Origin of the sequence: Curvibacter lanceolatus ATCC 14669 (genome assembly GCF_000381265.1) — a bacterium.
Classification (GTDB): domain Bacteria; phylum Pseudomonadota; class Gammaproteobacteria; order Burkholderiales; family Burkholderiaceae_C; genus Curvibacter; species Curvibacter lanceolatus.
In genome coordinates this window covers 1-54946 of the sequence record NZ_KB906255.1, presented here as the reverse complement: position 1 = coordinate 54946, position 54946 = coordinate 1, and the positions used below count along the sequence as shown (strand labels likewise).

General features: G+C 68.8%; 54 protein-coding genes and 2 pseudogenes (1 of these 56 cut by a window edge). 28 read left to right on the top strand and 28 right to left on the bottom strand.

Annotated features, from left to right (window positions below):
- Positions 1-303: the beginning of a ferredoxin--NADP reductase gene (locus F624_RS0107195; protein WP_019573606.1), read on the bottom strand. The gene continues 471 nt to the left of window position 1, outside the view; 303 of the gene's 774 nt are visible here — the first part of the coding sequence; the start codon lies at positions 301-303; the stop codon falls past the left edge of the window.
- A 408-nt stretch (positions 304-711) separates the two neighbouring features.
- Here F624_RS0107195 and F624_RS0107190 point away from each other — a divergent pair, with 408 nt between their 5' ends.
- From F624_RS0107190 to F624_RS0107140, 11 genes are all read left to right on the top strand, one after another.
- Positions 712-2316, top strand: coding sequence for a hypothetical protein (locus F624_RS0107190; RefSeq protein ID WP_019573605.1), 1605 nt, complete (start codon positions 712-714; stop codon positions 2314-2316).
- Between the two features lie 10 nt (positions 2317-2326).
- A complete protein-coding gene (locus F624_RS0107185) occupies positions 2327-3247 on the top strand; it encodes a UPF0280 family protein (RefSeq protein ID WP_019573604.1) in 921 nt (306 codons plus the stop codon).
- Between the two features lie 21 nt (positions 3248-3268).
- Positions 3269-3910 carry an amino acid synthesis family protein gene (locus tag F624_RS0107180; RefSeq protein ID WP_019573603.1) on the top strand — a complete coding sequence of 214 codons (642 nt, stop codon included), beginning with the start codon at positions 3269-3271 and terminating at the stop codon, positions 3908-3910.
- A gap of 59 nt (positions 3911-3969) precedes the next feature.
- The gene (locus F624_RS0107175; protein ID WP_019573602.1) at positions 3970-4554 is read left to right on the top strand and encodes an amino acid synthesis family protein; all 585 of its coding nucleotides are present in this window, start codon (positions 3970-3972) and stop codon (positions 4552-4554) included.
- Positions 4555-4641: 87 nt separating this feature from the next.
- Positions 4642-5847: an ABC transporter substrate-binding protein gene (locus tag F624_RS0107170; protein WP_019573601.1), complete on the top strand. Its 1206-nt coding sequence runs from the start codon at positions 4642-4644 to the stop codon at positions 5845-5847.
- Positions 5848-5966: 119 nt separating this feature from the next.
- The gene (locus F624_RS0107165) at positions 5967-7910 is read left to right on the top strand and encodes an ABC transporter permease (protein WP_019573600.1); all 1944 of its coding nucleotides are present in this window, start codon (positions 5967-5969) and stop codon (positions 7908-7910) included.
- A complete protein-coding gene (locus tag F624_RS0107160; protein ID WP_019573599.1) occupies positions 7907-8680 on the top strand; it encodes an ABC transporter ATP-binding protein in 774 nt (257 codons plus the stop codon). Before F624_RS0107165 ends, F624_RS0107160 begins: the two co-directional genes overlap by 4 nt.
- The gene (locus F624_RS0107155; protein ID WP_019573598.1) at positions 8677-9426 is read left to right on the top strand and encodes an ABC transporter ATP-binding protein; all 750 of its coding nucleotides are present in this window, start codon (positions 8677-8679) and stop codon (positions 9424-9426) included. Before F624_RS0107160 ends, F624_RS0107155 begins: the two co-directional genes overlap by 4 nt.
- Positions 9427-9527: 101 nt before the next feature.
- Positions 9528-10265, top strand: coding sequence for a bifunctional nicotinamidase/pyrazinamidase (gene pncA, locus F624_RS0107150; RefSeq protein ID WP_245573580.1), 738 nt, complete (start codon positions 9528-9530; stop codon positions 10263-10265).
- Between the two features lie 136 nt (positions 10266-10401).
- A complete protein-coding gene (locus F624_RS0107145; RefSeq protein WP_019573596.1) occupies positions 10402-10893 on the top strand; it encodes a (2Fe-2S)-binding protein in 492 nt (163 codons plus the stop codon).
- Positions 10894-10913: 20 nt separating this feature from the next.
- Positions 10914-14645 (top strand): molybdopterin cofactor-binding domain-containing protein, encoded by a 3732-nt coding sequence (locus tag F624_RS0107140; RefSeq protein WP_019573595.1) that lies wholly within the window; start codon positions 10914-10916, stop codon positions 14643-14645.
- Positions 14646-14649: 4 nt separating this feature from the next.
- Here the strand turns inward: F624_RS0107140 and F624_RS36485 are convergent, their stop codons facing one another.
- From F624_RS36485 to acpA, 5 genes and pseudogenes are all read right to left on the bottom strand, one after another.
- Complete coding sequence (locus F624_RS36485; RefSeq protein ID WP_425387276.1) at positions 14650-15015, bottom strand: DUF4384 domain-containing protein; 366 nt, start codon at positions 15013-15015, stop codon at positions 14650-14652.
- Positions 15016-15388: 373 nt separating this feature from the next.
- A pseudogene (locus tag F624_RS36480) lies at positions 15389-16312 on the bottom strand (caspase family protein); the annotation flags it as partial.
- Between the two features lie 115 nt (positions 16313-16427).
- Positions 16428-18101, bottom strand: coding sequence for a caspase family protein (locus tag F624_RS33305; RefSeq protein ID WP_169426556.1), 1674 nt, complete (start codon positions 18099-18101; stop codon positions 16428-16430).
- Positions 18102-18178: 77 nt separating this feature from the next.
- On the bottom strand, positions 18179-18682 hold the full coding sequence (locus tag F624_RS0107120; RefSeq protein WP_031254409.1) for a hypothetical protein: 504 nt from the start codon (positions 18680-18682) through the stop codon (positions 18179-18181).
- 130 nt (positions 18683-18812) lie between these two features.
- Positions 18813-20495 carry an acid phosphatase gene (acpA, locus tag F624_RS0107115; RefSeq protein WP_019573590.1) on the bottom strand — a complete coding sequence of 561 codons (1683 nt, stop codon included), beginning with the start codon at positions 20493-20495 and terminating at the stop codon, positions 18813-18815.
- Between the two features lie 215 nt (positions 20496-20710).
- On the opposite strand from acpA, the gene F624_RS0107110 reads away from it, so the two are divergent.
- On the top strand, positions 20711-21973 hold the full coding sequence (locus F624_RS0107110; RefSeq protein ID WP_245573579.1) for a cytochrome-c peroxidase: 1263 nt from the start codon (positions 20711-20713) through the stop codon (positions 21971-21973).
- A 301-nt stretch (positions 21974-22274) separates the two neighbouring features.
- On the opposite strand, the gene F624_RS0107105 is transcribed toward F624_RS0107110, so the two are convergent.
- From F624_RS0107105 to F624_RS32290, 3 genes and pseudogenes are all read right to left on the bottom strand, one after another.
- Positions 22275-22562 carry a type II toxin-antitoxin system RelE/ParE family toxin gene (locus F624_RS0107105; RefSeq protein WP_019573588.1) on the bottom strand — a complete coding sequence of 96 codons (288 nt, stop codon included), beginning with the start codon at positions 22560-22562 and terminating at the stop codon, positions 22275-22277.
- Positions 22559-22807 (bottom strand): type II toxin-antitoxin system ParD family antitoxin, encoded by a 249-nt coding sequence (locus tag F624_RS0107100; RefSeq protein ID WP_031254405.1) that lies wholly within the window; start codon positions 22805-22807, stop codon positions 22559-22561. The genes F624_RS0107105 and F624_RS0107100 overlap by 4 nt, the downstream gene beginning before the upstream one ends.
- Positions 22808-23016: 209 nt before the next feature.
- Positions 23017-24583 (bottom strand): annotated as a pseudogene (locus F624_RS32290) (YifB family Mg chelatase-like AAA ATPase).
- A 240-nt stretch (positions 24584-24823) separates the two neighbouring features.
- On the opposite strand from F624_RS32290, the gene F624_RS0107090 reads away from it, so the two are divergent.
- The 11 genes from F624_RS0107090 to F624_RS0107040 all read left to right on the top strand — a co-directional run bounded on the left by F624_RS0107090 (position 24824) and on the right by F624_RS0107040 (position 35088).
- On the top strand, positions 24824-25615 hold the full coding sequence (locus tag F624_RS0107090) for a TorF family putative porin (RefSeq protein WP_245573578.1): 792 nt from the start codon (positions 24824-24826) through the stop codon (positions 25613-25615).
- A gap of 28 nt (positions 25616-25643) precedes the next feature.
- Positions 25644-25982, top strand: coding sequence for a P-II family nitrogen regulator (glnK, locus tag F624_RS0107085; protein ID WP_019573583.1), 339 nt, complete (start codon positions 25644-25646; stop codon positions 25980-25982).
- Between the two features lie 37 nt (positions 25983-26019).
- The gene (locus F624_RS0107080) at positions 26020-27576 is read left to right on the top strand and encodes an ammonium transporter (protein WP_027474979.1); all 1557 of its coding nucleotides are present in this window, start codon (positions 26020-26022) and stop codon (positions 27574-27576) included.
- Positions 27577-27754: 178 nt separating this feature from the next.
- Positions 27755-28651 carry an aldose 1-epimerase gene (locus F624_RS0107075; protein WP_019573581.1) on the top strand — a complete coding sequence of 299 codons (897 nt, stop codon included), beginning with the start codon at positions 27755-27757 and terminating at the stop codon, positions 28649-28651.
- Complete coding sequence (locus F624_RS0107070) at positions 28648-29595, top strand: SMP-30/gluconolactonase/LRE family protein (RefSeq protein ID WP_019573580.1); 948 nt, start codon at positions 28648-28650, stop codon at positions 29593-29595. The genes F624_RS0107075 and F624_RS0107070 overlap by 4 nt, the downstream gene beginning before the upstream one ends.
- A 155-nt stretch (positions 29596-29750) precedes the next feature.
- Positions 29751-30821: a glycolate oxidase subunit GlcE gene (gene glcE, locus F624_RS0107065; RefSeq protein WP_019573579.1), complete on the top strand. Its 1071-nt coding sequence runs from the start codon at positions 29751-29753 to the stop codon at positions 30819-30821.
- 29 nt (positions 30822-30850) lie between these two features.
- Positions 30851-31618: a YoaK family protein gene (locus tag F624_RS0107060; protein WP_019573578.1), complete on the top strand. Its 768-nt coding sequence runs from the start codon at positions 30851-30853 to the stop codon at positions 31616-31618.
- 77 nt (positions 31619-31695) lie between these two features.
- Positions 31696-32925 (top strand): glycolate oxidase subunit GlcF, encoded by a 1230-nt coding sequence (gene glcF / locus F624_RS0107055; protein ID WP_019573577.1) that lies wholly within the window; start codon positions 31696-31698, stop codon positions 32923-32925.
- Between the two features lie 47 nt (positions 32926-32972).
- Entirely contained in the window at positions 32973-34085 is a 1113-nt protein-coding gene (locus F624_RS32285) for a ProQ/FinO family protein (RefSeq protein WP_019573576.1), read from the top strand.
- A 102-nt stretch (positions 34086-34187) separates the two neighbouring features.
- Positions 34188-34586 carry a VOC family protein gene (locus F624_RS0107045; protein WP_019573575.1) on the top strand — a complete coding sequence of 133 codons (399 nt, stop codon included), beginning with the start codon at positions 34188-34190 and terminating at the stop codon, positions 34584-34586.
- Positions 34587-34599: 13 nt separating this feature from the next.
- The gene (locus tag F624_RS0107040) at positions 34600-35088 is read left to right on the top strand and encodes an EVE domain-containing protein (protein ID WP_019573574.1); all 489 of its coding nucleotides are present in this window, start codon (positions 34600-34602) and stop codon (positions 35086-35088) included.
- 5 nt (positions 35089-35093) lie between these two features.
- Here the strand turns inward: F624_RS0107040 and F624_RS0107035 are convergent, their stop codons facing one another.
- Positions 35094-35633: a cysteine hydrolase family protein gene (locus F624_RS0107035; protein WP_019573573.1), complete on the bottom strand. Its 540-nt coding sequence runs from the start codon at positions 35631-35633 to the stop codon at positions 35094-35096.
- 105 nt (positions 35634-35738) lie between these two features.
- Between F624_RS0107035 and F624_RS0107030 the strand changes: the two genes are divergently transcribed.
- The 4 genes from F624_RS0107030 to F624_RS0107015 all read left to right on the top strand — a co-directional run bounded on the left by F624_RS0107030 (position 35739) and on the right by F624_RS0107015 (position 38870).
- Positions 35739-36437, top strand: coding sequence for a helix-turn-helix transcriptional regulator (locus tag F624_RS0107030; RefSeq protein WP_019573572.1), 699 nt, complete (start codon positions 35739-35741; stop codon positions 36435-36437).
- A gap of 103 nt (positions 36438-36540) precedes the next feature.
- On the top strand, positions 36541-36930 hold the full coding sequence (locus F624_RS0107025) for a DUF2237 family protein (protein WP_019573571.1): 390 nt from the start codon (positions 36541-36543) through the stop codon (positions 36928-36930).
- Between the two features lie 3 nt (positions 36931-36933).
- Positions 36934-37830 (top strand): AraC family transcriptional regulator, encoded by an 897-nt coding sequence (locus tag F624_RS0107020; protein ID WP_245573577.1) that lies wholly within the window; start codon positions 36934-36936, stop codon positions 37828-37830.
- Positions 37831-37919: 89 nt separating this feature from the next.
- Positions 37920-38870, top strand: a complete 951-nt coding sequence (locus tag F624_RS0107015) for a DMT family transporter (RefSeq protein WP_019573569.1) — start codon at positions 37920-37922, stop codon at positions 38868-38870.
- 16 nt (positions 38871-38886) lie between these two features.
- On the opposite strand, the gene F624_RS0107010 is transcribed toward F624_RS0107015, so the two are convergent.
- The 5 genes from F624_RS0107010 to lplT all read right to left on the bottom strand — a co-directional run bounded on the left by F624_RS0107010 (position 38887) and on the right by lplT (position 42427).
- Complete coding sequence (locus F624_RS0107010) at positions 38887-39372, bottom strand: glutathione peroxidase (protein WP_019573568.1); 486 nt, start codon at positions 39370-39372, stop codon at positions 38887-38889.
- Positions 39373-39521: 149 nt separating this feature from the next.
- Positions 39522-40454 carry a DMT family transporter gene (locus F624_RS0107005; protein WP_019573567.1) on the bottom strand — a complete coding sequence of 311 codons (933 nt, stop codon included), beginning with the start codon at positions 40452-40454 and terminating at the stop codon, positions 39522-39524.
- 8 nt (positions 40455-40462) lie between these two features.
- Positions 40463-40735, bottom strand: a complete 273-nt coding sequence (locus F624_RS0107000) for a type II toxin-antitoxin system RelE/ParE family toxin (RefSeq protein ID WP_019573566.1) — start codon at positions 40733-40735, stop codon at positions 40463-40465.
- Complete coding sequence (locus F624_RS0106995; RefSeq protein WP_019573565.1) at positions 40732-41025, bottom strand: hypothetical protein; 294 nt, start codon at positions 41023-41025, stop codon at positions 40732-40734. The genes F624_RS0107000 and F624_RS0106995 overlap by 4 nt, the downstream gene beginning before the upstream one ends.
- Positions 41026-41122: 97 nt before the next feature.
- Positions 41123-42427, bottom strand: a complete 1305-nt coding sequence (lplT, locus tag F624_RS0106990) for a lysophospholipid transporter LplT (protein ID WP_019573564.1) — start codon at positions 42425-42427, stop codon at positions 41123-41125.
- A gap of 137 nt (positions 42428-42564) precedes the next feature.
- Here lplT and alr point away from each other — a divergent pair, with 137 nt between their 5' ends.
- On the top strand, positions 42565-43689 hold the full coding sequence (gene alr, locus F624_RS0106985) for an alanine racemase (RefSeq protein WP_031254396.1): 1125 nt from the start codon (positions 42565-42567) through the stop codon (positions 43687-43689).
- Here the strand turns inward: alr and F624_RS0106980 are convergent.
- The 13 genes from F624_RS0106980 to hpaE all read right to left on the bottom strand — a co-directional run.
- A complete protein-coding gene (locus F624_RS0106980; protein WP_211224143.1) occupies positions 43677-43997 on the bottom strand; it encodes a DMT family transporter in 321 nt (106 codons plus the stop codon). The two genes, alr and F624_RS0106980, sit on opposite strands and share 13 nt — an antisense overlap.
- A 95-nt stretch (positions 43998-44092) precedes the next feature.
- Positions 44093-44716, bottom strand: coding sequence for a glutathione S-transferase family protein (locus tag F624_RS0106975; RefSeq protein ID WP_019573561.1), 624 nt, complete (start codon positions 44714-44716; stop codon positions 44093-44095).
- A gap of 65 nt (positions 44717-44781) precedes the next feature.
- Entirely contained in the window at positions 44782-45321 is a 540-nt protein-coding gene (locus F624_RS32280; RefSeq protein ID WP_019573560.1) for a putative metalloprotease CJM1_0395 family protein, read from the bottom strand.
- 96 nt (positions 45322-45417) lie between these two features.
- Positions 45418-46470 carry a hypothetical protein gene (locus tag F624_RS0106965; protein WP_019573559.1) on the bottom strand — a complete coding sequence of 351 codons (1053 nt, stop codon included), beginning with the start codon at positions 46468-46470 and terminating at the stop codon, positions 45418-45420.
- Positions 46471-46475: 5 nt separating this feature from the next.
- On the bottom strand, positions 46476-47456 hold the full coding sequence (locus F624_RS0106960; RefSeq protein WP_019573558.1) for a 2-dehydropantoate 2-reductase: 981 nt from the start codon (positions 47454-47456) through the stop codon (positions 46476-46478).
- 68 nt (positions 47457-47524) lie between these two features.
- Positions 47525-48322 (bottom strand): class II aldolase/adducin family protein, encoded by a 798-nt coding sequence (locus F624_RS0106955; RefSeq protein ID WP_019573557.1) that lies wholly within the window; start codon positions 48320-48322, stop codon positions 47525-47527.
- Between the two features lie 48 nt (positions 48323-48370).
- A complete protein-coding gene (locus F624_RS0106950) occupies positions 48371-49384 on the bottom strand; it encodes a Bug family tripartite tricarboxylate transporter substrate binding protein (protein WP_019573556.1) in 1014 nt (337 codons plus the stop codon).
- Positions 49385-49532: 148 nt separating this feature from the next.
- The gene (locus tag F624_RS0106945; protein WP_031254391.1) at positions 49533-50309 is read right to left on the bottom strand and encodes an SDR family NAD(P)-dependent oxidoreductase; all 777 of its coding nucleotides are present in this window, start codon (positions 50307-50309) and stop codon (positions 49533-49535) included.
- An 11-nt stretch (positions 50310-50320) separates the two neighbouring features.
- Positions 50321-51124: a 2-oxo-hept-4-ene-1,7-dioate hydratase gene (gene hpaH / locus F624_RS0106940; protein ID WP_019573554.1), complete on the bottom strand. Its 804-nt coding sequence runs from the start codon at positions 51122-51124 to the stop codon at positions 50321-50323.
- 23 nt (positions 51125-51147) lie between these two features.
- Positions 51148-51582, bottom strand: a complete 435-nt coding sequence (locus F624_RS0106935; protein ID WP_019573553.1) for a 5-carboxymethyl-2-hydroxymuconate Delta-isomerase — start codon at positions 51580-51582, stop codon at positions 51148-51150.
- 28 nt (positions 51583-51610) lie between these two features.
- Positions 51611-52534, bottom strand: coding sequence for a 3,4-dihydroxyphenylacetate 2,3-dioxygenase (gene hpaD, locus F624_RS0106930; protein ID WP_019573552.1), 924 nt, complete (start codon positions 52532-52534; stop codon positions 51611-51613).
- 33 nt (positions 52535-52567) lie between these two features.
- Entirely contained in the window at positions 52568-53536 is a 969-nt protein-coding gene (locus tag F624_RS0106925; protein WP_019573551.1) for a tripartite tricarboxylate transporter substrate binding protein, read from the bottom strand.
- 1 nt (position 53537) lies between these two features.
- On the bottom strand, positions 53538-54946 hold a 1409-nt coding region (hpaE, locus tag F624_RS0106920; protein ID WP_019573550.1), incomplete at its 5' end, for a 5-carboxymethyl-2-hydroxymuconate semialdehyde dehydrogenase.

Here is a 54946-nt window from a genome sequence, read left to right as displayed (position 1 = left end):
GATCAGCAGGGTGCCGGTGGGCTTCTTGCCGACGATGATGCTGTCGCCCACCTGGATGTGCTGCAGACGCGAGGTCAGCGGGCCGTCTTGCACCTTGATGCTCAGGAACTCGAGATGCTCTTCGTAGTTCGGGCTGACGATGCTGTAGGCACGCAGCAGCGGCTTGTTGTTCACGCGCAGGCCGATCATCGTGAAATGGCCGTTGGAGAAGCGCAAGCCGGGGTCGCGCGTGGTGGTGAAGGAGAAAAGACGATCGGTCCAGTGGTGGACCGTCAGCACGCGTTCTTCGTGAAAAGCACTCATGGATTTCAGATGGCAATGGTGGATAAACAGGGGCTGCCGAGGCAGTGAGCGGGCCTGATTTGGGGCCCGGCAACACCTCGAACATCGCATTCGCAACCCTCCATTGTTCCGCAAGTCGGGAAAGCCCTGGTTTTCAGGGCTTCGCCCAGCCCTTCTGAAGGGCACCGAAGCGGGGCATGGACGGGGTTCTGCATCAAAACGGGGCTCCAGGTGAGGCGGTTTTGGCACCCTTGCGGGGCACGCGAAAATACGGTTGCGGCAACAGATTCGATAGGCTACATTGTGCCGGAAATGTAGTGAACACCACATTTTTATTCGGTGAATGCTACACAAACGGGATGGCCTCCACAAGCTGTCTTTTCGAGCCTTTGAAGGGCCCCTCAGGGGCCTGGAAATTCGGACCCCGCGATGACTGAACACACCAAGACCGACGGCCTGCCCGGCCTCGAATCGCCCGGCCTGCCACCGCTGGCCGAGCGGGCCCGCCCGCGCAACGAGCGCATGAACACCGCCAAGGTCGAATGCAATGCCTGCCCGGTGCTGTGTCAGATCTCCGAGGGCCGCGCTGGCGCCTGCGACCGCTATGCCAACCAGGGCGGCACGCTGGTGCGGCTCGACCCGGTGGTGCTGCTGCGCCGCACGCTGGAGGCCGGCGAGACGGCGCTGGTGCCCTTTGCGGGCCGAGGCGAGGACGGCGCGGGCAGCGAAGCGCCAGCCTGGTCGGGCGACCTGCTGCTGGCTGACCAGGTGTTCGTCACCGGCGTGGGCTCGTCCACCACCTACCCCGACTACAAACCGGCGCCCTTCATCGTGGGCTCGCAGGTGCAGGGCGTGGACATGGTCACCGTGGTCACCGAGGGCATCTTCAGCTACTGCAGCTTCAAGGTGAAGATCGACACCGACCGCTTTCTGGGCGCCGAGCAGGCCAATGTGCGCTGCAAGGGCGAGGTGGTGGGCCACGTCACCACCGCCGAGTACGGCTCGCAGATGCTGTCGCTGGGCGGGGTGCACCACCTCACCGGGGGCAGCAAGAAGGAAGGGCGCATCACCGCCGAGATGATGCAGGCCCTGGGCAACAAGCAGGCGGTCGAGTTCACCATCGACGGCGGCTCGCAGATCATCATCCAGGCCGGCCGCGCACCCATCGTCAATGGCGTCGAAGAGCAGCGCATGCGCGTGGGCTGCGGCTCGGCGGCGGTGGGCATCTTCGCGCGCCAGCTGTTCGGCCTGGCCGACGAGGTGGTGGTGGTCGACGACCACATCACCGGTGTGCTGACCGAGCACCAGGCCGGCCGTTGCCTGGACATGCGGCCCTCGGGCATCCAGATGTTGGGCCGCAAGTCCACCCCGGGGCGCTACTTCCAGGTGGCCAACCCGGGCACGGGCTGGGGCGGCACCGACATCGCCGACCCGCTGGCCATCATCGAAGGCTGGAACGCCGAGGTCGCCTGGCCCGGCCTGCGCCTGCTCATGACCAGCACCACCGGCGAGCACGCCAGCTGGTACGTGCTGGACGAGGATCTGCGCCCGGTCGAGACCGAGATGCCGGCCGAGGTGCGCCGCATCGTCGAGCGCATCGGTGAGAACTGTGAGCCTTCGCTGGCGTCGGTGCTGTTCCTGGCCGGGGCCGGCGGCAGCCTGCGCGCCGGTGTCACCGAAAACCCGGTGCTGCTCACCCGCTCCATCAAGCAGGCCCTGGTGAACGTCACCTGTGGCGGCGCACCGGCTTATGTGTGGCCCGGCGGTGGCATCACCGTGATGGCCGATGTGCTGCGCATGCCCGACAACAGTTTCGGCACCGTGCCCACACCGGCCATCGTGGCGCCCATCGAGTTCAGCATGCGCCGCAGCGATTACGTCGCCCTGGGCGGCCATGGGGACCAGATCCGCTCCCTGGCCGAGGTGCTGTCGCGCGGCGCCTGGCACAACGAGGGCGCGCCCCAGGCCCTGCAGTGGCAGCGCCAGCCCGAGGCCAATCCCTGGCCCCTGGGCCGTCCGCCCCTGCTGGGCTGAGGCGCCCCCCATGCAAGCCACCCGACAGGCCCTCGACAGCGCACGCTGGCACTTCCAGCATGGCCCCATCGATCTGGTGATCGCGGCCGAGGGTCAGGCCCAGGCCGTGGCGCAGGCGCATGAGCAGGCCTGGCAGCGCTTTCAGGGCCTGCTGGCCGAGCTGGTGGCCGAGCTGCCCGCGTTGCGCGAGCCGGTGGGGGCGCAGTGCCCGCTGCAAGGCCCGGTGGCCCGCCTGATGTGGCAGGCCTGCCAACCGCATCGCCAGCCCTTCATCACCCCCATGGCGGCCGTGGCCGGTGCCGTGGCGCAGACCGTGCTCGAGGCCTATCGCCAACCCGGGGTGCGACGCGCCTGGGTCAACAACGGCGGCGACATCGCCCTGCACCTGACACCGGGCCAGTCGGCCCGCGTGGGCCTGTACGCCGATCTGGCCCGGCTCGATGGCGCCCAGTTGCGGCACGGCCTGAGCTTGGACGGGCAACTGGAGATCCAGGCCCACTGGCCGGTGCGGGGCGTGGCCACCAGTGGCTGGCGCGGGCGCAGTTTTTCGCTGGGCATCGCCGACAGCGTCACCGTGCTGGCGGCCACCGCCGCCCAGGCCGATGCCGCCGCCACCGTGATCGCCAATGCGGTGCAGGCCGAGCACCCCGCCATCGAGCGCGCCCCGGCCCACACGCTGCGCGACGACACCGATCTGGGCGCTCGCCTGGTCACGGTGCGGGTGGGGCCGCTGCCCGCAGGGGTGGTGGCCGGTGCTTTGCGCCAGGGCTTGAAAAAAGCGGAAGAATTGAGGGCTGCGGGGCTGGTATGGTTCGCCTTGCTCTGCTGCCAGGGGCAGAGCCAGGCCACCGGCGGGCCTGAAACCGGGGATGGCCCGGCACAGCCCTTGTCCCTGGCCGGTTCGGCCGAAGTTGGTTCAGTATTTGCTTAACGAAATGCACAGGCTCACAGCATGATCGACATCCGACGCGTTTTCACCCATGTTGAAGAAATCCGGCACGAATTCGGGCCCCCGGCGGCCGTGCCGCTCCAGCGTGGTGCCATCGGCGCCGTGCTGACCAACCCCTTTGCCGGCCGCTACGTGGAAGACATCCTGCCCATGATGGAGGCGCTGCAGGCCGTGGGGCTGGACATGGCGCAGCGCCTGCGCGCCGCCATGGACGTGCCGGTCGAACGCATCGAGGGTTATGGCAAGGGCGCCATCGTGGGCGCGGCCGGCGAGCTGGAGCACGGCGCGCTGTGGCATGTGCCCGGTGGCTATGCCATGCGCGAGCTGCTGGGCTGGAAGGGCGACCGCGATGCCTACAAAAAGGGCCAGGCCGAGGTCAAGACCGGGCAGCCCGCCAACGCCTTGGCCATCGTGCCTTCGACCAAGAAGGTGGGCGGCCCGGGCGCGGCCCTGGATGTGCCGCTCACGCACATCAACGCCAGCTATGTGCGCAGCCATTTCGACGCCATCGAGGTGCGCGTGCCCGGTGCGCCGCGCGCCGACGAGATCGTCTTCATCCTGGCCATGAGCACCGGAGCGCGCGTGCATGCCCGCGTCGGTGGCTTGAAGGCCGCCGACATCAGCCTGTGGGACGGTCTGCGCTGAGCGCCCACCCCCACCCTGCACCCACCCTGCCCAGAACACCGAGCCCGAGGAAACACCCCATGTCTGCCAAGATCCGAAAAATCATCGTGCAAGTCGACGAAGTCCGCCGCGAAATGGGCCAGGACGTGCAACCGCCCCTGCGCAAGGCCCTGGCCATGGCCGTGATCGAGAACCCCTTTGCCGGCCGCTACGCCGAGAACCTGGACGAGCTGATCGCCATCGGCGAAGAGCTGGGTGGCTTGCTGGGCGAACGCTGTGTCAAGGCGCTGGGCATCACGCCGGCGCAGGCCCAGAGCTACGGCAAGGCCGCCATCGTGGGCGAGGCCGGTGAGCTGGAGCATGCCGCCGCCATCCTGCACCCCAAGCTGGGCGCGCCGCTGCGCGTGGCCGTTGAAAAGGGCGCCGCCCTGGTGCCCTCGGCCAAGAAGCTGGGCGGCCTGGGCACGGCCATCGATGTGCCCCTGGGCCACAAGGATGCCGCCTACGTGCGCAGCCATTTCGACGCCATGGAGGCCCGTGTGGCCGACGCCCCGCGTGCCAACGAGATCGTGGTGGCTGTGGTGGTCACCGACAGTGGTCGCCCGCTGGCCCGCATCGGCGGCCTGCAGGCCCACGAGATCAAGGGCCAGGACGGCTTGCGCTGACCCTGACCTGCCCACCCCGGCCATCCCTTCCCCCCGCTTGTTCTGCTTTTCCGCTCATCTCACCCCCACCCCAGGAGAGCCTCCACCATGAAGCTGACCCCCCACCTCATCCGCACCACCGCCTTGTTCACCCTGACCGGCGTGCTGGGCACGGTCCACGCGGCCGATGTCATCAAGATCGGTGAAATCAACAGCTACAAGGCCCAGCCCGCCTTCCTCGAGCCCTACAAGAAAGGCATGGAGCTGGCGATCGCCGAGATCAACGCCGGTGGCGGCCTGCTGGGCAAGAAGGTCGAGCTGATCAGCCGCGACGACAACGCCAGCCCGGGCGACGCCGTGCGCGCCGCCGAAGAGCTGCTCTCGCGTGAGAAGGTGGACGTGCTGACTGGCTCCTTCCTGTCGCACATCGGCCTGGCGCTGACCGATTTCGCCAAGCAGAAGAAAGTGTTCTTCCTGGCCGGCGAGCCGCTGACCGACAAGATCGTCTGGCAGAACGGCAACCGCTACACCTACCGCCTGCGCCCCTCCACCTACATGCAGGTGGCCATGATGGTGCCCGAGGCCGCCGCGCTCAAGAAAAAGCGCTGGGCCCTGGTGTTCCCCAACTACGAATACGGCCAGTCGGCTGCCGCCACCTTCAAGCAACTGCTCAAGGCCGCGCAGCCCGATGTCGAGTTTGTCGCCGAGCAGGCGCCCCCGCTGGGCAAGGTCGACGCAGGTTCTGTGGTGCAGGCCCTGGCCGATGCCAAGCCCGATGCGGTGTTCAACGTGCTGTTCGGGGCCGACCTGTCGAAGTTCGTGCGCGAGGGCAACACCCGCGGCCTGTTCGAAGGCCGCTCGGTGGTCAGCCTGCTGACCGGCGAGCCCGAGTACCTCGACCCGCTCAAGGACGAAGCCCCCAACGGCTGGATCGTCACCGGCTACCCCTGGTACGGCATCCAGACGCCTGAACACAAGGCCTTCCTGAGCGCCTACCAGGCCAAGTTCAACGACTACCCGCGCCTGGGCTCCATCGTGGGGTACAGCGCCATCAAGTCGCTGGCCGAGGGCATCAAAAAGGCGGGCAGCACCGACACCGAAAAGCTGGTGGTCTCGTTCAAGGGCCTGCAGGTGCCCACCCCCTTCGGCCGCATCACCTACCGCACCGAGGACAACCAGTCGACCATGGGCGGCTTCATCGGCCACACCAAGAACGAAGGCGGCAAGGGCGTGATGGTGGACTACCGTTACCTCGATGGTGCCAAGTACCAGCCCAGCGCTGAGGAAGTCAAGAAAATGCGTCCGGCCGACTGAGTTCGGTTCACGCTCGACTGACTGTCGAGTGAAGGTCGGGTGATCAACGCGGCGCCGCGGGCGCCGCCGTCCCCTGGCGGGCAGAGCCGCCGGAGGTGACACGTCCTGAGGGTTTTGGCATGGGCTTTTCGAGTTTCGTGGTGCAGCTGCTCAACGGTTTGGCGGGGGCGTCCTCGCTGTTCCTGGTGGCTGCAGGTTTGTCGCTGATCTTCGGGGTCACGCGCATCGTCAATTTTGCGCACGGCTCCTTCTTCATGCTGGGCATCTACCTGGCCTACAGCCTGGTGGGGGCGCTGGGCAACAGCCTGGGCTTCTGGCCGGCCCTGTTGCTGGCGGCGCTGGGGGCCGGCCTGATCGGCGCGGCGGTCGAGATGCTGCTGCTGCGCCGCATCTACAAGGCGCCCGAGCTGTTCCAGCTGCTGGCCACCTTTGCCCTGGTGCTGGTCATCAAGGATGCCGCGCTGTGGATCTGGGGCCCCGAAGAGCTGCTGGGCCCGAGGGCCCCGGGCCTGGCCGGCTCGGTGAGCATCCTGGGGCGCAACTTCCCGGCCTATGACCTGTTCCTGATCGTGGTCGGCCCGGTGGTGCTGGGCGCGCTCACCCTGCTGCTCACCCGCACCCGCTGGGGCACCCTGGTGCGCGCCGCCACGCAAGACCGCGAGATGGTCAGCGCCCTGGGCGTGAACCAGGCTTGGCTGTTCACGGCCGTGTTCGCCCTCGGGGCCCTGTTGGCCGGCCTGGGCGGCGCCCTGCAATTGCCGCGCGAGCCCGCCACCCTGGAGATGGACCTCAACACCATCGGCGCCGCCTTCGTGGTGGTGGTGGTGGGTGGCATGGGCTCGATCCCGGGCGCCTACGCCGCCGCCTTGCTGATTGCCGAGATCAAGGCCGTGTGCATCTGGCTGGGCGTGGTCGAGCTGTTCGGCTACAGCGTGTCGTTTTCCAAGCTCACCCTGGTGGTCGAGTTCCTGGTCATGGCCGTGGTGCTGGTGGTGCGCCCCTGGGGCCTGATGGGCAAGCCCCAGGCCAACAGCCGCAACGTGGGCCTGCCCGAGGCCCCCCTGCGTCACCCCGGCACCTGGTTCAAGGTGGGCGGTGCCTTGCTGATGGCGCTGCTGGTGCTGCTGCCCTGGCTCACCGCCGATTCGCCCTACCTGTCGGTGCTGGCCATCGACCTGATGATCGCGGCCCTGTTCGCGGCCAGCCTGCACTTCATCATGGGGCCGGCCGGCATGCACTCGTTCGGCCACGCCGCCTACTTTGGCATCGGGGCCTATGCCGCCGCGCTGCTGGTGCGCAGCGCGGGCCTGCCCATGGAGCTGACCCTGCTGCTGGCGCCCCTGGTGGCCGCGGCCGGGGCCTTTTTGTACGGCTGGTTCTGCGTGCGACTGTCGGGCGTCTACCTGGCCATGCTGACCCTGGCCTTTGCCCAGATCACCTGGGCCATCTGCTACCAGTGGGATGGTTTCACCGGCGGCAGCAACGGCCTCACCGGGGTGTGGCCGGCCGAGTGGCTGTCAGACAAAACCCACTACTACTACCTGACGCTGGCCGGGGTCACCGCCGGTGTGCTGCTGCTGCGCCGCGTGCTGTTCTCGCCCTTCGGCTATGCCTTGCGCGCCGGGCGCGATTCGGCCTTGCGGGCCGACGCCATCGGCATCGACGTCAAGCGCATGCAGTGGGTGGCCTTCATCATTGCCGGGGGCTTTGCCGGCCTGGGCGGGGCGCTGTTCGCCTTCTCCAAGGGCAGCATTTCGCCTGAGAGCCTGGCCGTGGGCAAATCGGTCGATGGCCTGGTGATGGTCTTGCTGGGCGGCCTGCAGACCCTGTCGGGCCCGGTGGTGGGCGCCGTCACCTTCACCTGGCTGCACGACACCGTGGCGCGCAACACCGACTACTGGCGCGCCATGCTGGGCGGCATCATCTTGCTGCTGGTGCTGTTGTTCCCGCAGGGCATCGCGGGCTCGATCAAGCACGCGGTGGAGCATTGGCGTGAGGGGCGCAAGCCTCGCAGCCCAAGGGATGCCGCAAGCCCTGTTTCTGCATCCAAGGAGGCCGCATGAGTCTGCTCAAAGTGTCCGGCCTGGGCAAGGCCTTTGGCGGCGTCAAGGCCGTGGACGGCATCCATTTCGAACTGGCCGCCGGCGAGCTGCTGGCCCTGATCGGCCCCAACGGGGCCGGCAAGTCCACCACCTTCAACATGGTCAACGGCCAGTTGCCGGCCGACAGTGGCTCCATCGTGCTCGACGGCCACGAACTGGTGGGCCGCAAGCCGCGCGACATCTGGCGCCTGGGCGTGGGCCGCACCTTCCAGATCGCCGAGACCTTTGCCTCGCTCACCGTGGTCGAGAACGTGCAGATGGCCTTGATCTCGGTGGACGACCGGCTGTTCTCCTTCTGGCGCAAGGCCTCGGACCACCAACGCGACGAGGCCCTGGCCCTGCTCGATCAGGTGGGCATGAAGGCGCAGGCCGACCGGCCCTGCAGCGAGCTGGCCTATGGCGACGTCAAGCGTGTCGAGCTGGCGATCGCCATGGCCAACTCGCCCAAGCTGCTGCTGATGGACGAGCCCACCGCCGGCATGGCACCCAAGGAGCGCAACGACCTGATGGCCCTGACCAAGCAGCTGGTGATCGACCGCGGCATGGCCGTGCTGTTCACCGAGCACAGCATGGACGTGGTGTTCGCCTACGCCGACCGCATGATCGTGCTGGCCCGTGGCCGCCTGATCGCCGAGGGTAAGCCCCTCGAACTGCGCGACCACCCCAAGGTGCAGGAGGTGTACTTCGGCTCCGGCAAGACCTTCGAAAAGAAAGAGACGGCATCGGCATGAGCCAGAGCAGCATCTCCACCCCCGCGACGCTGTTGCAGGCCCGTGGCCTGGCCGCCTGGTATGGCGCCGCGCAGATCCTCTACGACATCGACCTCGACGTGAAGCGCGGCGAGGTGGTGGCCCTGATGGGCCGCAACGGGGCCGGCAAGTCGACCACCCTCAAGGCCTTGATGGGCATGCTGGCCAAGCGCCGCGGCCAGATCGAGTTCCTGGGCCAGGACATCTCGCGCAGCGAGCCCCATGTGGCGGCCCGCCTGGGCCTGGGCTTTGTCCCCGAGGACCGGCGCGTGTTCACCGACCTCAGCGTGACCGAAAACCTGGAGGTGGGGCGCCAGCCGCCCCGCCGTTGGCCCGACGGCAGTGCCGCCCCCGAGTGGACGCCCGAGCGCCTGTACACCCTGTTCCCCAACCTGGGCGAGATGCGCCAGCGCGCCGGCGGCCGCATGAGCGGCGGCGAGCAGCAAATGCTGACGGTGGCACGCACCTTGATGGGCAACCCCTATCTGGTGCTGCTCGACGAGCCCAGCGAAGGCGTGGCCCCGGTCATCGTCGAGCAGATGGCGCACATGATCCTCGAGCTCAAGGCCCAGGGCGTGAGCATCCTGCTGTCCGAGCAGAACATGCACTTTGCCGAGCTGGTCTCCGACCGCGCCTATGTGCTTGAAAAAGGCCAGATCCGCTACCAGGCTTCGATGGCCGAGCTGGCCGCCAACGAAGAGGTGCGCCGGGCCTACCTCAGTGTGTAAAAGCCCGCGGGGCGGCACGGCTCCTGCTTGCCCTTGTGTTCTTGCTTTTGCATGTGCCTTGTGTTGTTGTCACCTTCATCCCAACCCCCAGGAGTGATGCCATGTCTTCTCAATCTTCGATGTCTCAACGCCGCCAGTTCCTCCAGTCTGCTGCCCTGCTCGGGCTGGCGGGCGCGGGCCTGACGCAACGCGCCTTCGCGGCGGCCATCAAGCCCGGTGCCGACAGCGCCCTGATCGTGGTTGATGTGCAGAACTGCTTTGTGCCCGGTGGCACGCTGCCCGTGGCCAAGGGCGACGAGGTGGTGCCCGTGATCAACCGCATCGCCCCCGCCTTCGAGAACGTGGTGGTCACGCAGGATTGGCACACCCAGGCCCATGCCTCGTTTGCCAGCAGCTACCCCGGCAAAAAGCCTTTTGAAACCACCAAGCTGAGCTACGGCCAGCAGGTGCTGTGGCCCGACCATTGCGTGCAAGGCACCGACGACGCCGCACTGCACAAGGACCTCAAGGTGCCACAGGCCCAGATCATCCTGCGCAAGGGCTTCCACCAGCACGTCGACAGCTACTCGGCCTTCGAAGAGGCCGACCGCAAGACCGCCACCGGCCTGGCCGGTTACCTCAAGGCTCGGGGCATCAAGACCGTGTTCGTGACCGGCCTGGCCACCGACTTCTGCGTGGCCTGGACTGCCCTCGACGCGCGCCGCCTGGGCTTCAACACCTATGTGATCGAAGACGCCTGCCGTGGCATCGACCTCAACGGCTCGCTCGAGGCCGCCTGGAAGCAGATGAGCGCCAAGGGCGTGAAGCGCATCCAGTCCAGCGACCTGGCCCTGGCCTGACCTGCTGAAAACCCCCTGTGCGGACCGGGCGCGCCCGGCCACACTGGACAGCCGTGCGCTTTCGGTTCAGTGAACACTGAATGAATTCGGCGCCAGTTCACCTCCTGCACCTCCTGCACCGCCTGTCAGATCCGCCATGCCCACCCCCACCCTTGAGGTCAACGGCCAGGCCGTGACCCTGCCCGACTCGGCCCAGGCCACCCTGCTGCACGTGCTGCGCAACGACCTGGGGCTGAATGGGCCCAAGTACGGCTGCGGCCTGGGGCAGTGCGGGGCCTGCACCGTGTGGGTGGACGGCGTGCCGGCGCGGGCCTGCGTGATCCCGGCCCAAGGGGTGGCCGGGCGCTGCATCACCACGCTCGAAGGCCTGACCGGCTTGTCGACCCAGCCCGGCCTGCACCCGGTGCAGCAGGCCTTCATCGACGAGCAGGCCGCCCAATGCGGCTACTGCCTCAACGGCATGGTGATGATGGCGGCGGCCCTGCTGGCGCGCGATCCCGAGCCCAGCGAGGCCGCGATCCGGCGCGAGCTCTCGCGCAACCTGTGCCGCTGCGGCACCCATGTCGAGATCGTGCGCGCCGTGCAGCGTGCCGTCGTGCTGCTGCGTGGCGCAGGGGAGGGCGCATGAGCCAATCCACGATCCAGCCCATGATCCAGCCCACGATCCGGCGTGCCGAGATCCCCCAGCACCGCGCCGACTACTTTGCCGCCCAAGGCGTGCTGCTGGTCTGGCGCGACCCGCCGCCGCCCCGGGCCCCTACACCGGGCCAGCCCCTGGCCGTGCCCAGCAACCCGGCCGAAGGTCCCGAGTTGCTGCTGGCGGTGTGGGACGACGGCTCGGTCACCGGCCTCAATGGCCACGTCGATCTGGGCACCGGCATCGGCACCGCGCTGGCGCAGATCGTGGCCGAAGAGCTCGACGTGCCCATGGCCGCCGTGCACATGGTGCTGGGCGACACCACGCGGGCGCCCAACCAGGGCGCCACCATCGCCAGCGCCACGCTGCAGATCCATGCCCAGCCGCTGCGCCTGGCCGCCGCCCAGGCCCGCCATTGGCTGCTGGCCGAGGCCGCAGCCCAAGCCGGCTGCCCGCCCGATGCCATCACCCTGCGCGACGGCCTGTTGCAAGGGCCCGGGCTCGCCGAGGCCTGGCCCCTGGGCCGGCTGTTGCAAGGCCGCCAGGCCTCCTTGCGACTCGACCCGGCCACCGCCACCAAGCCGGCCGCCGAATACCGGCTGGTCGGCCAATCCGTGCCCCGCGTGGACATTCCGGCCAAGGTCCGGGGTGAGGGGGATTTCGTCCACGACTTCCGCCTGCCCGGCATGCTGCACGGGCGTGTCGTCCGCCCGCCCTACGCCGGGGCCGACCATGGCGACTTCATCGGCAACACGCTGGAGTCCGTCGACGAGGCCTCGGTGGCCCACATCCCCGGCCTGCGGGCGGTGGTGGTGATCCGCGATTTCGTGGGCGTGGTGGCCGAGCGCGAAGAGCACGCTGAGCAGGCCCTGCGCGAGCTGCGCGTGCGCTGGAAGCCCTGGCCCGGCCTGCCCGACCTGGGCCAGCCCGAGGCCGTGCAGCAGGCGCTGCGCGACAACCCCGCCACCCAGCGCCGCCTGGTCGATGAGGGCGACGTGGACTCGGCCCTGGCGCAGGCCGCCCAGCCCATGCCGCGCACCTATGTCTGGCCGTACCAGCTGCATGCCTCGCTGGGCCCTTCGTGCGCGGTGGCCCATTGGCAGCAACAGGATCAACCCCCCCGGCTGGCCGTGTGGGCCGGTACCCAGAACCCGCATGTGCTGCGCGCCGATCTGGCCCGGCTGATGGGCCTGCCCGATGTCGCCATCGACCTGGTGCGGCTGGAGGCCTCGGGCTGCTACGGCCGCAACGGCGCCGACGACGTGGCCGCCGATGCGGCCCTGCTGTCGCGGGCCGTGGGCGCGCCGGTGCGGGTGCAGCTCACCCGCGAGCAGGAGCACCTGTGGGAGCCCAAGGGCACGGCCCAGCTCATGCAGGTGCGCGGTGGACTGAACGCCGATGGCTCAGTGGCCGGCTACGACTTCGAAACCTCCTACCCCAGCAACGGTGCACCCACGCTGGCGCTGCTGCTCACCCGCAGCATCGAGCCCACCGCACAGGCTTACGAGATGGGCGACCGCACGGCCCGCCCGCCCTACGACTACGACAACCTGCGCGTGGCGGTGAACGACATGCCGCCCGTGATCCGTGCCTCGTGGCTGCGCGGCGTGTCGGCCCTGCCCAACTCCTTTGCCCACGAGAGCTACATCGACGAGCTGGCCACCGCGGCCGGTGTCGACCCGGTGGCCTTCCGCCTGCAGCACCTGAGCGACCCGCGTGCCATCGAACTGGTGCAGGCCACGGCGCAAAAGGCCGGCTGGCAGCCCCACACCGGCCCCCGCCTGCAGGCCGACCCCGAGCAGCCCGACTGGCTGCACGGCCAGGGCTTTGCCTACGCGCGCTATGTGCACAGCAAATGGCCCGGCTTCGGCGCCGCCTGGGCCGCCTGGGTGGCCGATGTGGACGTCAACCGCAAGACGGGCGAGGTGCATGTGCGCCGCGTGGTGGTGGGGCACGACGCGGGCCTCATGGTCAACCCCGCCGGCATCGAGCGCCAGGTGCATGGCAACGTGGTGCAGACCACCAGCCGGGCCTTGAAAGAGCAGCTGCAGTTCGAAACCCCGCTGCCCTCGCCCGGCACACCGACCCCGGCCCAGGCCCAGGCCCTTACCCCGGCGCCAGTGCTCTCCAGCCGCGACTGGGGCAGCTACCCCATCCTCAGCTTCCGCGAGGTGCCGGTGGTCGAGATCGTGCACATGCCGCGCCCGGGCGAAGCCCCGCTGGGCGCCGGTGAATCGTCGTCGGTGCCCGGTACCGCGGCAATTGCCAATGCCATCTTCGATGCCACCGGCGTGCGCTTCCGGGCGCCGCCCTTCACGCCTGAGGTGGTGCGCGCCGCGCTGAATCCCTTGCCCCCCGCCGCCCAGGGCGCAGACGCCGAAGCACCGCCCCAGGCCTTGCCGGCGCCCGTGCCCGCCGGCCTGCCGCCGGACGCGCTGCTGCCGCGCCAGCGCCGCCCCTGGGCCCGTGTCGGGGCGCTGCTGGCGGCGGGCGTTGGCATCGGCCTCGGTGTGCTGGGCTGGCGCCCCGCCATCGCGCCGGTCCAGAGCGCGGGCGGGGCGTCGGTCTACAACGCCGCCACGCTGGAGCGTGGGCGGCTGTTGGCCGCGGCCGGCGACTGTGCGGTGTGCCACACCGCGCCTGGCGGGGCCGTCAACGCGGGCGGCCGCGCCATGGACACGCCCTTTGGCCGCCTCTACACCAGCAACCTCACACCCGACCCCGAGACCGGTCTGGGCCGCTGGTCCTTCAGCGCCTTCCAGCGCGCCATGCGCGAGGGCCTGTCGCGCGACGGCCATCATCTGTACCCGGCCTTCCCCTACACCGCCTTCGCCAAGATGAGCGATGACGACCTCACCGCGCTCTACGCCTGGCTGATGTCGCAGCCCCCGGTGCGGGCTGAAACCCCGGCGCCCGAGATGCGCTTCCCCTTCAACCAGCGCTGGCTCATGGCGGGCTGGAACGCGCTCTACCACGACCCCAGCCCCTGGCGCCCCGAGCCTGGCCAGAGCCCCGAATGGAACCGGGGCGCCTACCTGGTGCAGGGCCTGGGCCACTGCGGCGCCTGCCACACCCCGCGCAACGCGCTGGGCGCCGAGCAGGGCGGGGCGGCGTTTTTATCCGGCGCGCTGATCGATGGCTGGGAGGCCCCGGCCCTCACCGGCCAGTCGCGCGCCCCCGTGCCCTGGACGGCCCAGGCCCTGTACCACTACCTGCGCCACGGCCACAGCGCCCAGCACGGCGCCGCCCTGGGCCCCATGGCCCCGGTGGTGCGCGAGCTGCAGGCCCTGCCCGACAGCGACATCCGCGCGATGTCCACCTACCTGGCCAGCTTCAACCCCGCCACCCCCGACGCCCCCGAGCGCGCCGCCCGCCAGGTCGCCACCGCCGCCGCCCAGGCCCCCGCCCCGGGCCGCGTGCAGCGCCTGTTCGAAGGCGCCTGCGCCGCCTGCCACCACGACGGCGACGGCCCGCGCCTGCTGGGCGCCAACGTGCCCCTGGCCCTGAGCAGCAAGCTGCACAGCGAACACCCCGACAACCTGCTGCGCACCCTGCTGCACGGCGTGCGCGAGCCCGCCACGGCCGAGCTGGGCTTCATGCCCGCCTTCGACCAGGCCCTGAGCGACACCCAGCTCGTCGAGCTGGCCGGCTGGCTGCGCCAGCGCTACGCCCCTGGCCAGCCCGCCTGGGCGGATCTGCCGGGGGCGCTGGCGCGGCTGAGGGCGGCGCCTGGGCATCCGTGACGGCTCAAGGCTTCTCCTCCACCGTCACCAGCACCGCCCCATAGGCATCCGAGCAGGCCTGGCCCGCCAGGGGCCGGCAGGCCCCTGCGGCGGCATTGCCCAGCAGGGCCCCCAGGCGGGCTCGTCCCTGCAGGTCATTGAGGCTGCGGGCAAAGGGGCTGCCGGGGTCTTTGGGCAGGGCTTTCCAGTGGCGTGGGCCGTCGGCCACCATCACCAGCAGGGTGTCGGTGCCGGCTGGGCCGGCGGCCTTCACGGGCCAGTGCGGGCGGGGCAGCAGCAGCTGCTGGTCTTTCTCGATCCGGTTGTTGTTGTCGAGCTCGTTGGGAAAGAGCAGGGTCAGCGACTGGTTGTCCGAGCCCGCCAGGGCCACATAGACGTAGCCGCTGCGGTCGGACAGCACGGCCAGGTCCAGCACGTCCTGGCCAATGCGCAAGCTGCTGCGTCCGAGCCGGGCCTGCACCTGGCGCTTGCCGTCGCGCTGTTCGAACAGCTGGGCCAGGGCCTGGGCGCCGGTCAGGCGGACGGGGGCCGCGACCGGTGTCTGGGGCGGCACCACGGCGACCGGGGGGGCTGCTGGGCGTGGTGGTCGCGGTGGGCTGTGGTGTTGGGGGTAGTGTTTGGGGTAGTGCCGGGGTGGCCGCGGGCGGCGTCACGGGCGGGGTCTGAGCCACCGCATTGAGCACCCCGGTGGCGGGGGCACCGGGCACCTGCTGGGCGGGCAGGGCCTGGCTGAACCAGGCCGGCACGAACTTGCGGTTGCCCGACAGCAGCAGGTGGTGGGGAGTGAACAGGCTGTCGTTCTTCAGGCGCTGGTTGATCTTGGTCTGGGCGCATTGCTGGATCTCGTCCATGCTGATGGCGCCTGAGCCGTCGAGGTCGACTGCATCGCGCAGCAGGCAGTCACGCACGAACTGGGTCGCCAGGCCGCCCATTTTCTGGTCTTCCAGACTGACCTCGTCGGGGCGTGCCGCCGACAGGAACACCACGTCCTGAGGAAAAGCGCCCTGGGCCGTGGCTTCGTCGAGCAGGCTGCGTGGGCGCACATTGCTGGGGCGGGCACAGCTCTCGCTGGTCTCGGTGAAGCGGCCGCGCAGGGCGCCTTCACCGTTGTCGTTGACGGGGCTGTCGGCTGCGCTCCGTGGCTTGGGCATCTGGCTCAGCAAGCCGCCGGAGTGGCAGGCGTCGTACATCACGAACAGCTTGTCGGTCTTGAGCACGATGGGCTGCAGCAACTGGGCCATTTCCTTGTGCAGCACCATGCCTTTCCAGGTGCCACCGTCGTAGGTCGAGAGCGCTTCGGCGCATCCCCCGGCCTCCGGGTCCGGGAAGCGGGTGCCATGACCCGAGTAGTGGATGAACACCCGGTCGCCGTCCTGCACCCGGGTGTTCAGCGCGGCGATGGCGCGGCGGATGTTGTCGCCGGTGGCCTGCTCGTCCTGTAGGTAGCTGATGTTGTCGTCGGGCACCTGCATGGCGCGGGCGATCTGGGCTGCGGATTGGCGGTCTTCGGCAGCGCCCGGCAGTGGCGACGTTTTGGGGTCGGCAAAGCGGCTGATCGAGATGATCAGGGCGTGGCGGCTGTTTTTGCCGGGCGGGCTGCCCGGCTTGCCGCTGCCTTGTGCCCAGGCCCCGGAGGCGCCCAGCAGCGCCACCAGCAGCCAGGCCATGGGTGGGGGTGAAGTCCAGCGTTTCATGGGGTTCCTTGTGGGCACAGGGGGTGTGTTGCAGCGGCTTCTGCGTGGCCTGGCCCGCTGTCTTGGCGCAACCAGGGCGGTTGTCTGTTCAACGCTTGTCGGCGAGCTGGGCCGGGCGCACCTCGTAGCTGGTCAGTTCGTTGCGCTTCATGTCAGGCGCGCCATTGCCCGAGCGCCAGACCTCTTCCAGGGCCACGTAGTAGTGCAGTGCAGGCACATACCAGTAGGTGATCTCTTGACGGCCGTTCCAGCGGTCCTGCCCGTTGGTCTGGATGCCGGTCACCGAGGCCTCGCGCTCCACGCGAAAGGCCGTGAATTCGCCCGCGGGTACCTTGATGCGTTCCTGGCCCTTGACCTTGATCGTGCCTTTGAAGACCTGCTCGAACTCCTTGCCGTCGGAGCGCCTGGATTGCTCCTTGTAGCTGAAGTCTTCCTGGTGGCCGGTCTCCATCTTTCTGGGGAACAGCACTTCGGCCTCCGAGTAGACACGGCTTGGAAAGCGGGTGTTGCTCAGCTGCCGCAGGTTGCCGTTGGGGCTCATCACGGCGGAGCCGCTCAGCAGGTCGCCATTGGGCAGGATGCGGCTGATCTTGCGGTTCCAGTTGGAGATCACCTCGCCCTTGTACTTGTCGATCTGCTGGTAGCTCCAGCGGTCGCCCACACTGAAGCCGAAGGGGTTGGCTCCGGCCGCCGGGGAGGCCGGCTGGGCTGGCGGGGAGGGCTGGGTTTGTGGGGCCGCTGGGGCCGTTGGGGGCGGTGCGACGGTCGCCGTTGGAGCTGGCGTGGGCGCCTGGGGCGCCGGCGCCGCTGGCGAGTTCTGTTTCAACCGGGCCAGGGCCTCGGCGGCGTGCATGCTGTTGGGAAAGCGGGCCAAAAAGGTCTTCAGATCCAGCGCATCGCCCGAGGCCTTCACGAGGACCCACATGGATTCTTCGAGCGCCGCATTGGCCGAGGGGGTCTTGTCGCTGGGGGCCATGAAGTAGAAATCGCCCTCCAGCGATGTGGCTTCCCAGGGCACCTGCTTGTCCTTGGATTCGCGGCGCACGGCCGAGCGCACGCGCTTGAACACGTCCTCGACCTTGGCACCGGGCTCGCGCATGGCGCTCAGCAGGTGGTGGGTGTACAGGCCGTTGCTGCCGCTGCCGTCGCTCGCGACCGAACCTGGCGCGGTGGCAAAGGCCACCAGGGTGCCCACCGGGGCGTCCATCTGGGCCAGGCCTTGCTGGGCGCTGCGAAAGCTGCGGGCAAACGGGTTGTTGCGGCACGCATCGAGAATCATGATGTTGGTGCCGTTGCCGGCGGCCTCCATCTTGTCCAGGATGGCCTGGGCATCCACCGCCTGGTAGGCCACCTCGTCTTCGCGCTGGATGACGCTGTTCACCGGGATCAGGTAGTTGCGGCCCTTGATCTGCATGCCGTGGCCAGCGTAGTAGAACACCCCGACCCCGCCCTTGCGCAACTGGTCGCCAAAGCGTCGGATGCCGGTCAGCATGCCCTGGATGTCGGTGTCCACCTGCAGCGTGACCGCAAAGCCCGATTCCTTCAGGGCCTGGGCCATGGCCCGGGCATCGTTGGGCGGGTTGTGCAGGGGCGCATCGCGGTACGCCCCATTGCCGATCACCAGGGCCACCCGCTGCGAGGCCGTGGCCACGGTCGTGGCCTCCGGTGCACTGATGACCAGGTTGCGTTCGTCCGCGTCTCGGGCTGCCAGGGCCGGCCCCGCCAGGGTGCAGGCCAGGGTCAGGGCCAGGCTTCTGTTCACCCAGCCTGTCATCGCCGTGATCGAATTGTTGTTTTTCATCGTTTTTGTTTGGAAGGCCTGTCTCTGCCAGGGTGGGATCAAGGGGCTTTGGGTACTTTCTCGAACACCACGCGTTCGATGAACACCTCGCCGCCCTCGGTCTTGTTCAGCACCAACCTGGCCTGATGGCCCGCCGCGGCTTGCAGCACCTGAGATTCCTTGATTTCGCCCCAGGTCTTGAGCGCCGACCACAGCCCGCTGACCAGCCCCAGCAGCAGCACCGGGTTGCGCGGCGCCACATCACCGGGCGGTGGCGACACCTCGAGACGCCCCCCCGACTGCTCGATCGCCGTCAGCCACTTCTGCAGCCGCATGGGCACCTCGTTGGGTGTGACCTTGCCGTAGAAGCTCACCCCCACTTCGGCCTGTCCGGCGTTGAGGGCCTGGGCCAGTTCCTTGTCAAAGCGTGGCAGATCCAGAAAAGAGATGGCCGGCTTCGCCGTCGCGGAGGCCGCGATGGGCTGGGCTTCGGTCTGAGCCACTGCCGTGCCCAGACAGCCCAGCAGGGCTCCGGCCACGATGACGGGTAGAAAGATTCGCATGAAACCGGATTCTGCAACAGCGTTGCCGATTGCTGCCCAATGCCAGGGGATGGCGCTTGGTATTGCCACAAGGCAAAGGGCCGGCCCCTGTCGGAGGCCGGCCCTTTTGCAGGCGAGAGCAGCGAGCCGATCAGTTCAACTGCAGCGCATTGGTCAGGTCGCCCATGACGGAGGCGCCATTGGCTTTCAATGCGGCGTCGCGCGAGGCCAGGCCGGGCAGGGTGTCCAGGCCGAAGGTGCGGGTGATCAGACGCAACACCGAGGCGGTGTCGTACTGGGTGTGGTCCACGGTGCCCTTTTTGGCCAGGGGCGAGATCACCAGGGCCGGGATGCGGGTGCCGGGGCCGATCAGGTCGCCCTTGGGGGGGGCCACGTGGTCCCAGGTGCCACCGAACTCGTCGTAGGTCACGACCACCACCATGTTGTTCCACTGCGGGCTGCTCTGCAGCTTGGCGATCAGGTCGGCGATCTTGCTGTCGGCGTCCTTGATGTTGGCGTAGCCCGGGTGTTGGTTGTACAGGCCTTCGGGCTTGTAGAAGGTCACGGCGGGCAGGGTGCCGGCGGCGGCGTCGGCCACCAGGTCGTTGTAGTCCTTCAGGTGGTTGGTGCGGTAGGCGGCGCCGGTCACCGGGTCGGCCTTGGCGTAGTAGTTGAAGGGCTGGTGGTGCGGCTGGAAGTCCACGTTGGCCGTGGTGGCCACGCCAAAGCTGTTGCCGGCGTAGATCACCGAGCGGGGGGCGGTCGGGTCTTGCACACCGTCGGCCAGGGCGCTGTTCCAGGCACCGCTGTACCACTTCCAGCTCACGTTCTTGGCATCCAGCAGGTCGCCGATGTTCGTGGCGGTCTGCGGCGGCAGGGTGGTGGCCTTGGTGGCGTTGGCGTACAGGGCGTTGCTGCCGGTCACGTTGGCCGGGGCGTTGCCGCTGGGCTGGTAGGCCGGCTGCATGGTGTTCACAGCGTAGAACTTGCCGTCACCAAAGTAGTTGGCAGGCGTGATGTTGCCGCTCAGCACATAGCTGGGCGCGCCGTCCAGGGCCGAGGCCGGGCTGGTCGACTTGGTGCTCAGCGTGGAGGTGTATTTGCCGCTGGCATCCTTGTTCAGCACCGCGATGGTGGGGGCGGCGGCTGCGGTGTCGGCGTTCGGGTACTCGGGGGCGCAGGCGCACACCAGGTACTGGTGGTTCAGGAAGGAGCCACCAAAGGCACCCTGGAAGAAGTTGTCGGCCAGCACGTACTGCTGGGCCAGCTTGTACATGGCGGTGCCACTGGTGTCGAAACGGCCCATGGTCAGGCCGCCGGCGTCCGACCAGGCGGCAAACATGTCGTTGGCGCCGCCGTTGATCTGCATCTGGTTCTCGAAGAAGCGGTGGTACAGGTCACGCGTCACGGTGGCGGTGGTCAGCACGGCGTTCGAGGCGGCCTGGAAGGCGGTTTCGATCGAGAACGGGGCGTTGGGCAGGCCGGCGCTTTGCGCCTGGGTCACCACCGGGGTCACGCCGCCGGCGGTCACACCGCCCCAGGTCTGGGGCAGGGTGGCCAGCACGTTGCCGTTGCGGTCTTTTTGCGGCACGTAGGCCGAGGTCAGCTTGCCATTGGCGTCGTACAGGCTGCTGATGCCGTTGGCGCCAGGGAAGTTGCCATAGAGACCGTCGAACGAGCGGTTTTCGGCATAGATGACGACCACGTTCTTGACCTTGGAGCGCAAGGCGGTGGTGGTGTCGACGCTGTCGTCGTTGCAGGCGCTCAGCGCGAGGGCGGCCAGCACGGTCAGGGGAAAGACGGCAAGGCCTTTCAGCGAGGGACGGTTTTTCATGGTGGAGTGATCCCGGTGGTTGGAAAGATGGGCAGGCCAGTGTTCCGAGCCGCTGTGACAGACCGTTTACATACTTCTGCCCATGCCTTTCTTTACCAAGTCTTTGCAGTCGAAGCCGGGGCGCTTGCCCTGGCAGCGGGTCAGGTGCCGGGCTGTCATCGCAATGCCATCAGGCGGCGGTACAAGGGCGGCCTCTGATGTTGAAAGCCGCGCCCGTGAGTCGTCTGTCTTCTGCTTTTTCTGCTGCTGTGCTGTCGTGGTGTGTTGTGACGGGGCCGGTGTGGGCCGAGTCGCCCCCGCCCGCTCAACCGGCGCAACCCGCCCAGCCCTTCTATGCCACCCGTTTTGAGCGCCAGCCCAACCCGGCTGAGCTGACCGAGCTGGGGCGGCGCCTGTTCAACGAGCCGGCGCTGTCGGCCTCGGGCCGCATGAGCTGTGCCTCGTGCCACAGCCCGCAGCATGCGTACGGGCCGGCCAACGCCTTGTCGGTGCAGCTGGGTGGGCCCGATGGGCACCTGCAGGGTTTGCGTTCTGTGCCTTCGCTGCGCTACCGGCAGGCCACGCCACCTTTCAGCGAGCATTTCAGTGACAACGATGGCAACGACAGCATCGACCAGGGCCCCACCGGGGGGCGCACCTGGGACGGGCGCGCCAATTCGGCGCATGAGCAGGCCGAGATGCCCTTGCTGTCGCCGCTGGAGATGGCCAATCGCAGCCCGGCGGACGTGATTGCGCGGCTGACGGCCTCGCCCAGCGCCGGTGCTTTTCGCACCACTTTCGGGCCCCAGACGCTGAGCCAGCCCGACCAGGCCTGGAAGGGCTTGCTCTGGGCGCTGGAGGTGTTCCAGCAAAGCCCGGCCGATTTTTACCCCTACAACAGCCGTTACGACGCCTTTTTGCGTGGCCAGGCCCAGCTCAATGCCGCTGAGCGGCGCGGCATGGCTGTCTTCAACGACCCCAACAAAGGCAACTGCCTGCAGTGCCACCCGGGCGCGGTCAAGCGCGGCGCCTTTCCCGAGTTCACCGACCATGGCCTGATCGCCCTGGGGGTGCCGCGCAACAAGGCCATCAGCGCCAATGCCGATCCGGCCTGGTTCGACCTGGGCCTGTGCGGCCCCATGCGCACCGACCTGAAGGACCACCCCGAGTACTGTGGTCTGTTCAAGACCCCCAGCCTGCGCAACGTGGCGGTGCGCCAAGCCTTTTTCCACAACGGGGTCTACCACCGGCTGGAGGATGCGGTGCGCTTCTATGCCGAGCGCGACACCCGGCCTGAGCGGGTCTTCCCGCGCGGCCGCGATGGCCGCGTCAAAAAGTACGACGACCTGCCGGCCAAGTACCACTCCAATGTGAACACCGAGGCCCCCTTCGGCACCGACCCGGGTGGGCGGGCCCGCCTCAGCGAGGCGGACGTGCGCGATCTGGTGGCTTTCCTGCGCACCTTGACCGACAGCGATCTGCCGGCGGCACGGCACTGAAGCCGGCGTTCCGTGCGGTTTGCGTCGATCAGGACACGTTCTCAGGCGCGGGCCGGGCTGGGCGTTCTGACCCCCAGCACTTTGCAAAGCGCCCGCTCTATCTCGGCCAGGTCATCGTTGGCCATGTCGGTGACGTAGCTAGGCGGGGCTTGGCGATGGACGGCACGGACGGTTATGGGGCAGCGCCTGCTCGATTCGCAAGGGCTTTGTGATATCCAGGACTTTCGCCGTGTTGGGAGGGCGGGAGAGGGCATTCCGTGGGGCAAAAGGCAAGACGTGACCCCCGGAGTTCAAGCGTGGGCTAAAGGTGCCGCTCAGCATCCTGCCGTTGGTGCAGGATGCGAATCACGTCCAGATGGCCGGGATAGTCCAGAAAATAAATGACGTGCGAGCCGCACGGGTGCTTTTGAAAGTCCGGCAGCACCTCGGCAGTGCGACCCTGCTTGGTTCCTCGGGCCAGCGCATGGCACGCATCCCGAATGGCATCGATGTAGTCGTCGGCTTGGTCTGGCCCCCACCTAGAGGCGCTGTAGTCCCAGATTTCGTCTATGTCGGCCTCGGCCGCTGGCGAGAACGCAACAGCCTTCATCGCGGCTGAAGTCCTGCACGCTTACGCGCCTTGAACGTCTCAAAGTCGAAGGGGCGCGGCTCACCGGATTCAAGGCCTGTGCGCAGGGCATCTTGCAGCGCGTTCACCTTGGCCTCATGTTCTTCCAGCAGGCGCAATCCTGCCCGAACCACATCGCTGGCCGAGCCATAGCGCCCGCCTTGCACCTGGGCGTCGATGAAGCTGGTGAAGTGCATTCCGAGGGATACGGAGGTATTTCGGCTCATTGGCTTTCTCCTTGTGAGAAGCGCCAATCGTACCAATTTTTGGTATTTTTTGCGGTGGCCGGGCGTTGCGCCTCAGCCAGTGACAGCCTGCGCGATCTCATGTCACTGTGCCCTATGCCCGCTTGGCCAACATCACCTGCGGGGGGCTCAGGGCCACCCTGTGATTCAGGCCGTTGTGGAAGAAGTTCGAGGGCGTGGTGCCCGGCGCCTCAGCGCCGCACCACCAGGGGCCGGTACTGCGCGGCTTCGGCCAGGTGTTCGGCCTGCACGGTGTCTGAGTCGGCCAGGTCGGCCACGCTGCGGGCCACGCGCAGCACCCGGTGCACGCCGCGGGCCGACCAGGCCCATTGGCGGCTCATGGCCTGCAGCAGGCCGGCCACGCCCTCGCCCAGCTGCAGGTGGGTGTCCAGCGCCTGGCCTTGCAGATCGCGGTTGGGGCAGCCCTGGCGCCGCAGGGCGCGGGCCCGGGCGGCGGCCACGCGGGCGCGCAGTTCGGCGCTGTCGGTGGCGGCTGGCGCGGGTGAGGCCGCCCCAGTGCCGGGCAGCAGTTCCAGGGCGGGCACGGCGGTCACCTCCAGGTGCAGGTCGATGCGGTCGAGCAGGGGGCCGCTGAGCCGGCCCTGGTAGCGCGCGATCTGCTCGGGCGAGCAACGGCAGGCGCGCACGGTCGAGCCGTGGTAGCCGCAGGGGCAGGGGTTCATGGCGCCCAGTAATAAGAAGTGGGCCGGGAAGTTGGCCCGCCGCCCGGCCCGAGAGATGGTGATTTCGCCCGTTTCCAGCGGCTCGCGCAGGGCCTCGAGGGCGGCACGGGGAAATTCGGGCATCTCGTCCAGAAACAGCACACCGTGGTGCGCCAGCGAGATTTCGCCGGGGCGCGGCGGTGAACCGCCCCCCCACCAGGGCCACGGCGCTGGCCGTGTGGTGCGGCTGGCGGGTGGGGCGCCGGCCCCAGTCGCTGATGTTGAAACGCCCCTCCAGGCTGGCCACAGCGGCGCTTTCCAGGGCCTCGTCCAGGCTCATCTCGGGCAGCAGGCCGGCAAAACGCTGGGCCAGCATCGACTTGCCCGAGCCCGGTGGGCCGCTCATCAACAGGCTGTGGTGGCCTGCTGCGGCGATTTCCAGTGCCCGTTTGGCGGCCGCCTGGCCTCTGACCTCACTGAGATCGGGGCCCTGGGTCGCCTGGCTGCGCGCGGGCGCAAGCACCCGCACCAGACCGGTGCCAGGTTCGGGATCAGCTGCCGGGCCGTCGCTGGGCGTCCAGGCAAAGGCCTGCACCACATCCAGCAGGTGGTTGGCGCGCCAGACCGGCATGTCGGGCACCAGGGCGGCCTCTTCGGCACTGCCGGGGGGCAGCACCAGTTGCACAGGCGCACCGCCCTGGCGGTGCAGGGCCAGGCTCATGGCCAGTGCCCCACTGACCGGGCGCAACTCGCCGGACAGCGACAGCTCGCCCGCGAACTCGTGGCCAGCCAGGCGGGCCGGGTCGATCTGTTCGCTGGCGGCCAGCAGGCCCAGGGCGATGGGCAGGTCAAAGCGCCCCGAATCCTTGGGCAGGTCGGCCGGCGCCAGATTGACGGTGATGCGTTTGTTGTGCGGGAACTCCAGCCCGGCGTTCTGCAGCGCCGAGCGCACGCGCTCGCGCGCCTCTTTGACCTCGACCTCGGCCAACCCCACCAGGGTGAAGCTGGGCAGGCCATTGGCCAGATGCACCTCAACGGTCACCGGCAAGGCCTCGAAACCGAGCAAAACCCGGCTTTGCACCAAAGAAAGACCCATTTTCATGCGCTCCTGTTCATCTCGTCACCAGAAGAGTGCATTGGGAGGCCGATCGGCGTAGGCTGCACGTGACTGCACCAATTAGGTGCTTCTCTAACAAGTTTGAAACAAAAAACCGCGCTCTCTTCCTGGGCGTTCCGCTGGCGGCAACGGGGATTTGCGCAAAGAGCAGCAAAAGTTGGCACACAACCTGCATAAGTGCAGCGTCAACCCGATGATTTTTTTTAACAGGAGAACTCCGTGAAATTCGACGTCAAAAAAACAATGATCCTGGCTGCTCTGACCCTGGCCGCCTCGTCCTCGTTTGCCCAGACCGCTGCACCGGCTGAAGCTCCGGCCGCCGCGCCTGAAAACACGCTGGCCTTCAATGCCAGCCTGGCCTCCGAATACCGCTACCGCGGCATTTCGCAGTCGCGCTTCCTGCCGGCTGTGCAAGGCGGCGTCGATTTCACCCACACCAGCGGCTTCTACGTTGGCGCCTGGGCTTCCACCATCAAGTGGATCAAGGACGGCGGCACCGTGGCCGGCGTCAATGCCAAGGGCCCGGTCGAGCTCGACCTGTACGGCGGCTACCGCGGCGAAGTGGTCAAGGACGTGGCCTACGACGTGGGCTACCTGCGCTATGAATACGTGGGCAACAGCTACAAGAACGTGTCTGGCGTCAATGCCAACACCGATGAAATCTATGGCGCCCTGACCTACAGCGTGGTCACCGCCAAGTACTCGCACAGCCTGTCTGACCTGTTCGGCACCCCCAACAGCAAGAACAGCGGCTACCTCGACGTGTCGGCCACCTTCGACCTGGGCAATGGCCTGAGCCTGGTGCCTCACGTGGGCCGCCAACTGGTCAAGAACAACGGCCTGTACAGCTACACCGATTACGCCCTGACCCTGAACAAGGACCTGGGCAATGGTTTCGTCGTGTCGGGCGCGGTGCTCGGTACGGACGCCAAGAGCGGCGCTTATGTGTCCCCGTCCAACAAGAACCTCGGTCGTGACGGTGTGGTCCTGAGCGTCAAGTACAACTTCTGATCAGCGGCCCTGGCCCCTAGGAGAACGCATGAAACTCGTAACTGCCATCATCAAACCCTTCAAGCTGGACGAAGTGCGTGAAGCACTGTCCGCCATGGGTGTGCAAGGCATCACCGTCACGGAAGTGAAGGGCTTCGGTCGCCAGAAGGGCCACACCGAGCTCTACCGCGGCGCCGAATATGTCGTCGACTTCCTGCCCAAGGTGAAGATCGAAGCGGCTGTGGCCGACGACCTGGTCGAACGCGTCATCGAAGCTGTCGAGTCCGCAGCCCGCACCGGCAAGATCGGCGACGGGAAGATCTTTGTGTACGACCTCGAGCAGGTGGTCCGCATCCGTACCGGCGAGACCGGTAAAGAGGCCCTGTAAACGAGCCCTCGGTCACGTCCGAAAGAAAGTCACAACCATGAAAAAGCTATTCGCAACGATTGCACTGGGTTTCAGTCTGATGTTTGCCGGCGGCGCCGTGCTGGCTCAGACCCCCGCAGCACCTGCTGCCGAGGCACCGGCCGCTGCAGCGCCTGCTGCCGAGGCCAAGGCCGCTGACGCCAAGCCGGCCGATGCCGCAGCGCCTGCTGCCGCTGCCGCCGCACCGGCTGACGCTGCTGCCGCCGCTGCACCGCAGCCGGTTCCCAACAAGGGCGACACCGCCTGGATGATGGTCTCCACCCTGCTGGTGATCCTGATGACCGTGCCCGGCCTGGCCCTGTTCTACGGCGGCCTGGTGCGCAGCAAGAACATGCTGTCCGTGCTGATGCAGGTGATGGTCACGTTCTCGCTGATCGTCGTGCTGTGGTTCATCTACGGCTACAGCCTGGCCTTCACCGAGGGCGGCTCCTTCATCGGCGGCTTTGACCGGCTGTTCATGAAGGGCATCTGGGACAACGCCGCAGGCACTTTCGTGAATGCCGCCACCTTCAGCAAGGGTGTCGTGATTCCTGAAATCGTGTTTGCCGCCTTCCAGGCCACCTTCGCCGGCATCACCTGCACGCTGATCGTGGGCGCCTTCGCTGAGCGCATCAAGTTCTCCGCCGTGCTGATGTTCATGGTGCTGTGGTTCACCTTCAGCTACGCACCGATCGCCCACATGGTCTGGTTCTGGATGGGCCCGGACGCCTACACCGGCAAGGACGTTGTGGATGCCATGAACGGCAAGGCCGGCATGATCTGGCAATGGGGCGCGCTGGACTTCGCCGGCGGTACCGTGGTGCACATCAACGCCGCTGTGGCTGGCCTGGTGGGTGCCTTCATGGTCGGCAAGCGCATCGGTTACGGCAAGGAATCGATGGCGCCTCACAGCCTGACCCTGACCATGGTCGGCGCCTCGCTGCTGTGGGTGGGCTGGTTCGGCTTCAACGCCGGCTCCGCTCTGGAAGCCAACGGTTTCGCCGCCCTGGCCTTCATCAACACCTTTGGTGCCACCGCCGCCGCTGTGCTGGCCTGGTCGGTGGGTGAAGCTCTGCACAAGGGCAAGGCCTCGATGCTGGGTGCTGCTTCTGGCGCCGTCGCCGGCCTGGTGGCCATCACCCCGGCTGCCGGCAACGTCGGTATCGGCGGTGCCCTGGTGATCGGCCTGCTGGCTGGCTTCGTCTGCCTGTGGGGCGTGACCGGTCTGAAGAAGATCCTCGGCGCTGACGACACCCTGGACGTGTTCGGCGTGCACGGCGTGGGCGGCATCCTGGGTGCCATCCTGACCGGCGTGTTCAACTCGCCTTCCCTGGGTGGCCCCGGCTTCGTGGCTGACTGGGTCACGGCCACCGGCATCACGGCTGCTGACTATTCCATCGCTTCCCAAGTCTGGATCCAGACCAAGGCTGTCCTGGTCACCGTGGTCTGGTCGGGCGTGGTCTCGTTCGTGTCCTACAAGGTGGTCGACCTGACCATTGGCCTGCGCGTCAGCGAAGAAGACGAGCGCGAAGGTCTGGACATCACCTCGCACGGCGAAACGGCTTACAACCGTTAAAGGCCATGCCGGAGGGGCCGTAGCTGCCCTGCGACCCCTCCGAGGTTTTTTTCATTGAGAGTCTCCCTTGGATATTGGGCCCGCTTCGGCGGGCCCTTTTTTTTGTGCGGGGCATGGCGGGCCGAGGGCACAATCCGGGGTTCCGTTTTTCGCTGCCTCGGCCGCCAAGGTGAATGCCATGCCCCATGCCCCCGCCCTGATCCTGGACAACACCGCCGCCGGCGGTGATCTGCGTTGTGCGGTGCGCCCCGACCTGGGCGGCTGCCTGGCCGGCCTGTGGTGGCGGGGTGAGCCCGTGCTGCGCCTGCCGCCGCCCGAGGGCCTGGCCCAGGCGCGCCAATCTGGCAGCTACCCGCTGGTGCCGTATTCCAACCGCATCGGCCACGCCGTGCTGCACTGGCAGGGCACAGGCCACCCCCTGGTGAACAACAACGCGCCCGAGCCGCATGCCATCCACGGCGTGGGCTGGCAAGCCCCATGGCAGGTGCTGAAGCAGGGCCCCGACCACCTGCTCATGGCCTTTGAGCACCCGGCCGACGCCGCCTGGCCCTTTGCCTTTGACGCCTCCCAGACCCTGCGCCTGCGCGGCAACACCCTGGAGCTGACGCTCGGCATGACCAACCAGTCGCCCCACCCGGTGCCTGCGGGCCTCGGCTGGCACCCCTGGTTCGTCAAGCGCGCTGGCGCCCACCTCGCCTTCGAGGCCACCGCTCGCTGGGAAGTGGGCCCCGACAAGCTGCCCACCCACCGCACCCCGTCCACCGGCCTGCACGCCGATGCCAAACTGCTGGACCTGGACCATTGTTTCGAGGGCTGGTGCGGCCTGGTCACCCTGCGCGATCCGGTCATGACCGTGCGCGTGCGCAGCAACACCGCCTACCTGGTGGTGTGCACCCAGCCTCAACGAGACAGCGTGGCCATTGAGCCGGTCAGCCATGCCAACAACGCCATCAACCTGCAGCACGCGCAGGGCCGTGCCCCGGCCGAGCTCGGGGTGCGCACGCTGGCCCCTGGCGAGTCGCTGACCCTGCAGATGAGCATTGAAATCAGCCATGACGAAGGAGACCCCGCATGAGCACCACCCTCCACCTGAACTGGCAGGCCATCAGCCCCGAGCGCAGCAAACTCGGGGAGTCGCCGTTCTGGCACCCGCACGAGCAGATGCTGTACTGGGTCGACATCCCCGGGCGCGAGCTGCTGCGCTGCAATGTGTTCACCGGCCACATCGAGCACTGGGCCCTGCCCAGCGAGCCCGGCTGTGTGGCGCCGGCCCGCGCTGGCGGCCTGGTGCTGGCGCTGCGTGATGGCGTGTACCGGGCCCGCGACTGGGGCGGCGCGCTGCAGCGCATCGCCGGCTTCAGCCACGACCCGCGCACCACCCGCTTCAACGACGGCCGCTGCGACCCGCAGGGCCGCTTCTGGGCCGGCACCATCTATGAGCCCCGCGACCGTCGCCTGGGCGAGCTGTTCAGCGTCGATGCCCGCGAGGGCGGCAAGCCCACGCTCGCCTTGCGGGCCATCAACAACGTGGTGTCCAACGGGCTGGCCTGGTCGCCCGATGGCCGCACCCTGTACTGGGCCGACACCCAGGACCACCGCATCGACGCCTGGACCTTCGACCCCACCAGCGGCGCCCTGCGGCGTCACCGCCTGTTTGCCCAATTGCCTCCCAAGCCCGAGGGCTTCCGCTCCGACGACATGGCTGCCGCTGCCACTTATGGCGGTCGACCCGATGGCGCCGCAGTCGACGTCGAAGGCAACTACTGGAGCGCCCAGTTCGAGGGTGCCCGCCTGCTCAAGTTCTCGCCCGCGGGCGAGCTGCTGGCCGAGGTGCCGCTGCCGGCCCGTTGTCCCACCATGCCCTGCTTCGGGGGCGATGATGGCCGCACCCTGTATGTCACCACCGCGTCCAATGGCCGCCCGGCGGCCGAAGCCGACCACTGGCCCGACAACGGCCGCGTGCTGGCCGCCCGGGTCGATGTGCCGGGCCTGCCGGTGAATTTCTTCGCCGAGGGCTGAGCGCCGGCCTGGCTCCAGCCCTGGCGGGTCGGTCGTCCGGGCCCGCCAGGGTGGCCTGAAATTGCCCTGGCTCAATTTTCTGCATGCCGGGCGTTCAAAAAAATCACGGGGCCGCCTATCGCACCGGTCGGGCCCTGGGCGTACCATTTGCGCCCATGGAGACCGCCTTGCAAACCCTCATCGAGCGCATTCGCGCCGCCGCCGCCGCTGCCACGCCCCTGCGCATCCGCGGAGGTGGCACCAAGGATTTCTATGGCCAGAGCCTGCACGGCCAGGTCCTGGACACCCGCAGCCTGGCAGGCATCAGTGCCTACGAACCCAGTGAACTGGTGATCACCGCCGGTGCCGGCACCCCGCTGGTCGAGCTGGAGGCCGCGCTGGCGGCACAGGGCCAATGCCTGCCCTTCGAGCCCCCACATTTCGGCCCCGGCGCCACGGTGGGCGGCATGGTGGCCGCTGGCCTGGCCGGCCCGGCCCGGGCGGCCGTGGGCAATGTGCGCGATTACGTGCTGGGGTTGGAGCTGGTCAATGGCCGGGCCGAGCACCTCACCTTTGGCGGCCAGGTCATGAAGAACGTGGCGGGTTACGACGTGTCGCGCCTGCTGGCGGGCTCGTTGGGCACGCTGGGGCTGATCACCTCGGTCTCGCTCAAGGTGCTGCCGGTACCGGTGGCCGACGCCACGCTGCGCTTCGAGTTCGACGAGCCCACCGCGTTGGCCCGCCTCAACGCCTGGGGGGGCCTGCCCCTGCCCGTGAACGCCTCGTGCTGGCTGGCCGGCGTGCTCCACCTGCGCCTGCGCGGCGCCCAGGCTGCGGTGCAGGCCGCCTGCCAGCGCCTGGGTGGCGAGCTGTTGGCGCCCGAGTCGGCGCAGGCCTTCTGGCAGTCGCTGCGCGAGCAGACCCACCCCTTCTTCCAGCCCCAGGCCGATTTCAGCCTGTGGCGTCTGGCTGTGCCCGACACCGCGGTGCCGCTGCAACTGGGCCCCACCCTGATCGAGTGGGGCGGCGCCCAGCGCTGGCTGCACGCGCCGTCCGAGCAGGCCAAGCGCTTGCGCCACCACGCGGTCAGCGTGGGCGGCCATGCCACCCGCTTTCGTGGGCCCGATGCCGCGCTCGACGTGTTCACCCCCCTGTCGCCCGCGCTCGATCGCATCCAGCGCGGCCTCAAGCAGCAGTTCGACCCGGCCGGCGTGTTCGGCCACGGCCGGCTGTACCGCGGCTGGTAAGCTCGCTTCAGCGCCTCGATCGCCTGCCCATGCGCCGCCTGCGACACCTCACCGGCCTGCACCGCACCCCGGCCACCAACCGGCTGCTCGGCTTTTTGCTGGCCTTCAATGCCGGCGCCATCAACGCCGGCGGCTTTCTGGTGGTGGGCATGTACACCTCGCACATGTCGGGCTTTGTGTCCATGCTGGCCGACAACCTGGTGCTGGGCAATGTGCTGCTGGTGGCTTCGGCCTGCGGGGCCTTGCTGTCCTTCACCGCCGGCGCAGCCATGACGGCCGTGCTGGTCAACTGGGGCCGGGTGCACCATCTGCGCAGCGGCTACGCACTGCCCTTGCTGCTGGAGGCCGTGCTGATGCTGCTGTTCGGCCTGATCGGCAGCACCTTCAACCGCCAGACCCCGTTTGCCGTGCCCTTCACCGTGCTGTTGCTGGCCTTCATCATGGGCCTGCAGAACGCCCTGGTGACCAAGATATCCTCGGCCCAGATCCGCACCACGCACATGACCGGCGTCGTCACCGACCTGGGCATCGAACTGGGCAAGCTGCTCTACTGGAACGGTGTCGCCGCCGGTGCCACCCCCCAGGTGCGCGCCAACCGGGCGCGGCTCAAGCTGTATGCCTCGCTGCTGGGCTTGTTCACCGTGGGCGGCATCGTGGGGGCGGCCGGCTTCAAGCACATCGGCTTCATCTGGGTGCTGCCCCTGGCCACGCTGCTGCTGTCCCTGTCGCTGCCGCCGCTGTTGGGCGATCTGCGGCGCCTGGGGCGCATGCTCGAACGCGAGCCGGCTGCCGATTGATGCCACCCACCTGACCGACCCGACAGATCCCTCCAGGCGGCTGGCCGCCGTGACGCATTTCACCTTCGCTTTCATCCATGCAAACCCATCTCGCCCCCCAGTACCAGGACAGCGCGGCCGGCCGTGAGGCCGAGGCCATTTTGCGCAAATGCGTGCACTGCGGCTTTTGCACCGCCACCTGCCCCACCTACCAGTTGCTGGGCGATGAGCTCGACGGCCCGCGCGGCCGCATCTACCTGATCAAGCAGGTGCTCGAGGGCGAGGTCCCCACCCGCAAGACCCAGATGCACCTGGACCGCTGCCTGACCTGCCGCAACTGCGAAAGCACCTGCCCCAGTGGCGTGCAGTACGGCCACCTGGTGGACATCGGGCGCCAGATCGTGGACGAGCAGGTGCCGCGCCCTGCCGCCGAGAAGGCCGTGCGCTGGTTGCTCAAGGAAGGCCTGCCCTCGCCGCTGTTCGCCCCCGCCCTCAAGCTGGGCCAGATGGTGCGCGGGGCCCTGCCGCCCACGCTGCGTGCCAAGGTGCCGCTGCCCCAGTCGGCGGGCCGCTGGCCCAGCGCCAGCCATGCCCGCAAGGTGCTCACCCTGGCCGGCTGCGTGCAACCGGCCCTGTCGCCCAACATCAACAGCGCCACCGCCCGGGTGCTCGATGCGGCCGGCATCGAATGCGTCACCGCACCCCAGGCCGGGTGCTGCGGGGCGGTCAAGTTCCACCTCAACGACCAGAGCGGCGGCCTGGGCCAGATGCGCGCCAACATCGACGCTTGGTGGCCCCTGCTCAGCAGCGGCCAGGTCGAGGCCCTGGTGATCAATGCCTCGGGTTGCGGTGCCACCATCAAGGATTACGGCCACCTGCTGCGCGACGACCCGGCCTACGCCGAGAAGGCGGCCCTGGTCAGTTCGATGACGCGCGACCTCAGCGAGCTGCTGCCTGATCTGGTGCCCCTGCTCAAGCCGCGCCTGAAAAGCGCGCCCCAGGGCGTGGTGGCCTTCCACCCGCCTTGCACGCTGCAGCACGGCCAGAAGCTGCGCGGCGGTGTGGAGACCCACCTGGGCGAGCTGGGCTTCACCGTGCAGGTGGCGCGCAACGAGGCCCACCTGTGCTGCGGCTCGGCCGGCACCTACTCGGTGCTCAACCCCGACATCGCCTACGAGCTGCGCGACCGCAAGGTGGGCCACCTGGAGGCCCTGCAGCCCGAGGTCATCGTCAGCGCCAACATTGGTTGCATCACCCACCTGCAAAGCGGCACGGCGACACCGGTCAAGCACTGGGTCGAGGTGCTCGATGAGGCCCTGCAAGCCTGAGTGCTGGCATGATGGCGGGTTTGTCCCTTTGCGAAATCCGTTCTGTCATGACTGAATCCGTGTCCGAAACCGCTGGCGTACCTCCTCTGGCCGATGCCGCGTCGGCGTTGCCGCAGGCCGCCGCATCCGAAGTTCCGACCGGTGCCGTCACCGCACAGGAACCCGCTGGCGAGGCTGGCACCCCCACTGAGCCCCCTACTGAGACCCCCACTGAGCGCGGCGCGCGGCGTGGTCGCCGCGGCGGCCGTGGGCGCTCGCGCCCCGAGGGGGGTGAGGGCGCTTCCGCCCAGCCAGCGGCCGCCCAAGGGGCCCGTGACCGGGGTCGGGACGGTGCTCGCCAAGCCGGCCGTGAAGGTGGCCGTGAGGGCGGCCGCCGCCCGCCACGCCAGCCTGGCGCCGAGCGTGCCGAGCGCAGCGCGGCAGCCCCCCAGTCGCCCAAGCCCGCCCGTCCGGCGCGCAGCCACCCGGTGCTCGATCAACTGGCCGCGCTGTACCCGGCCCTGTTCGGCGAGCAGCCGCTGCCGCTCAAGCGCGGCATCTTCCAGGACCTGCAAGACGCCCACCCCGAGGTCTTCGAGCGCGAAGCCCTGAAGGCCGCGCTGGCCCTGCACACCCGCTCCAGTCGCTACCTGACGGCGGTGGCCGCAGGCCAGCAACGCCATGACCTGCAAGGCCAGCCGGTCGAGGCCATGGCGCCTGAGCACGTGCACCACGCCTTGCTGGAGGTGTTCCGCCGCCGCCAGCAGCGCCCGGGCGCCGAAGACCTGCGCCCCAAGCTGCGCCGGCGCATCGTGCAGGCCTTCGAAGCCTCGGGCCTGAGCTCCGAGGCCTATGCGGCCCGTGTGATCGGCCGTGACGAAGCCGCCAACGCCGTGCTCGACGAAGCCCTGGCCGAGGCCGCCGAAGCCGCCGCCCGCGACGAGGCCCGCCTGCGCGCCTTCGAAGCCAGCGGCCAGACCGTGCAGGCCTTTGCCGACATGTACGGCTTTGACCCGCGCGACGCGGCCCGCACCGTGGAGCGCGCCCAGCGCCGCCGCCAACTGGCGGCTGATGCGGTCGCTGCGGCTGCTGCCGCCTCCGCAGCGGCCGAGGTGGCCCCGCCTGAGGCAGCTGACGACGCGCCTGAAGCGTCCGAGCTGCCCGAAGCCCCCGCCGCCTGAGCCGGCCCCCTGCGGCCCCGCGCCGCAGGCTGCTGACACCCCGTTGTCAGCAGCCCCACCGCACCATGGCGTCCTTCACAACCACTTTTGAAGGTCACGACCATGAACACCTCTTCTGCCACCCCCAGCCGCCACGCGATCACCTGGTTCGAGATCCCCTGCGCCGAGCTGGATCGCGCCCAGGCCTTTTATGAGGCCGTGCTGGCCCGCCCCATGCACCGCGAAGACTTTGGCGGCGGCCCCATGGCCGTGTTCTGCCACGACAAGCCCGCCCCGGGCGGCTGCCTGGTGGCCGGTCCGGAGCGCCGCGTGGCCCCCGATGCCGGCGTGCGCCCCTACCTGGACTGTGCCCCCTCGCTGAGTGCCGCCGTGGCCCGTGTGGCGGGCGCAGGCGGTCGGGTGCTGGATGCCTGCATCGAGCTGCCGCACGGCATCGGCTTCATCGCCCATGTGCACGACACCGAGGGCAACCTCGTCGGCCTGCACAGCGTGCAGCGCTGAGCCGGGGCATGCCATGCAGGCTTTGTCACTGTTCCCGGACGAGCCCTTGGCGCCGCCCCGCGCGCTGCGCCACTGGATGGCCGTGGCCAGCGCCGAGCATGCCCGCCACGGGCGTGACCATGCCCCGCAGGGCTTCATGCAGGTCTGCCACGGCAAGCGGGGCCCGCTGGCGCGCATGCAGCCCGGCGACTGGGTGGCCTATTACGCGCCCAGCACCCGCATGGGCGGCTCCGACCGGCTGCAACGCCTGGTCTCGATCGGCCGGGTGGCGCCAGGGCAGCCCTATGCGTTTGATATGGGCGGTGGCTTCGTGCCGTTCCGGCGCGATGTGCAATACCTGCAGCAAGCCCGCGAAGTGCCCATTCACCCCTTGCTGGACCACTTCGAGTTTGTCGAAGACCGCCAGCGCTGGGGGGCGCGGTTCCGCTTTGGCCTGTTCGAGCTCAGCGCCCACGACATGGGCCTGATCGCCCGCGCCATGGGCGTGGCGGGGCCGGTCTGAGCCCTTCAGGCCGAAAAGTCGATGTCGGCGCTGGCCAGCACCCGCACCCGGGGCCCGAAGCTGGTGATCTGGCTCAGCGTGATGTTGTGGTGCGCCACCACCTGCTCCGCGCTCAGCGCGGCATTGCCGGCCGAGCCATGGCCATCGGCCGGCAGCGTCACCGGGTAGCCCAGGGCCAGGGCGCGCCGGGCCGTGGTGTCCACGCAGAACTCGGTGTGCATGCCGCACAGCACCAGGGCCTCGATGCCCAGCGCGTCCAGGCGCAGTTTGAGGCCGGTGTTCAGGAACGAGTCGGCGGTGCTCTTGCCCACCCGCAGGTCCAGGGCGGTGGTGTGCAACCCGTCGGCCAGCTGCCAGCCGCGCGAGCCGTGCGCCAGGGGGCTGCCCGGGCTTTCGTGTTGCACGAACAGCACCGGCACCCCGGCCTGCCGGGCCCGCGCGGTCAGCCCGTTGATGCGTTCGATCAGGGCCGGGGCCTGCCAGACGGCGCCTTCGCCCTCGCACAGGGCTTGTTGCACATCGATCACGATCAGGGCGGTTTTCATGGGGGCGCTTCCGGGCAGGGGTGGAACTGGCATCATCGCCGATCCGGGGCCCGGCCCGCCTGGCCCTGATCCTCTGCCCCTGCCAACCGACTCCACCCGACACCCATGCGCCGCGCCGACCGCCTGTTCCACATCGTCCAGCTGATCCGCGGGCGCCGCCTCAGCACGGCGGCCTTGCTGGCCGAGCGGCTGGAGGTGTCCGAGCGCACCATCTACCGCGACGTGGCCGACCTGCAGCACCAGGGCGTGCCCATCGAGGGCGAGGCCGGCGTGGGCTACCGCATGGGGGCCGGCTTTGAGTTGCCGCCCCTGATGTTCACCCAGGCCGAGGCCGGCGCGCTGCTGGCGGCGGTGCGTCTGGCCCAGGCCTGGTTCGACCCGGCGCTGGCGCGCGAGGCCGAGCAGGCCCTGGGCAAGATCCTGTCGGTGCTGCCGGCCGGGGCCCGCGCGGCGGCCGAGTCGCAGGCCGTCTACGCCCCCACCCTGGGGCAGGACCCCCAGGTGCAGCAGCACCTGCAGCAACTGCGCGAGGCGGCCCAGACGCGCCACAAGGTGCGGCTGCGCTACCACGCGCTGTCGGACGAGCACAGCGAGCGCACGCTGCGCCCCCTGGGCTGCTTTTTCTGGGGCCAGGTCTGGACGCTGGCGGCCTGGTGCGAAACCCGGCAGGCCTTCCGCAGCTTCCGGCTGGACCGGATGATGCAGCTCGAACGCCTGGACGAGCGCTTTCGCGATGAAGCCGGCAAGACCCTGGCCGACCTGCTGCGCGAGGTGGGGGCGCAGGCCCGCCGCGCGCGCGCCTGATGCACTTGGGGCAGGCGGGGTTTTTGTTCATATTTCACAAAGTGCAAACCAGCTTGTCGCACACTGGGGGTTTTGCAATCTGGCGCCCTGGCGCAGTTTCCCCATGACCACCTTGTCTCCTGCGAAAAACGTGCTGGGCACGGAGCTGATGGCCTGCTCCTACGACCCGCTGACCGGCTATTACCGCGACGGCTGCTGCCAGACCGACGCCAGCGATGCCGGCAGCCACCTGATCTGTGCCCGTGTGACGGCCGACTTTTTGGCCTTCTCGCTGAGCGTGGGCAACGACCTCAGCACCCCTCGCCCCGAATACCGTTTCACCGGACTCAAGCCGGGCGACCGCTGGTGCCTGTGCGCGCTGCGCTGGCGCGAGGCGCTGGAGGCCGGCGTGGCCCCGCCGGTGGTGCTGGAGGCCACCCATGAAAGCGCGCTGCAGTTCGTGACGCTCGAATCGCTGCGACAGCACGCCTGGCGCCAGTCCAGCCGGTCCTGAGCCTTGACGAACGCGCCTGTGCCCGCCGCCGAGCCTGTGGTGCGCCCCAGTGGCGTGCCACAGGCCTTTGATTCGCCGCGCGACCGCGCCCTGTACCGGCGCGTGCCGCACCGGCCAGGGGTGGAGCTGTACCGGGCCGAGATCGTGGACCACGCCTTCGCCCCACATGCCCACGATGCCTTCGGCATCGGTGCCGTGGAGTGGGGGGTGGAGCGCTTTCGCTACCGCGGCAGCGATCATCTGGCCGGCCCGGGTTCGCTGGTGTTGATGGACGACGACGAGCTGCACACCGGCCGCGCCGACACCGACCAGGGCTGGCGCTACCGCATGGTTTACGTCGATGCCCCGTTGCTGGCCGATCTGTGCGGCCAGCCCGTGCAGCGCTTTGCCCAGCCTGCGGTGGACGACCCGGCCCTGGGCCTGCGCGTCACCACCGCACTCGATGGGCTGTGGGCCTGCGCCGACCAGCCTCTGGCCTTTGACAGCCTGCTGGCCACGCTGGCCAGCGAGCTGGTGCAGCGCCACGGCCGGGGCCGGGCGGCTGAGGCCCCAACGGCCGGCCTGGCGCCCCCGGTGCTGGCGCGGGTGCGTGACTACCTCGAAGCCCATCTGCACCAGACCCTGCGGCTGGAAGATCTGGCCCGTGAGGCGGGGTTGTCGCCCTTTCATTTTCTGCGCCGCTTCCGGCAAAGCACCGGCCACACGCCCCAGGTCTTCCTGCAGGCCCGCCGAGGCGCACGCGCCAAGGCCTTGCTGGCCCAGGGCGAGGCGCCGGCCGAGGTGGCGGCCAGCGTGGGGCTGGTGGACCAGTCGCACCTGAACCGGCTGCTGCGCCGCCTGTACGGCATCACGCCCGGGGCCTACCAGCGGCAACTGGGCCGGGTGCCTTTGCGTTCCTGAAAGGCGCAATCCGGTACAAGACCGGCCAGCCCCCCTGGGGCACACTGCAGGCCTCCTCCACCCCCGAAGTCACCCGCTTTCACGTATCCATGGCCGCAGCAGATCTGATCCGAGGGGTGGCCTATGCCCTGGCCGCCGGCCTCATGTGGGGGCTGGTGTTCGTGGCCCCGGCCCTGCTGCCCGACTACCCGCCGGCGGCCCTGGCCTTCGGGCGCTACATTGCTTTCGGCGCTGTGGCCTTGCTGCTGGCCTGGCCTGACCGCAGCCGCCTGGCGGCGCTACGCCGGGCCGACTGGGTGGAGGCCTTCAAGCTGTCCCTGGTGGGCAACATCCTGTACTACCTGTTCCTGTCGGCCGGCATCCAGGCGGCGGGCGTGCCCCTGGCCAGCGTGTTGATCGGCACCCTGCCGGTGGTGATCGCGGTGTGCGCCAACTGGCACGACCGCTCACTGCCCTGGGCGCGGCTGATGCCCTCGCTGGGCCTGATCGCGGGCGGCATTGCCTGCGTCAACCAGTCGGAGATGGCCCGCCTGGGCGGGGGCGAGGGCCACGCCTACGGGCTGGGCGCCGCCCTCACCGTGGTGGCGGTGGCCGCCTGGACCTGGTACCCCATCCGCAACGCCCGCTGGCTCAAGGCGCACCCAGGCCTGTCGGCCACCACCTGGACCACCGCGCAAGGCCTGACCACGCTGCCGCTGGCGGCGCTGGGCTGGCTGCTCTGGGGCCTGTGGCAGGGTCGCCTGCCTGGGCACAGTTGGTGGATGGGCTTGGGCGCGCAGCCGGGGCGCTTTGTGCTGCTGATGCTGGCCATGGGCCTGTTTGCCTCCTGGGCCGGCACCCTGGCCTGGAGCCGCGCCAGCAAGCTGCTGCCCACCTCGCTGACGGGCCAGTTGATCGTGTTCGAGACCCTGTCGGCCCTGGCCTATGGTTTTCTGCACCGCGGCCAGTGGCCCGGCTGGCTCACCGGGGCCGGCATCGGCTTGCTGATGGGCGGGGTGATGATGGGCGTGCGGGCGTTCCAGCGGCCCGCGCCGCACTGAGGCCCTGGCGCCGGGCTCAGGCCGCCAGGGCCTGTTCGATGTCGCCAGCCAGCTTGGCCGGCGCGTCCTGTGGCGCGTAGCGGCGGATCACGCGGCCGTCCCGGCCCACCAGGAACTTGGTGAAATTCCACTTGATCATCTTGCTGCCCAGCAGGCCCGGGGCTTCGGCGGTCAGCCAGCGGTACAGCGGGTGGGCGTCGGCGCCGTTGACCTCGATCTTGCTCATCATCGGAAAGCTCACGCCGTAGTTGAGCTGGCAGAAGCTGGCGATCTGCTCGTCGCTGCCCGGGTCCTGGTGGCCGAACTGGTTGCACGGAAAGCCCAGCACCACCAAGCCGCGCGCGCCATAGCTCTGGTGCAGCGTCTCGAGGCCAGCGAACTGCGGCGTGAAGCCACAGGCGCTGGCGGTGTTCACGATCAGCAGCACCTCCCCCTCGAATTGTTTCAAGGGCACGGTCTGGCCGTTGATCTGCTGGGCTTCGAAATCGTAAACGCTGGGCATGCAGGGCTCCGGTGGGTGGTTGTGGGGTGGGCCATGCTAACGAGGAGGCAGAGGCCACACCGTCAGAAGTGCGACATTCCGGGTGCCCGGCCACGGCGTCGGCACCACCGGGTGGGCGGGGCGGGGCCGGCTTGGGGCCAGGTTGGGGCTCAGTGGCCTGAACCGTCCGCGTCGGCACCCGGCGTCAGCGCCTGCCAGGCCGCTGCCGCCACGATCAAGGCGCCGCCCAGCCACACCTGCAGCGGCAGTTCGGCCGCCCCCAGCAGCACCGAAGAGGCGCTGGCAAACAGCACCTCCGACAGCATCACCAGCGAGGTGGTGCTGGCCGCCAGGCGCGAGGCGCCGTACTGCAGGGCCACATTGCCCAGCAGGTAGGCCATGCTCAGGCCCGCAGCCAGCAGCAGCCAGCCGGGCGCCGCGGCGGGCAGGGGGCTGATGTGGCCCTGGGCCACCCCCAGCGCCGCCGTGGCACACGAGAGCACCGAGCCGCCGCCAAACATGGCCAGCACCCGCGATTCGGCCGGGGCGCCGCTGTTGCGCTTGAGCAGCACATTGGTCAGAGCAAAACTCGCGCCACCCCCCAGGGCCAGCCAGTCGGCCATCGATTCGGGCACCGGCCAGTCCACGCCCGGCGCCTTCAGCACCACCGCCACCCCGGCCAGGGCCAGGGCCATGCGCAGCAGCGAGGCCAGGCGCGGGCGCTCGCCCAGCAGCCACCACGCCAGCAGGGCGGACCACACCGGCATCAGGTAGAACAGCAGCACCACGCGCACCACATCGCCCACCGTCACGGCCCAGTTGAAGCACACATTGGTCATGCCCGCCCCCAGCGACAGCAGCCACAGCCCGCGGTGGCGCAGCAGCCCGCCCAGCGCCCCGGGCCGCAGCGCCAGCGTGACGCACAGCGACAGCAGGTAGATCAACGCGGTGGCCCACAGCGGGTGCAAGCCAGCCTGCTCCAGCTGGCGCAACGGCCACCACGACACGCCCCACACGAAGGCGTTGAACATCAGGGCCAGCACGCAGGGCAGGGCATGCAGAGGGGCGTGGTTCAGGGGGCTGTGCAGGGAAGGTCGGTTCATGGGCTGGGTCAGGGCCAGTTGCGGGCCGTGTGCACCAGGGCCAGAATCCAGACCGTGTCGCTTTGCACCTCGTAGACCAGGCGGAAGTTTTCGTGAGGGATCAATTCACGTGTGCCCGGTATCTTGCCCGACTTGCCCTGCAGCGGGTGTTCGGCCAGTCGGTCAGGCCACTGGGCAAAGAACTCATCCATGCGGATGGCCGCCAGCGGGTTGTTCTGGCCGATGTGGTCAATGATGTTGTTCCGGTCCTGTTCGGCGGAAGAGGTCCAGAAGACCCTCATGTGCCAGCGCGCCCGGCCCTGGCCTGCAAGGCCGCTCGCCGGGCCGCAAACCGGGCTTCCACTTCACTGGCGGGATGGTACTGGCCTGTGCGCACCTGCTCTCTGGCCGTGGTGACTTTGTCATGCAGATAGGTCTCGTACTCGCGCGTCTGTTGCTGGCGTTGTACAAATCCTTGCACCAAGTCTTGCAGGATCTGTTCGGCCGGCTGATGGCTCGCTTTGGCCGCTGCGATGAAAGCATCACGCAGTGCCGGCTCCAGTTTCAGGGTCAGTTCAGCGTTCTTGGGCATGAGGTGGCTCCCGCTGTTGAGGCAGTGCAGCAGGTTATACACCGACCCTGCGATCCTCTTGTCGCCGTTCGTTTCATCGCCATGCTCGGGCAGAAGATCAATGCCCCTGATCGTTGCGTGCCAGGGTGATCAGCGCGTGAAGCTCGTCGGCGTGCTGCACGCAGTTGCGCTGGTGCCAGCGCTTGATCAGCCACATGGCCACCGCCACCACCAGACCGAAGGCGGTGATGGCGCCGAAGGCCGACAGGCCGAACTTGGTCGACAGGCTGTAGAAGGCGCCCAGGGCCAGGATGCAGGCCTGTTCGTTGAAGTTCTGCACGGCAATCGAACGGCCCGCGCCCATCAGGTTGTGGCCGCGGTGCTGCAGCAGCGCATTCATGGGCACCACCAGGAAGCCACCCAACCCCCCCAGCAGGATCAGGAAGGGCGCGGCCAGCCACACGTTGTCGATGTAATTCATCAGCACCACCAGCACGCCCATGGCGATGCCCAGGGGCATGACGCGGGTGGCGTGCTCCAGGCGCATGCGCATCGATGCCACCACGGCACCCACGGCCGTGCCGATGGCCACCACCCCGACCAGGGACGAGGCCTGGGTGGTGCTGTAGCCCAGTGCGGCGGCGCTCCAGGCCAGCACGATGTAGCGCAGGTTGCCGCTGACACCCCAGAACAAGGTGGTGGTGGCCAGCGAGATCTGGCCCAGCCGGTCGTGCCACAGGCGCGAGTTGCAGTTCCAGAAATCAGGCACCAGGTTCAAGGCGTTGCGCAGCACGCTCTGCTCGGGGTTCTGGCGCAGCGGGCGCATGGTCACGCCGGTGTGCGGGATGCGGGTGTTGAACCAGGCGGCCAGCGCGTAGACGAAGATCAGCACGAAGATGGCGGCCTCGGGCGGGGTGTCCACCCCGGTGTCGAACACCGGAAAGTCAAACGACAGCAGCAGGCCCGACACCGAATGCCCCACCAGTTGGCCGCCTACCAGCACGCCCAGGATGATGGAGGCGATGGTCAGCCCCTCGATCCAGCCATTGGCCTTGACCAGTTGCGAGGCCGGCAGCAGCTCGGTGAGGATGCCGTACTTGGCCGGCGAGTAGGCTGCCGCGCCCAGGCCCACCACGGCATAGGCCATCAGCGGGTGGGTGCCGAACAGCATCAACATGCAGCCCAGCACCTTGATCGCATTGCTGATGAACATCACCTTGCCCTTGGGCTGGGCGTCAGCAAAGGCCCCTACGAAGGGTGCCAGGATCACGTAGAACAGGGCGAACATGGGCACCAGGGCCGCGCGCTGCCACTCGGGGGCGCCTTCGCTCTTGAGCAGTTCAACCGCGGCCACGAATATGGCGTTGTCGGCCAGCGAGCTGAAAAACTGCGCCGACATGATGGTGTAGAAACCGCGCTTCATGGAGTGGCTGATTCGTGCATCAGCAAAACTGATACTTTTGTAATGTTGAACGAGGCCTCAAAAAGGCAATCGGTTATATCACGGGCCCCCAGGGCTGAAGTGCCAAAATCCCCTTACTTCGACTTCAGCTTCCAGCCATGCCGCGTCCGATCCAAGCCACTGTTCATACTGCTGCATTGCAGCAAAATCTGGCGCAGGTGCGTCGTTTGGTGCCGGACGCCCGGGTGTGGGCTGTGGTCAAGGCCAATGCCTACGGCCACGGCATCGAGCGGGCCTTTGAAGGTCTGCGCGGCGCCGACGGCTTTGCCCTGCTGGACCTGGCCGAGGCCGAGCGCGTGCGCCGACTGGGCTGGCGCGGCCCCATCCTGCTGCTCGAAGGCGTGTTCGAGGCGCGCGATCTGGAGTTGTGCTCGCGCCTGGACCTGTGGCACGCGGTGCACTGCGACGAGCAGATCGACATGCTGGCCGCGCACAAGACCCAGGTGCCGCACCGGGTGTTCCTGAAGATGAACTCGGGCATGAACCGCCTGGGCTTCACCCCCGAACGCTACCGTTCGGCCTGGACCCGCCTCAACGCCCTGCCCCAGGTGGACGAGATTTCGCTGATGACCCACTTCAGCGATGCCGACGGCCCGCGCGGCATCGCCCATCAAGAAGAGGCCTTTCTGGCCGCCACCGCCGACCTGCCCGGCGAGCGCAGCCTGGCCAACAGCGCGGCCACGCTGCGCCACAGCGCCCAGCCCCGCATCAAGAGCGACTGGGCCCGCCCCGGCATCGTGCTGTATGGCAGCGCGCCTGATTTTCCGGAACACAGCGCGGCCCACTGGGGCCTGCAGCCCACGATGAGCCTGAACACCCGCCTGCTGGCGGTGCAGGACCTGGCGCCCGGCGCCACCGTGGGCTATGGCTCGCGCTTCCAGGCCGAGGTGCCCATGCGCGTGGGCATTGCGGCCTGCGGGTATGCCGATGGCTACCCGCGGCATGCCGATACCGGCACCCCCATCCTGGTCAACGGCGTGCGCACCCGCCTGGTGGGTCGCGTCAGCATGGACATGCTGATGCTCGACCTGACGCCGCTGGAGCAGGCTGGCGTGCCCTTCGGCTTCGGCTCCGAGGTCACGCTGTGGGGCCGCTCGTCCAAGGGCGCCGTGCTGCCCATCGACGAGGTGGCCCACGCCGCCGGCACCGTGGGCTACGAGCTGATGTGCGCGGTGGCGCCTCGGGTCAGTTTTGCGGTGGACGACCGGGCTCAGTCCGCATAAAGCTGCAGCACGGCCACACCGGCCATGATCAGGCCCAGGCCGAGCAGGCTGGGCCAGTTCAGGCGCTGGCCATGCACGGCCCAGGCGATCACGGTGATGAGCGCGATGCCCACCCCTGACCACACCGCGTAGGCCACGCCCACCGGCATCACCTTGAGCGTGAGCGACAGCAGGTAAAAGGCCAGGCCATAGCCCAGCACCACGGCCAGCGAGGGGCCAAGCCGGGTGAAGCCCTCGGACGACTTCATGAAGCTGGTGCCGATCACCTCGGCCACGATGGCCGTGCCCAGCAGCAGCCAGCGGTTGATGGAGGCCAGTTCGGGGACGTCGTTCATCGGTTTTTCCGCAGCGCCCGTGCTCTGCCGCCTCAAAAGGGGGCTGCAGGTGACACGGGCTGGGCGCTTCAGGCGCCTGTTGCCAAGGCCTGTTGCACGCCGGGCCGCTGCAGCAGGCGCTCGCGGTGCGCCACCACCTTGGGGAACTGCGCAATGTCCACGCCGTCGCTGGCCAGCCAGGTGGAGACGGTGTACAGGTAGGCATCGGCCACCGAGTAGGTGTCGCCCAGCACCCAGGGGCCTTGCAGGTAGTGCTTTTCGATCAGCTGGAAGTTCTCGGTCATGTTGGCGGCCACTTTGCGCTGCATGGCGGCGATGGCTTCGGGCTCATCGGCCCAGCGCGAGGCGCGCGGACGGTGCGCGTGGTTGATGTGCACGGTCGAGCACAGGTAGCTGTTCACCTCCTGCATGCGGGCCAGCAGGAAGGGGTTGTCCAGCGGGGCCAGGCCGGCGTCGGGAAAGCGCTGGGCCACGTACAGCAGCAGGGCCGGGGTTTCGGTCAGCACGCCGTGCTCGGTCACCAGGGCCGGCACGCGCCCCTTGGGGTTGACCGCCAGGTACTCGGGCGAGCGCTGCTGGGCCTCCGCGAAATTCACGCGCAGCAGCTCATGGCCGGCCTGGGCTTCGGTCAGGGCGATGTGGACGGCCAGGGCGCAGGTGCCTGGGGCGAAATAAAGCTGCAGACGGGACATGAAGACTCCGGTGGGGAATTCGGTGAGGCAGTGGATGGGGGCACCTCGGCCGGCCGGGCTCTGGTTCAGGCGAACAGGCTGAGGCGGGTGTCGGTGTCCGAACCCGAGTTTACCGAGCGGTAGGCGGCCGTGCCACGCCGCGCCTGGGGGCTGCTGCTTTCGGTGGCCTGTTGTTGGCGCTGGGCATTCAATTCGCTCTGGCCGTCGGCCACCAGCTTGGCCCCCACGGCGGCCACGCGGCGGTCCTGCGGGCTGGGGTCGGCCGGGGCCAGGGCGGCCGACTGGATGCGCTGGCCTTTGTCGATGTTGGCCTCGGGTTTTTGCTCGCGCGAGGTGTCAATGCCCACCTCGCCTGCCACGGCATAGCGCACGCCATCGGGCCCGGTGGTGTAGGTGTATTGGGCACCGGTGGTGACCACGCCTTGGCCGGCCGAGATGTGGGCTTGTTCGTGGTTGCGCACGCGCAGGTCGGTGGCCTTGAGCGCGGCGACCTGGCGCTGCTGGTCGGGGCTCAGTTCGGTGCGCGCTGCCGCACTGCTGCGGCTGGAGGACGCCGGCAGTGGGGTGATGGCAGCGGCAGAGGTGGACGATCCGATCGAGGCCATGGCTGGGGCGTGTGCCAGCCGGGGCGCACGTCCTCCGGAAGTGAAGCACAGAAGCGCCCGGGTTTCAAGCCGGGGGGTGGCCAGGCTTGATCGGACTCAGGGGGCCTTGCAGCGCGCCCAGGCCTCGGGCGCGTCAAACAGCGCGGCCTGGCCGCAGGCCGAGCCCAGCATGGCGTCGCCGTCGTGGCCCACGCCGGGCACGTCGAAGGGGCGCTGGGTCAGGCCGGGGTGGCGCTGGCGCAAGTCGTCCACATAGGCGTGGCCGCGGGCGTAGCGGTAGGGTCCCTGGGCCTCGGCGGCGCAGCTCTTGTCCAGAGCCGGGTGCTGCGGGTTGGTGTCGGCGCTGCCCAGCAGGTAGAGCACATCGCGCTGCAGGTAGCGGGCCTCGTAGGCGGCGGGGCTGAGCTGGCGCGCGTAGCCGGGGGCGTCGGTCCAGCCGTACTTCCAGCGGTCCACCCCGGGGCAGGTCGCGGCCACGGCCGGCACCGGGCGCTCGGGGTGGAAGTACAGGTAAGACGAGGGGTTGGCCACCACGTAGCGCACGGCCACGCCGGGCAGCCGGCCTTCGCCCTGGCCCACCACCGCGTAGCGCTGCACCACCTGGGCGCCGCCCGAGTGGCCCGCCACCACCACCTGGGTGAGCTTGGGAAAGCGTTGCCGGTCGGCCAGCAAGGCCAGCAGCGCATCAATCGCCTCGAAGGAGCTGAGCGCTGCGGGCGCGGTGGCGGCCTCGCCGCCCATCCAGCCCTCCAGGCTCCAGCGCAAGGTATCGGCGGGCAGGGCATGGGCGGCCACGTCGCGCTCGGCCAGGAACTGCGGCACCAGCAGCAGGCTGTGCGTGGCGGCGGCGCCTGCGGCCTGCGCCGCCTTGCGTGCCGAGGCCCAGTAGACGTTGGCGTCGCGCAGGCGGCCGTGGAACACCAGCACGGCCCGTTCGACATCGGCCAGCGCTGCCGGGTCTTGCAGATCGCGCGAGGCATACAGGCGCAGCGCGCCCTGGCCAGCCGGGCCGCTCACGCTCAGGGTGCTCGGGGCGACCACCTTGACCGGGGCCTTGTTGCCGGCGTTCTCGTCCACCGCCTGGGCGCTCGTGGCGGAGAGCAGGCCGGCGGCCAGCAGCCAGGGCCGCAGGGCGCTTGGGCTGGTCATCGTCGTCATCTTGGATAGAGCCCCAGGGTCTGCGCCTGCAGCCGGGCCAGGCCCAGCAGGGCGTCGGTGAAAGGGGTGCTCACGCCGGCCAGTTGGCCCAGCTCGCGCACCGCGCCCACCAGGGCGTCGAGCTCGACGCTGCGCCGCGCCTCCACGTCTTGCAGCATCGAGGTCTTGAAGGCGCCCAGCTTCAGGGTGACCTGGTGCCGGTCTTCGGGTTGTTGGTCGATCGGGATGCCGATGCGCTCGCCGATCGCCTTGGCCTCGCGCATCACGGCCGAGATGAAGTCGCGCACCTGCGGGTCGCCCAGGATCAGGTCGGTGGTGGCGCCGGTCAGGGCACTCACCGGGTTGACTGTCATGTTGCCCCACAGCTTGTACCAGACGTCGCGCTGGATCTGGGTCGAGGCGCTGGCCTGGAAGCCCGCCTTCAGCAGCAGGGCCAGCAAGGCCTCGCTGCGCGGGCTGCTGCCACCGGCGGGCTCACCGATGATCAGGCCGTTGCCGAAGTGGTGTTTCACGTGGCCGGGGCCGTTCAGCGAGCAGCTGGCATGCACCACGCAGCCGATCACCTGAGCGGGGGGAATAGCGGCCGTGATCTCGCCCGTGGGGTCGACCGACTGCAGCTGCCGCCCGGCCAGGGCCCCGCCAAAGCCCTGCAGAAACCACCAGGGCACGCCGTTCATGGCCGTCAGCACCACGGTGTCGGGCCCGATCAGGGGGGCGATCTGGCGGGCCACCTCGACCAGGGCCGGGGCCTTGACGGCGATCACCACCAGATCCTGTACCCCCAGCTCGGCCGGGTTGGCGCTGGCCTGTACCGTCACGCTGCGTGGCTGGCCGCCTTGTTCAAGGCGCAGGCCGTGCGCTTGCAGGGCCTCCAGGGTGGCGCCCCGGGCCACCACGCTGAGGGTGGCGCCCGCGCCGGCCAGGCCGGCACCGATCCAGCCGCCGATGGCACCGGCGCCGTAAATGCATGCTTTCATGATGAGATGTCCAGGGCCCCCGGGGGGCAAAAGATGAGCGAGGCGGTGATTGTGGCGCGCGGCCGTGTTCAGTGCTGGTAGCTGCTGTCCAGCCGTTCCATCTGGCGCACCAGGGCGTCGAACACATCCTGGCCGGCACCGTGGGCGGGGCTGAACTGCAGGGCGTCGCGGCTGCTCTTGATGGCGGCCTCTTCGGTCACGGGGATGGCCGGGCCCATGGACAGGGTGGCCAGCTGGATCTCGCAGGCGCGCTGCAGTGTCCACAGGATGGCGAAGGTCTGGGGCAAGGTCTGCCCATAGGCCAGCAGGCCGTGGTTGCGCAAGATCACGGCGGGCTTGCCGCGGATGTTGTTGACCAGGCGCGGGCCCTCTTCGGCATGCACGGTGATGCCCTCGAAGTCGTGGTAGCCCACCATGTTGTGCAGCTGCGCGGTGTAGAAATTGCTCTGCTGCAGCCCCCCCTGCACGCAGGCCACGGCCACGCCGGCCGTGGTGTGGGTGTGCATCACGCAGTGGGCCTCGGGCAGGCCTTCGTGGATGGCGCCATGCACCACGAAGCCGGCGGGGTTGACCGGGTAGCGCGAGCCGTCGAGCACCCGGCCCTGCAGGTCGATCTTGACCAGGTTGCTGGCCGTGACCTCGCTGTAGTGCAGGCCGAAGGGGTTGATCAGGAACTGCTTCTCGCCCCCAGTCACGCTGTCGGACAGGCGCAGCGTGATGTGGTTGTAGATCATCTCCGTCCAGCCCAGCAGCGCGAACACGCGGTAGCAGGCCGCCAACTGCTGGCGCTGGGCCCATTCGTCCGGGTGCATGCCTGTGGGCGGGGCGGGTGCTTGCAGGCGCTGAGGCGAGAGGGGGGCGTTCATGATCAAGTCTCCTGAGGAGGCGCCCCGCAGGGCGCTCGGGTTAACGCTCTAGGCGTCGGCACTGAAGCCGATGGTTTTCACCAGCGGGCCCCAGCGTTCGAAATCGGCTTTCAGCAAGGCGGTCAGCTCGGCCGGGGTGGAAGACTTGGCCTCCAGGCCCATGGCCGCCAGGCCGTCGACCACCTCGGGGGTGGCCAGGGCGGCGCGCAAGGCGGTGTTCAGGCGCTGCACCAGTTCACGCGGGGCCTTGGCCGGCAGGTAGAAGCCGAACCACTCGCCGAACACCATGTCTTTCAGGCCCTGCTCGGCCATGGTCTGGGTGTTGGGCGTGAACTTGCTGCGCTGGGCGCCGGTGGAGGCCAGCAGCCGGCACTTGCCCGCCGCCACGTGCTGGGAGAACTCGCCCAGCGGGCCCGACACCGCGGGCAACTGGCCGCCGATCATGTCGAGAATGGCCGGCTGGGTGCCGCGGAAGGCGATGTGCTTGAGGTCGATGCCGGCGTGGTGGCCCAGCAGCGAGCCCACAAAGTGCGGCACCGAGCCGGCGGCCGGCGAGCCGAAGTTGGCCTCTTTGGGGTTGGCCTTGCACCAGGCCAGGAAGTCGGGCACGGTCTTCACGCTGGCGGGCACCGAGGGGCCCACGGCAAAACCGAAGTCGAACACGCAGGCCAGCGACACCGGGCTCAGGTCGGCCACCGGGTCGTAGGCCAGCTTTTTGTAGATGTGCGGGTAGATGCCCAGCATCGACATGGGGGTCTGCAGCAGGGTCAGGCCGTCGGGGTTCTGCGACTTCACGAACTGGATCGCGATCTGCCCGCCCGCGCCGGTCTTGTTCTCGACATAGGCTGCCTTGGTGTAGCCGGTGCCCGGCAGCTTGTCGGCCACGCGTCGGCACAGGGTGTCCGAGGTGCCGCCCGCCGCAAAGCCGGTGATGATTTTCACCGATTCGAAGGGGCTGGTCTGGGCCAGCGCAGAGGTGCCCAGGGCGGCCAGCAGGGCGCCTGCGCCGGTGCTTTGCAGCCATTGGCGGCGGTTCGGGTGCAGGGTGTCGGGAAAGGTCATGTCAGTCTCCGGAAAATAAGGTGTCGCTCAGCGGCGACGCCCGGTTGGCGTCACGGTCTGTACCTTGATTTTTCCAGCCGACGAGCGGTGCGACCACCCGTGTTTACCTGCAGTTTTTGATTCCTTTTCATAACGGTTTCAGGCCGGGTCAGCCCGCGTTCAGGTGCAGACCGTTGTCCATCAGCAGCACCGAGCCGGTCATGCCGGGCGAGCGTGCCGCCACAAACCAGGCCAGCGCGGCCACCTCGTCGGGCTGCGACACGCGCTGCAGCACCGAGGCCTGGCGCTGGCGGGCCAGCACCTCGGCGTGCTCGGCCTCGCCCAGCACCCGGCTGGGCAGGCCGCCCGCCACAAAGCCCGGCGCAATCGCATTCACGCGGATGGCCGGGGCCAGCGCCCGGGCCAGGCCCAGCGTGAGGGTGTTGAGTGCCCCCTTGCTGGCCGCGTAGGCCAGTGAAGAGCCGCGCCCCAGCACGCCGCCCACTGACGAGATGTTGACCACGGCGCCCTGGCCCGAGGCCGCCAGCGCGCTGCGGCAGGCGCGCGTCATCTGCCAGGGGCCGACCAGGTTCACCTCGTTCATGCGCTGGAAGTCGATGCCGTCCAGCCCCTCCAAGTCGGCATGGGGCACAAAGCGGGTGCTGCCTGCCGAGTTGACCAGGGCCTGCAGGCCGCCGAAATGGGCCTGCACCTGCGCCGCCACCGCGCGGCACTGCGCGTCATCGCGCACATCCAGCGCCAGCGCCAGCACCCGTGCGCCCAGGGCCTCGCAATCGCGGGCCACCGCCTGCGCCTCGGCCACCGTGGGTTCGAAATAGGCCAGGGCCACATCCCAGCCCTGGCGCGCAAACTCGCGCGCGCAGGCCGCCCCGATGCCGGTGGCGGCGCCGGTGATCAGGCAGACCGGGCGGGTGGCGGTGTCCATGGTGGCCTGCATCAGACGAATCTGAAGGAGATGGAGCCGAGCGGGCCGTAATCCGCATGAAGGGTGTCGCCCGGCACGGCCGGCGTGGGCCGCGTGAACGAGCCGCCCAGCACCACCTCGCCGGCCTGCAGGCTTTCACCCCAGGGGGCCAGCTTGTTGGCCAGCCAGGCCACGCCCTGGGCCGGGTGGTTGAGGACGGCCGCGGCCACGCCCGATTCTTCGATCACACCGTTCTTGAACAGCAGTGCGCTCACCCAGCGCAGGTCCACCGCGTCCGGGCGCACCGGACGCCCGCCCAGCACGATGCCGGCATTGGCCGCGTTGTCGGCAATGGTGTCGAACACCTTGCGCGGCGCCTTGGTGTGGCGGTCGAACTGCTCGATGCGGGCGTCGATGATCTCGATGGCCGGCACCACCCAGTCGGTGGCGGCCAGCACGTCGTACAGGGTGACGCCGGGGCCTTGCAGCGGCTTGCCCAGGATGAAGGCCAGCTCGACCTCGATGCGGGGCGCAATGAAGCGCTCAAACGGGATGTCGCCGCCTTCGGCAAAGAACATGTCGTCGAGCAGGGTGCCGTAATCGGGCTCGGTGATCTGGCTGGAGAGCTGCATGGCGCGCGAGGTCAGGCCGATCTTGTGGCCGCGCACGGTGCGGCCGGCGGCGATCTTCTGGCGCACCCACTCGCGCGAGATGGCGTAGCCGTCTTCGATGCGCATGTCGGGGTAGCGCTTGGAGAAATGCTCGACCTGTTGGCGGCTCTTCTCGGCCTGGTCCAGTTCGGCGGCCAAGGCCGCGATCTGCTCGGATGTGAACATGGGGGGCTCGCTTTCTGGGCGGATCAGACCGTCTTGTTGAACAGGGGGTGCAGGTTGCTGTACTTGCCGTCGAACGAGGGCGCGCCCTCGTCCACCTGCAGCGTGATGCCGATGTGGCGCTGCGCCAGCAGGGGCTCGAAGTGCTGTTTGACCACGCCCAGCAAGGCCTCGCCCACGGCCTGGACCACGCTGGGGGCGCGGCCCGAGCCCATGCGCAGGTTCAGGTAGACAAAGGCGTAGTCGCCGCTGCCCCCGGCGGCACGGCCGGCGGCGCCCCCGTCCGATACCGCGTGGTGCGCGGCCGGGAAGGCCAGCACCCGGGTGCCGCCCGGTGGAAACACGGCTTTGCCGGCTTCGTCGCGGTGGGCCAGCATGGTGTCGGCCAGGCTGCGGCACAGGGCGCTGAGGTCGGTCTCGGCCTCGATGTTGGGGGTGTAGAGGATGACGAGGTGGGGCATGGTGTTTTGTCGGGGTGTCCGATGAAGATCACAGGCGCGGGAAGGCCTGGTAGCCGCTGGCGGCCGAGGCCTGGGCGGCGGGAATGGCGCGGCCGTCCTGCGGCGTGACGGGGAACGCGGCATTGATCTGGCCCGTGCCCGAGGCACCGAAGTAGGGCGTGACGATGTCGGCCTGGCCGTCGTAGGCCGACCAGCCCAAGGCGCCCAGCAGCATGGCGGTGTCGTGCATGAAGCCCTCGCCATGGCCCTTGGTGGCGTACTCGGGCAGCATCTCGCAGAAGGCGGGCCAGTCGCCGCGCTGCCACAGCGCGATCACCTCGTGGTCCATCATCTCCAGGAAAGGGCTCCATACCTTGAAGGCGTACTGCGGCGCCAGCCCGTTCTGGGCAAAGCGGTGGCTCAGCGAGCCGCTGGCCAGAAAGGCCACGGTGCCGTCGTAGTGGTCTTCCACCGCGCGGCGCATGGCCCAGCCCAGGCGGGCGCTGTCGTTCAGGTAGTGGCCGGTGCACAGGGCCGACACCGACACCACCTTGAAGTGCTGGTCGGCATTCATGTAGCGCAGCGGCACCAGGGTGCCGTATTCGGGGTTCAGCGTGGTGGCGTCGTGGGCCAGGGTCTCCACACCCAGCTCGTTGCACGAGCGGGCCAGCAGCCGGCCCAGCTCGGGGTTGCCCGGGCATTCGAAGGGCAGGTTGCTGATGAAGTGCGGCAGCTCGTTGCTGGTGTAGACGCCCTTGAAGTGCGCGCCACAGTTGACGTGGTAGTTGGCGTTGACCAGCCAGTGGGTGTCGAACACCACCAGCGTGTCCACGCCGAGTTCGCGGCAGCGCCGGCCGATCTCGTGGTGGCCGTCGATGGCGTCCTGCCGCGTGCCGTGGCGCGGGCCGGGCAGCTCGCTGAGGTACAGCGAGGGCACGTGGGTGATCTTGGCGGCCAGTGCGAGTTTGCCCATGGCGGTCTCCTGTGGGTGAGGGCTGTGGGTGGGTCAGCTCTCGGCGCTGATGTGGGCGCTGCGGATCACCTGGGCATAGCGGGCGACTTCGCTGCGGATGAACTGGCCGAACTGCTCGGGCGTGCCCGCCAGCGAGCGGATGCTGCCCTTGGCAAAGGCCTCGCGCACGGCCGCTGTCTCCAGGGCCTGGCGCAGTGCGGCATTGAGCCGGGCCACCACCGCATCGGGCGTGGACGTGGGCACCAGCAGGCCGTTCCAGGAGTTGGATTCCACCGCCACACCTTGCTCGGTCAGCGTGGGGATGTCGGGCGCATACGCCGAGCGCTGCGCCGTGGCCATGCCCACGGCGACCAGCTTGCCCGTCTGCACATGGGCCCGGAACTCGGGCCAGTTGCCGAACATCAGCGTCACCTGGCCCCCCAGCAAATCGTTCAGGGCCGGGGCCTGGCCCTTGTACGGGATGTGGGTCAGCTCGATGCCCATCTGCTCACGCAGCATCTCGCCGGCCAGGTGGGCCGAGGTGCCGCTGCCGAACGAGGCATAGCTGAGCCGTGCGCCCGGCTGGCGCGCGGCGGCGCGCAGATCGGCGAGGGAGCGGATGCCGCTGCCCGGGTGGCTGGCCAGCACATGCTCCGACAGGCCCATCAAGCCCACCGGGCGCAGGTCGCGCAGGCCGTCGTAAGGCAGGTTCTTCACCAGGGTCTGGTTGACGCAGAAGCTGTTGGCCACGCAGGTCAGGGTCAGCCCATCGGGCGCGGCCTTGGCCCCGGCATCCACGCCGATCACCGTGCCCGCACCGGGCTTGTTGTCGACCACCACGGGCTGGCCCAGCGTGGCCGCCATCTGTGTCGCCACCAGGCGCGCCACCAGATCGGTGGTGCCCCCAGGCGGGAAGGGCACGATCAGCTTGAGCGGCCGGGCCGGCCAGGCGGGCGCCTGGGCCCCGGCCAGGCCGGGCAGCAGCGCGGCCCCCAGGGCTCTCAGAAGGTGACGTCGGTTCATCTCAAACTCCCCAATGGGGGATGTGGTGGTTGCCCAGCGAGACCGCCACGTTCTTCGGTTCGCAGAACACCTCGTAGCTCCAGGTGCCGCCCTCGCGCCCGGTGCCGCTGGCCTTGGTGCCGCCAAAGGGCTGGCGCAGGTCGCGCACGTTCTGGCTGTTCACAAAGCACATGCCGGCCTCGATGGCGGCGGCCATGCGGTGGGCGCGGCCCAGGTTCTCGGTCCACACGTAGCTGGAGAGGCCGTACTGCGTGTCGTTGGCGATGCGGATGGCGTCGGCCTCGTCCTCGAAGGGGATCAGGCAGGCCACGGGGCCGAAGATCTCGTCCTGGGCGATCTTCATGCGGTTGTCCACGTCGGCGAACACGGTGGGCCACACGTAGTTGCCGCGCTGCACGCGCTCGGGCAGCGCGGCCGCGTAGGCGGGACGGTCCAGGCCGCCGCACAGCAGCGTGGCGCCTTCCTTGGGGCCCAGCTCGATGTAGCTGCGCACCTTGGCCAGGTGGGCCTGGCTGATCATGGGGCCCACGATGGTTTTTTCGTCCAGCGGGTCGCCCACGGTGATGCGGCGGGCGCGCTCGGCGAACTTGGCGGCAAAGTCGGCGTAGATGGCCTTTTGCACCAGGATGCGGCTGCCGGCGGTGCAGCGCTCGCCGTTGTTGCTGAAGATCATGAACACGGCGGCGTCGAGGGCGCGATCCAGGTCGGCGTCGGCAAAGATCACGAAGGGGCTCTTGCCGCCCAGCTCCATGCTGAACTTTTTGAGGCCCGCGCTTTGCACGATGCGGTTGCCAGTGGCGGTGGAGCCGGTGAAGCTGATGGCGCGCACATCGGGGTGGCTGCACAGGGGCTCGCCGGCCTGCTTGCCGTAGCCGTGCACGATGTTGAGCACGCCGGCGGGGATGCCGGCCTCCAGGGCCAGCTCGCCCAGGCGGGCTGCGGACAGGGGCGAGAGCTCGCTCATCTTGAGCACGGCGGTGTTGCCGAAGGCCAGGCAGGGGGCCACCTTCCAGGTGGCGGTCATGAAGGGCACGTTCCAGGGGCTGATGAGGGCGCACACGCCCACGGGGTGGAACAGGGTGTAGTTGAGGTGGGTGGGGGTGGGGTAGGTGTGGCCGTCCACGCGGGTGCACATCTCGGCGAAGTAGCTGAAGTTGTCGGCCGCGCGGGGCACGAGCTGCTTGCCGGTTTGCGAGATGACCTGGCCGCAGTCGTTGGTCTCGGTCTGGGCGATCTCGGGCACGTGGCGGGCGATGAGCTCGCCGAGCTTGCGCATCAGCTTGGCGCGCTCGGTGGCGGGCAGGCCGGCCCATTTCGGGAAGGCCGCTTTGGCGGCGGCCACGGCGGCGTGGACCTCGGCCTCACCGCCGCTGGCCACCTCGGCCAGCACCTCCTGGGTGGCGGGGTTGA

What these genes read in the sequence shown, in the direction of transcription:
- F624_RS0107190 (WP_019573605.1), top strand. Translation starts at nt 712, where the DNA reads ATGACTGAACACACCAAGACCGACGGCCTGCCCGGCCTCGAATCGCCC.
- F624_RS0107185 (WP_019573604.1), top strand. Translation starts at nt 2,327, where the DNA reads ATGCAAGCCACCCGACAGGCCCTCGACAGCGCACGCTGGCACTTCCAG.
- F624_RS0107180 (WP_019573603.1), top strand. Translation starts at nt 3,269, where the DNA reads ATGATCGACATCCGACGCGTTTTCACCCATGTTGAAGAAATCCGGCAC.
- F624_RS0107175 (WP_019573602.1), top strand. Translation starts at nt 3,970, where the DNA reads ATGTCTGCCAAGATCCGAAAAATCATCGTGCAAGTCGACGAAGTCCGC.
- F624_RS0107170 (WP_019573601.1), top strand. Translation starts at nt 4,642, where the DNA reads ATGAAGCTGACCCCCCACCTCATCCGCACCACCGCCTTGTTCACCCTG.
- F624_RS0107165 (WP_019573600.1), top strand. Translation starts at nt 5,967, where the DNA reads ATGGGCTTTTCGAGTTTCGTGGTGCAGCTGCTCAACGGTTTGGCGGGG.
- F624_RS0107160 (WP_019573599.1), top strand. Translation starts at nt 7,907, where the DNA reads ATGAGTCTGCTCAAAGTGTCCGGCCTGGGCAAGGCCTTTGGCGGCGTC.
- F624_RS0107155 (WP_019573598.1), top strand. Translation starts at nt 8,677, where the DNA reads ATGAGCCAGAGCAGCATCTCCACCCCCGCGACGCTGTTGCAGGCCCGT.
- pncA (WP_245573580.1), top strand. Translation starts at nt 9,528, where the DNA reads ATGTCTTCTCAATCTTCGATGTCTCAACGCCGCCAGTTCCTCCAGTCT.
- F624_RS0107145 (WP_019573596.1), top strand. Translation starts at nt 10,402, where the DNA reads ATGCCCACCCCCACCCTTGAGGTCAACGGCCAGGCCGTGACCCTGCCC.
- F624_RS0107140 (WP_019573595.1), top strand. Translation starts at nt 10,914, where the DNA reads ATGATCCAGCCCACGATCCGGCGTGCCGAGATCCCCCAGCACCGCGCC.
- F624_RS0107120 (WP_031254409.1), bottom strand. Translation starts at nt 18,682, where the DNA reads ATGCGAATCTTTCTACCCGTCATCGTGGCCGGAGCCCTGCTGGGCTGT.
- acpA (WP_019573590.1), bottom strand. Translation starts at nt 20,495, where the DNA reads ATGAAAAACCGTCCCTCGCTGAAAGGCCTTGCCGTCTTTCCCCTGACC.
- F624_RS0107105 (WP_019573588.1), bottom strand. Translation starts at nt 22,562, where the DNA reads ATGAAGGCTGTTGCGTTCTCGCCAGCGGCCGAGGCCGACATAGACGAA.
- F624_RS0107100 (WP_031254405.1), bottom strand. Translation starts at nt 22,807, where the DNA reads ATGAGCCGAAATACCTCCGTATCCCTCGGAATGCACTTCACCAGCTTC.
- glnK (WP_019573583.1), top strand. Translation starts at nt 25,644, where the DNA reads ATGAAACTCGTAACTGCCATCATCAAACCCTTCAAGCTGGACGAAGTG.
- F624_RS0107080 (WP_027474979.1), top strand. Translation starts at nt 26,020, where the DNA reads ATGAAAAAGCTATTCGCAACGATTGCACTGGGTTTCAGTCTGATGTTT.
- F624_RS0107075 (WP_019573581.1), top strand. Translation starts at nt 27,755, where the DNA reads ATGCCCCATGCCCCCGCCCTGATCCTGGACAACACCGCCGCCGGCGGT.
- F624_RS0107070 (WP_019573580.1), top strand. Translation starts at nt 28,648, where the DNA reads ATGAGCACCACCCTCCACCTGAACTGGCAGGCCATCAGCCCCGAGCGC.
- glcE (WP_019573579.1), top strand. Translation starts at nt 29,751, where the DNA reads ATGGAGACCGCCTTGCAAACCCTCATCGAGCGCATTCGCGCCGCCGCC.
- F624_RS0107060 (WP_019573578.1), top strand. Translation starts at nt 30,851, where the DNA reads ATGCGCCGCCTGCGACACCTCACCGGCCTGCACCGCACCCCGGCCACC.
- glcF (WP_019573577.1), top strand. Translation starts at nt 31,696, where the DNA reads ATGCAAACCCATCTCGCCCCCCAGTACCAGGACAGCGCGGCCGGCCGT.
- F624_RS32285 (WP_019573576.1), top strand. Translation starts at nt 32,973, where the DNA reads ATGACTGAATCCGTGTCCGAAACCGCTGGCGTACCTCCTCTGGCCGAT.
- F624_RS0107045 (WP_019573575.1), top strand. Translation starts at nt 34,188, where the DNA reads ATGAACACCTCTTCTGCCACCCCCAGCCGCCACGCGATCACCTGGTTC.
- F624_RS0107040 (WP_019573574.1), top strand. Translation starts at nt 34,600, where the DNA reads ATGCAGGCTTTGTCACTGTTCCCGGACGAGCCCTTGGCGCCGCCCCGC.
- F624_RS0107035 (WP_019573573.1), bottom strand. Translation starts at nt 35,633, where the DNA reads ATGAAAACCGCCCTGATCGTGATCGATGTGCAACAAGCCCTGTGCGAG.
- F624_RS0107030 (WP_019573572.1), top strand. Translation starts at nt 35,739, where the DNA reads ATGCGCCGCGCCGACCGCCTGTTCCACATCGTCCAGCTGATCCGCGGG.
- F624_RS0107025 (WP_019573571.1), top strand. Translation starts at nt 36,541, where the DNA reads ATGACCACCTTGTCTCCTGCGAAAAACGTGCTGGGCACGGAGCTGATG.
- F624_RS0107015 (WP_019573569.1), top strand. Translation starts at nt 37,920, where the DNA reads ATGGCCGCAGCAGATCTGATCCGAGGGGTGGCCTATGCCCTGGCCGCC.
- F624_RS0107010 (WP_019573568.1), bottom strand. Translation starts at nt 39,372, where the DNA reads ATGCCCAGCGTTTACGATTTCGAAGCCCAGCAGATCAACGGCCAGACC.
- F624_RS0107005 (WP_019573567.1), bottom strand. Translation starts at nt 40,454, where the DNA reads ATGAACCGACCTTCCCTGCACAGCCCCCTGAACCACGCCCCTCTGCAT.
- F624_RS0107000 (WP_019573566.1), bottom strand. Translation starts at nt 40,735, where the DNA reads ATGAGGGTCTTCTGGACCTCTTCCGCCGAACAGGACCGGAACAACATC.
- F624_RS0106995 (WP_019573565.1), bottom strand. Translation starts at nt 41,025, where the DNA reads ATGCCCAAGAACGCTGAACTGACCCTGAAACTGGAGCCGGCACTGCGT.
- lplT (WP_019573564.1), bottom strand. Translation starts at nt 42,427, where the DNA reads ATGAAGCGCGGTTTCTACACCATCATGTCGGCGCAGTTTTTCAGCTCG.
- alr (WP_031254396.1), top strand. Translation starts at nt 42,565, where the DNA reads ATGCCGCGTCCGATCCAAGCCACTGTTCATACTGCTGCATTGCAGCAA.
- F624_RS0106975 (WP_019573561.1), bottom strand. Translation starts at nt 44,716, where the DNA reads ATGTCCCGTCTGCAGCTTTATTTCGCCCCAGGCACCTGCGCCCTGGCC.
- F624_RS32280 (WP_019573560.1), bottom strand. Translation starts at nt 45,321, where the DNA reads ATGGCCTCGATCGGATCGTCCACCTCTGCCGCTGCCATCACCCCACTG.
- F624_RS0106965 (WP_019573559.1), bottom strand. Translation starts at nt 46,470, where the DNA reads ATGACCAGCCCAAGCGCCCTGCGGCCCTGGCTGCTGGCCGCCGGCCTG.
- F624_RS0106960 (WP_019573558.1), bottom strand. Translation starts at nt 47,456, where the DNA reads ATGAAAGCATGCATTTACGGCGCCGGTGCCATCGGCGGCTGGATCGGT.
- F624_RS0106955 (WP_019573557.1), bottom strand. Translation starts at nt 48,322, where the DNA reads ATGAACGCCCCCCTCTCGCCTCAGCGCCTGCAAGCACCCGCCCCGCCC.
- F624_RS0106950 (WP_019573556.1), bottom strand. Translation starts at nt 49,384, where the DNA reads ATGACCTTTCCCGACACCCTGCACCCGAACCGCCGCCAATGGCTGCAA.
- F624_RS0106945 (WP_031254391.1), bottom strand. Translation starts at nt 50,309, where the DNA reads ATGGACACCGCCACCCGCCCGGTCTGCCTGATCACCGGCGCCGCCACC.
- hpaH (WP_019573554.1), bottom strand. Translation starts at nt 51,124, where the DNA reads ATGTTCACATCCGAGCAGATCGCGGCCTTGGCCGCCGAACTGGACCAG.
- F624_RS0106935 (WP_019573553.1), bottom strand. Translation starts at nt 51,582, where the DNA reads ATGCCCCACCTCGTCATCCTCTACACCCCCAACATCGAGGCCGAGACC.
- hpaD (WP_019573552.1), bottom strand. Translation starts at nt 52,534, where the DNA reads ATGGGCAAACTCGCACTGGCCGCCAAGATCACCCACGTGCCCTCGCTG.
- F624_RS0106925 (WP_019573551.1), bottom strand. Translation starts at nt 53,536, where the DNA reads ATGAACCGACGTCACCTTCTGAGAGCCCTGGGGGCCGCGCTGCTGCCC.